Genomic DNA, 43,372 nt, shown 5'->3' on the forward strand with positions numbered 1-43,372 from the left:
GAGCCCAGCCGTCCTGAGCCCAGCCGTCCTGAGCCCGGCAGGCCGTCCCCGCGCCAGAGCCCGTACGGCGAGCCGTTCGCCCCGAACGGCCCCTACCGCCCGCTCGACCCGGCGCGCCGGCCCGGCGGCTACTCGCCCTACGACCCGGCCCTGTACGGCGGCCCGCCGCCGCAGCGGAAGAAGGAACCCCGCCCCCGGTCGTACATCGGCCCCATCACCATCTTGCTGGCAATCATCATTGGAGGGATCGTCGTGGCGGTCCAAGCCAGATCGGCCGCCGGAGTGAGCCCGACCCTGGTGGGCGGCGCCGTGCTGGTCACCATCGGAGCCGGCCTGCTGCTCGCCGCCTGGTGGGGCAGGGGCGCCGGGCTGGTCGCCGCGGGCACCACGGTCGCGCTGCTGATCGGTGTCGGGCTGATGTTCGGCGGCCTGCCACGCAACTACGGCGAGTTCGACTGGCAGCCGACCAGCGTGGCCGAGGCGAGCAGGCTCTACGACGCGGGCGTGGGCGAGGGCCGGCTGGACCTGTCGGAGCTGAAGCTGAGCCCGGGCACGCGGGTCACGTTCAACGCGGCGATCTCGATCGGCGAGCTGACGGTGATCGTCCCCGCGGACGTCAAGGTCGAGGTGCACGCCACCAACAAGATCGGCGACATCAAGATCGGCCAGTCGATCCAGAGCGGCGTCGGCATCGAGCACGACAAGATCCTGGAACCGGAGACCAGGCCGAAGACGGCCGTCTCCACGATCGTGCTGAACCTGAAGGGCGGCCTGGGCGACATGGAGGTGCGGCGTGCCGCGTGAGGTGGAGCGGCCGCGCCGCCTGCACAGGACGGACTGGATGGCCCTGCTCAGCGGGGTCCTGTTCGTGGTGCTCGGCATCCTGATCCTGACTCGGTCGATCACCGATGCGCTGGTGTTGATCCCGGTCACGGTGGTGGGGCTGGGGTTCGCGGGACTGGTTTCGATCTTTGCTCGGATGATCCGGCGTAAGTGACCCTTGACCGGGAAAAACCCCGGCGTAGGTTGGCGTGTGTCCGCCTTTCCCCTGCTCCTGAGGGAGGACGTATGCCCCGAATCACCGTCACTGTCGACGGGGTCAAGTACGAGGAGGACGTCGAGCCGCGGCTCCTGCTCGTTCACCTGCTACGAGAACGGCTGGGCAAGACCGGCACCCCGGTCGGCTGCGACACCAGCAACTGCGGCGCCTGCACGATCATGATGGACGGCAAGAGCGTCAAGAGCTGCTCGGTGCTCGCCGTCCAGGCCGACGGCTGCGACGTCGTCACCATCGAGGGTCTGGGCGTGAACGGGTCGATGCACCCGATGCAGCAGGCCTTCCACGAGGAACACGCGCTGCAGTGCGGCTACTGCACGCCCGGCATGGTCATGGCCGCGATCGACCTGCTGAGAGACAACCCGGAGCCGTCGGAAGAGGCGATCAGGGAGGGCCTGGAAGGCAATCTGTGCCGGTGCACCGGCTACTGCAACATCGTGCGCGCGGTACGGCGCGGCGCGCAGGAGATGGGCCAGGCGGTGAAGACGCCATGACCGAGACCGAGGTGGGCAAGGCCAGGAAACGCAAAGAGGACGCGAGACTGCTGACGGGGCGCACGCAGTGGACGGACAACCTCTCGCGTCCCGGCGTGCTGCACGTGATGTTCAAGCGCAGCCCGATGGCGCACGCCAGGATCACCCGGGTGGACGTCTCGGCGGCCCGCGGCCTGCCCGGCGTGGTGGCGGCGTTCAGCGGCCACGACTTCGAGGCGGCCGAGACCACGTTGCCGTGCGCGTGGCCGGTGGTGGAGGACATCGTCATCCCCGATCACCCGGCGATGGCCAAGGACGAGGTGCGCTACGTCGGCGAGGCGGTGGCCTGCGTGGTCGCCACGGACCGCTACCTGGCCGCCGACGCGCTCGACGCCATCGACGTCGACTACGAGCCGCTGCCGGCGGTCATGGACATGAACGAGGCGCTCACGCCGGGCAGCCCGAAGGTGCACGAGTCGGGCAATCAGGCGTACACGATGAAGAACGCGTTCGGCGACATCGAGGCGGCCTTCAGAGACGCCCCGGTCGTCATCGACCGGACCTTCATCCAGCAGCGGCTCATCCCGAGCGCGATGGAGCCGCGGGCGATCCTGTGCGACACCGACGGCGACGCGTTCACGCTCTGGTCGTCCACGCAGATCCCGCACGTGCTGCGGGTCATGCTGGCGGTCACGACCGGCATCCCGGAGCACAAGCTGCGCGTGGTCGCGCCCGACGTGGGCGGCGGCTTCGGCTCGAAGCTGCAGGTGACCGCGGAGGAGGTGCTCTGCCTGCTGCTCACGCGGCGGCTGGGCCGTCCGGTGAAGTGGACCGAGTCGCGCTCGGAGGGCAACCACACCGTGCACCACGGGCGCGACCAGATCCAGCATGTGCGCATCGCCGCCAACGCCGACGGCCGGCTGCGCGGCCTGCAGGTGGAGCTGCTCGCCGACATGGGCGCCTACTTCCTGCTGCTCACGCCGGGCATCCCGCTGCTCGCCGGCAGCATGTGCAACGCGATCTACAAGATGGACGCCTACGAGTTCGCCTGCACCGGCGTGTTCACCACGAAGATGCCGACCGACGCCTACCGGGGCGCCGGCCGTCCCGAGGCGACGTACCTGATCGAGCGGATCATGGACGAGCTCGCCGCCGAGCTGCGTCTCGACCCGCTGGAGGTGCGCAGGCGCAACTGGATCAAGCACGAGGAGTTCCCGTTCACCACGATCTCCGGTCTCACCTACGACTCGGGCAACTACGAGGCGGCCACCGACCGGGCGATGGCGTTGTTCGGCTACGACAAGCTGCGGGCCGAACAGGCCGACCGGCGTGACCGGGGCGACCCGGTGCAGCTCGGCATCGGCGTCAGCACGTACACGGAGATGTGCGGGCTGGCCCCGTCCAGGCTGCTGGGCGGCGCCAGGTTCGGGGCGGGCGGCTGGGAGCACGGCTCGGTGCGGGTGCTGCCGACGGGCAAGATCGAGGTCATCACCGGCTCGACGCCGCACGGGCAGGGGCACGTGACCGCGTGGAGCCAGATCGTGGCCGACGCGCTCGGCGTGCCGTTCGAGGACATCACCGTGCTGTACGGCGACACCGCGATCTCGTACAAGGGCATGGACACCTACGGCTCGCGCTCGCTGGTCATCGGCGGCGTGGCGGTGCTCAAGGCGTGCGAGAAGGTCCGGGAGAAGGCCCGCAAGCTGGCCGCGCACCTGCTCGAATGCTCGCCCGACGACCTGGAGTTCGCGGGCGGCGCGTTCAAGGTGCGGGGCACCGACTCCCAGAAGACCATCCAGGAGCTGGCGTTCGCCGCGTTCACCGCGCACGACCTGCCCGACGGCGTGGAGCCGAGGCTCGACTCCGAGGCCACCTTCGACCCGGAGAACTACTCCTTCCCGCACGGCACCCACCTGTGCGCGGTGGAGGTGGACACCGAGACGGGCCAGGTGAAGATCCGCTCGTACGTGGCCGTGGACGACATCGGCAAGGTGGTGAACCCGCTGATCGCCGAGGGTCAGGTGCACGGCGGCATCGCCCAGGGCGTCGCGCAGGCCCTGTTCGAGGAGGCCGTCTACGACGCCGAGGGCAACCTGCTGACCTCCACGATGGCCGACTACCTGCTGCCGTCGGCCGCCGATCTGCCCACGTTCGTCACCGACCGCACGGAGACGCCGGCCACGGGCAACCCGCTGGGCGCCAAGGGCGTGGGCGAGGCGGGCACGATCGCCTCGACGCCGGCCGTGGTCAACGCGGTCGTCGACGCGCTGCGCCCGCACGGGGTGCACGACGTCCAGATGCCGTGCACGCCGGAACGGGTCTGGCGGGCGCTGGCCGGAGCCCAGGCGGGAGCACAGGGAGTGATGCCGCGATGATCCCCGCGCAGTTCGACTACGTGCGGCCCGGCTCGATCGAGGAGGCCTGCCGGGCCCTGGCCGCGGACGAGGACGCCAAGGTCCTGGCCGGCGGCCAGTCGTTGCTGCCGCTGCTGCGGATGCGGCTGGCCTACCCGTCCACACTGGTGGACGTGGGCCGGCTGCCCGGGCTGATGGGCGTGCACGACCGGGGCGACCATGTGTTCATCGGCGCGCTGGCCACGCACGACGAGGTCATGCGTTCCGGCGTGATCAACGCCGACTGCCCGCTGATCGCCAAGGCCGCCGCCGCCGTGGCCGACCCGGCGGTGCGGCACCGGGGCACGTTCGGCGGCTCGCTGGCCCACGCCGATCCTGCGAGCGACCTGCCGGCCGTGGTGCTGGCGCTGGACGGCGTGCTCGTGACCGCGTCGGAGCGGGGCGAACGGGAGATCCCGGCCGCCGAGTTCTTCGTCGACTACCTGGAGACCGCGTTGCGTCCCGGAGAGATCCTGGTCGGGGTGCGTGTCCCCAAGCTGGGCGCGGGCTGGGGCTACCACTATGAGAAGTTCCACCGCACGGCGCAGGCCTGGGCGATCGTCGGCGTGGCCGCGGCGGTCAGGCGTTCCAACGGCTCGATCCAGGAGGCCAGGATCGCCCTGACCAACATGGGTCCGGTGCCGTTGCGCGCCCGGGCGACGGAGTCCGCGCTGCAGGGCTTGGAGCTGGGCGACCAGGTGCGCCAGGCGTGCGCGGAGGCGGACGCCGACACCTCGCCGCCCGGCGATCTGCACGCTCAGCCCGACTACCGGCGGCATCTGGCCAAGGTGCTGACCCACCGCGCGGTACGCGCCGCCGCGGGCACGCCCTGACCGTCCTTTCCCGGGGCGCCTCCGCCGGGGGCGCCCCGCACGGGAGGAACGGGTTGCCGCTGAGCGGAACGGGCCTCTTCCAGGCGGCCCGGCCCCGACGTAGGGTCGCAACCACTGGGAGAAGGAGCGGATCGATGGCGATGCGGTTCGAGCACGAATTCACTGTTCCGGTTCCGATCGAGCAGGCCTGGGCGGTGCTGCTCGACGTCGAGCGGGTCGCGCCCTGCCTGCCCGGGGCGACGCTCGACATCTTCGAAGGCGACGAGTTCACCGGCAGGATGAAGGTCAAGGTCGGCCCGATCACCGTGACCTATCGCGGCTCCGCCCGGTTCGAGGACGTGGACAAGGACCAGCACACCCTGACGATCCAGGCCTCGGGCAAGGAGGCGCGGGGCTCGGGCACGGCGGCGGCCACCGTCAAGGCCAGGCTGACCGGGGGCGACGGCTCGACCGGGGTGAGCGTCGAGACGTCGTTCAACGTGACGGGGCGTCCGGCGCAGTTCGGCCGGGGCGTGATGGCCGAGGTGGGCGCCAAGCTGATCGACAGGTTCGCGGCGAACCTGGCCGAGCTGCTGTCCGAGCCGAGCCCGCCGGAGGTGACCGCGCCCGAGCCCGAGGTCGCGGAGTCCACGGCTGAGCCGGAGTCCACGGTCGAGGAGGCGCCGGACGGCGAGCCCGTGCGGGAGAGGGCCGTGCGGGAGGAGGAGCGGCACCTGAGCGCGGTGCCCGAGCCGGTGACCCGGCCTGGCGGCACCTCGCGCACCTCGCGCACGCCCGACGAGGAGGCGCTCGACCTGCTGGAGATCGCCGGCACGCCGCTGCTCAAGCGGCTGGTCCCGATCGCCGGGGCGGCGGTGGCGCTGGTGTTCGTGGTGTGGCTGATCCGGCGTCTCATGCGCTGACCGGATACATAGGTAAAAAGACTTCAAGTACCGACATATCCCCGTTACTGCGGGCAGCCCCATACCCAGGCGCTGACTGGGGGATGGAATGCCTGACTGCACCGTGGTGGTCATCTCGTACAATGACGCGGCTCGGCTGCCGAGAGCCGTGCGCTCCGTGCTCGGCCAGTCGTTGCGCGACCTCGAAGTGATCATCGTCGACGACGCGAGCACGGACGACACGCCGCGCGTCGCCGCCGCGCTGACACGCCGTGATCCCCGGGTCCGCTACCTGCGCAGAGACGTCAACAGCGGCGGCTGCGGCGCGCCACGCAACGACGGCATCGACGCGGCCGCCGCCCCGTACCTGATGTTCCTCGACAGCGACGACGAACTGCCCAGGCACGCCTGCAAGAGCCTGCTCACCGAGATCGAGCGGACCGGCGCGGACTTCGTCTCCGGCCAGATCTCGCGGCTGTTCGAGTGGAACGGCCGGCTCAACCCGTACTACCCGTCGCTGTTCGCCAGGCGGCGGGTGGTGCACGGCATCCGCGAGGAGCCCGAGCTGTTCCTCGACTCCTTCAGCACGAACAAGCTGTACAACGTGGCCTGGCTGCGCGACAAGGTGCTGCGCTTCCCCGAGGACATCCTCTACGAGGACCACGTCTTCGCCACCGAGCTGTACGCGCTGTCACGCCGGTTCGCGATCGTGCCCTGGACGGTCTACCACTGGCACCGGGCCCGCGGCAGCGACTCGATCTCGCTCAGCATCGACGAGATGGACAACGTCCGGCAGCGGGTGATCGCCGCCAGGCTCAGCGACGACATCCTGCGCGCCTACGGCGAGGAGGACCTGGTGCCCGCGCGGCAGCACCGGTTCCTGCGCCAGGACCTGCGGGTCTACCTCAACCCGCTGCCGGCCCGCGACCTGACGTGGATCAAGGAGTTCGCCGGGGTCGTGCGGTCGTACCTGGAGGAGATGCCGGCCGGGGTGCTCGACCGGCTGGACCCGCTGACCCGGGTGTGCTGCCATCTCATCCTCGCCGGCCGGGCCGAGGACCTGCGGGTGGCGGCCGGCTCGCTGACCGGGCCGCGCGCCGCGCCCCGGGCCGCCGTGCAGTTCGACGGGCGGACGTACTGGGGCCCCACGGTCAGCCCCGGCCTGGACATCACCGCGCTGCGCCTGGCCGAGCTGCCCTTCACCGCCTCCAGGCTCAGGCACGAGGTGAGCGACCTGGCCGTCGACGGCGAACGGGTCAGGATGACCGTGCGCACCTACGACCCGTTCGGCGCGCTGCCCACGGACTGGTCGGCGTTCCTGCGGCTCGGCGCGCGGAAGATCCCGATCAGCCCGAAGCCGACCGGCACGGGCGGATACGTCAGCGAGATCACCTTCACCCCGTCGGGCCGCTGCGACCCGAGCATCGGCTTCACCCGCGCCCACGACGGGCACACCACCACCGACCGGCTCATCGTCGATCCCGCCATGGACGAGGTCGAGCTGAACGGCTGCCGCCTCAAGCCCGAGGGCTACGCCGCCTACCTGGCCGTACGCCCGCGCTCGCTGGCCCGCTCGGGCCTTCGGCTGCTCAGGCGCAAGGCGCTGAAGCGGCTCAGCACCCCGAAGAACAAGCTGCGCGTGTACAAGGCGCTGATCAAGGTGGTGCCGCGGCGTCCCGACCTGGCGCTGTTCGAGTCGGACGTGGGCAAGAGCTACGGCGGCAGCCCGCGCGCCATCTACGAGGAGCTGCGCCGCCGGGATCTGCCCATCGAGGTGGTCTGGTCGGTGGCCAGGAACCGGGCCAATTTCCCCGCCGACGCGCGCCTGGTCCGCCGGGGGAGCTGGAAGTACGTCTGGACGATGGCCCGCGCCGGCATCTGGGTCGACAGCCACGGCTTCCCGCTCGACTACCCCAAGCCGCCGGGCACCCGCTACCTGCAGACCTGGCACGGCCAGGGCATCAAGTCGATCGGCTTCGACGCGCCCGACCTGCGCTCGGACTTCGACAAGCCGCGGGCCCAGTGGCGGGCGGCGGTGGCCCGCTGGGACGCGCTGGTCTCGCCGAGCGCCGAGTTCTCCCGCGTCTTCCTGCCGTCCAACGGCTACACCGGCACCGTCTACCGGTACGGGACACCGCGCTGCGACGCCCTGGTCAACGCCGAGCCGGTGGGCGACGTGCGGGAACGGCTGGAGATCCCGCCCGGGCGGAAGATCCTGCTGTACGCGCCCACCTACCGGGACCGGCACAAGCGCAGCGGCCGGTCGGTCCGGGCGGACCTGGAGCGGATGGCCGAGGAGCTGGCCGACGAGTGGGTGGTGATCCTGCGCACGCACCCGGTCGAGCGTTACAGCCCGCCCGAGCACCTGCGGCACTTCGTCCGGCAGGCGTCGTCGTACCCGGAGATCAACGACCTGATGCTGGCCTCCGACGCGCTGCTCACCGACTACTCCTCGGTGATGTGCGACTACGCGCTCACCGGCAAGCCGATGGTGTTCTACATCGACGACTGGGACGAGTACCGGCTGTCGGAGCGCGGCGTCTACCACGACCTGCCGGCCATCGCGCCCGGCGCGTGCGTGTCCACCACGGACGAGCTGATCGCGACGCTGCGCGAGCTGCCCGAGACGCACGCCGCCTTCCAGGAGCGCTACGCGGCCTTCCGCGAGCTGTGGTGCGCCGACGAGCGCGGCGACGCCGCCGCCCGCGTCGTGGACGACTTCTTCTGCGGCCGCCGCCCCGCCGCCGCCGATCGGGAGCAGCCGCAGGTCGCCGAGGAGAGTGCCCGGTGAGCGTGGTCTTCGCCTGCCTGGACGCCGACACGCTCGGCGGCGTCCAGCAGGTGACCCACACGCTCGCCCAGGGCCTGGCGGCACGCGGGCACGAGGTGCACGTGATCGGGCTGCACCGGGCGGAACGTCCCTTCCGCTACGTCGACCGCCCGCGCTACCACCACCACGTGGTCAGCCCCGACCCGGTCGGCCGGGAGGGCCCGCTGGGCCGCCGCCGTTCGGAGCGCCGGCTGAAGCGGCTGCTCGACGGGATCCCGCCGGGCTACGCGGTGATGACCTCGCCCAGCGTGGTGACCGCGCTGAAGGACCGGCTGCCGGCCGGCTTCCGCCCGATCGGCCAGTACCACGGCTCCTTCGAGCACGCCGCCGGCTGCTGGCACCTCGGCTCGATCAGGAAGCACTATCTCGACCTCGACCAGGCGGTCTTCCTCAGCGAGGACGACGCGTGGAGCTTCTCCGAAGGCGCGTTGCTGCCCAACGCCTGGGCGCTGCCGAACCCGCTGGCGAACTGGCCTGAGGAGGTGTCCACGCTCGACGCGCCCCGCGTGCTCGGCGTCGGCAGGCTGGAGGGCGTCAAGCGGTTCGACCGGCTGATCAGCGCCTTCGCCGCGGCCCAGCCGCCACCGGGCTGGGAGCTGCACCTGATCGGCGACGGCGCGGAACGCGAGAGGCTGCGCGCGCACGCCGAGCGCGAGGAGATCGCCGACCGGGTGGTCTTCCGCGGCCTGGTGCCGGTCGCGGACATGCCGCGCGAATACCTCGACGCCTCGCTCGTCGCGCTGACCAGCGAACACGAGGGGCTGCCCGTGGTGCTGCTGGAGTCGGCCGCGCACGGCGTGCCCGCGGTGGCGTTCGACGTGTCGGGCGGCGTGCGCTCGGCCGGGCCGGTGCTGGTGCCGCCGGGCGACGTGCCGGCCTTCGCCGCCGAGCTGGCCGGGCTCATGGGCTCACGGCCGCGGCGGCGGCTGCTCGGCGCCGCCGCCCGGGCCAGGGCCGAGGCGTTCCGCCTCGACCCCGTCCTGGATCGGTGGGAGCGGCTGTTCGCCCACATCGACCGGTGAGCGAGTCCCGGGTCCGGGACTACACGGCCTGCTCGGCCACCTCGGCGTCGGAGTCAGGGCGCTGCTGCGGCACCCCGGCCAGCGACCGCTGCCCCGAGGTGAGCAGCGCGGCCACCGGGCTGGGCTCGCGCAGCCGGTTGAGCCTGTCACGGATGTGCTTGCGTGTCCTGCTGGCCTTGCGCTTCTGCATGGTCTTCTGGCAGGCCGTGATGTGCTCCTTGGCCGGCTTGGGCGCGCCGGTCAGCTCGTAGCCCATGGCCTGCAGCCGGTCGCCGAGCGTGTGCTCGCACAGCGCGATCTCCCAGTCGTCCAGCCGGTTGGCCCAGCTGCCCACGCGGCTGCGGGTGACCTCGCCGTGCGTGTTCTGGTGCCACACCTTGTGCAGCGGGACGGCCACGCTGGCCGCCTCGCGCGGGGAGATCATCGCCGGGGAGAAGTCCTCCTCCAGGAAGTGGCACAGCCGCTTCAGCTCGGTGGCCGGGTCGTCGGTCAGGTCCTCGTACTTCAGCTCGAAGTAGGTGTCCTGGGACATCGTGCGGCGCAGCTTGGCGCCGGCGTCCATGGCCTCGGCCCAGGTGGAGATCGCGTGGAAGGAGTCCAGGGTGTACCAGGGCATCTCCTTCAGCGAGGCCACGCAGTCGCGGCCGTCCCTGATGAGGTGGATGAACTGCGCGTCGGGGAACAGCCTGAGCAGCATGTCCACCTGCTTGACGTAGCTGGGCCGCTTGTCGCCCCAGCGCTTCTTGTCGAAGCGGTCGGCGTACATGCGGAACGCGGTGCCGATCACCGAGCCGAGCGAGCCCGGCCCCTCGACGGACTGGCGGACGAACTCGTTCTTGTCGATCTTGAGCTCGCGGAACTTGGTGCTGCGGTCGGTCGCGATCCATTCGGCCAGCGCCTTGCGGCGCTGCTCGGTACGCAGGTCGCCCCAGGTCCGCCGCCGGTAATAAGCGGGAACGAGGAAGCGCGTCTCTGGAGCCACGGCGATGCGGGGATGCGAGTGCAGCATGAGCTGGAGCATCGTCGTGCCGGAGCGCGGGCATCCGATGACGAAGACCGGTCGGTCGGACATTTCGTTCTAACCCCCGAAAACTTAGACGAGAACGTGCTCTCGGCTCTCCTGGGAGGCCACGCTGTGCCTGCGCGTGAAGAGCCACATCCGGTAGACAAGGAAGATCTCGTTGGCGAGGAGCAACACGCCGGCGGCCGCCGAGAGCGGGATCAGCGCCACCACGCCGATCAGGGGCGCGACGACGAACACCGCGGCGTGGAACTCGATGCCGCTGACCAGGTGCGAGCGCACCCGGTGCCGGGCCAGGAACCTGTTGAGCCGCCGCGGGAAGCTCGGCGTGCGGGGAATCCGCTCCAGCGGCTCCGGCCTCGGGTCCAGGCCCTCCTCCAGCTCCAGGCCGGCGTCCAGGTCCGATTCCGGCCGGCCCTCCCTGACGGCCTCGCGGACCCGCTTCATCTGCGGCGCGTTGACGTACCTGAACAGGTCGAGCACCGCCACCGCCGCACCCAGCACGACGTAGCTCACGTCCCCCGTGACCGCGTACTGCCCGTAGGCCAGGCCGGTGGCGCAGAGCATCACCCTGACCCGGTCCCCCACGTAGTCGAGCCAGAGGCCGAAGGGCGTGCCCGTGCCCTTGAGCCTGGCGATCTTGCCGTCCACGCAGTCGATCGTGAAGCTCAGATAGAACAGGACGGCGCCTGCCACGAGCTGGTTCATCGCGAAGCAGGCGGCCGAAACCATGCCGAGGACCAGCGAGAACACCGTGAGCCCGTTGGGCGTGATCCCCGTGCGGTTGGCCACGGAAAGGGCGACCCGGCAGGCGACCGGGTCCACGAAATACACGGTCCACCAGGAATCTCTCCGCTTGCGTGTCTCGTGGACGTCTTCCAGCGAATAGGTCCTCATGCATTCCAGCATGGCGACGCCGCGCGGTGGAACGATTACTTACTGGAACTACTGGGAGATGTCCATGCCGCTTCTTGACCAACCCGGCACGGTGAAGCGCCACGTGCCGGGCGCCTCGCCGTGCCGGAAGTGCGTCTTGAGCACCAGACCCTTGGTCTCGGCGCGCACGTGCAGCTTCCAGGTCGGGCCGCCGCGCGCCAGCAGGCTCGGGTCGATGTCGGCGACGAACCGGTGGTCGCGCAGGCGGCGCGCCTCCAGCGGCACCTTGCGCTTGCCGTCGCTCAGCCACAGGTACACCTTGCCCGGCTTGCGCTCGACCCGGTGGATCGACACCTGGCCGTGCAGCCGGAACGCGTCTCCCGTCCAGGCGCATTCGTCCACCTTGGCCACCAGCTTGAGCTCCTCGCGGGCGTCGAACACCTCGTCGGGGATGCGCAGCCGCCGGTCGCGGAAGTACGGGTAGTCGCCGTACCAGCCGACGTTGCGCAGGCCGCGGGCCACCACGCGGGTGCCGTCGACCCGGGAGCGGCGGAACTCGCGCACGTGGCACAGCTCGCGCACCAGGCCGCGGCGCAGCAGGTGCAGTTCGAGCCGGCGCAGCGACGGCGCGGCGGCCAGCGCCTGCGGGCTCAGCTCGGCCAGCCAGGCATTGCCCAGGTCCACCAGCGGCTCGTGCGCACCGCCCTCCTCCAGCGCCTGGAACAGGAACGCGATGTCCTTCTCCAGCACCAGCGCGTCGAAGGGACGCAGCAGCTCGGGCGCGCGCTCGTCCAGGAAGGCGCGTACCGACCTGATGGCGGCCAGCCGCTCGTGCAGGTTGGCCAGCTCGGCCCGACGCTGGGTGATCGAGGTCTCGCCCGACTCGCGCTTGCGCCAGTGGTAGACGACGTCGTCGAGCACGTCCACGGTGGTGGCCAGGACGTGGGCACGCATGGCGACGGGCACGTCCTCGTAGATCCCGGCGGGGAAGGACAGCTCCTGGGCCCGCCAGAAGTCCATCCGGTACACCTTGTTCCACACCGTCCTGTCCCTGACCAGCGACGTCCGGTCGGTGATGTGGGTGCACAGCTGGCGGCGCCTGAACACCTTCTCGTGCAGCGTGGACTCGGCCGTCTGACCGTCGACGATGCGCCGCACCCCGCCGCAGGCCAGGTCCGAGCCGGTCTCGCGGAGCGAGGCGACGAGCTGCCGGTAGGCGTCCGGCGGCACCACGTCGTCGCTGTCGGCGAAGGCCAGGTAGGTGCCCCTGGCCCGGCGCACCCCCTCGTCGCGGGCCGGGCCTGGACCCCGGTTCGACTGCTCGACCAGGACGAACCTCTCGTCGCGGCCGGCGAAGTCCTCGGCCACCTGCCTGCTGCCGTCCTGCGAGCCGTCGTCGACCAGGATGACCTCCAGGTCCTCGATCGTCTGGGCGGCCAGCGACTTCAGGCATTCCGTGATGTACGGCTCGACGTTGTAGAACGGGACGACGACGCTCAGCAGGGGGACCATGCCGATGTGCTCCTTGGGTCGCTGACGGGTTCGCTGATCAGCTCTTTACCGGACACGAGATCCGCTACGTTGTGCATTGTTCTGAGCACGAATAGTAAGGGGAGCAGATGCTGAGACGCGTCCAGAACCGTGATCTGCCCGAAATGCTCCGCTGGCGGAACCACCCCCGGGTACGCGCCGCCAGCTTCTCCACCCACGAGATCCCCGCCGCCGAGCACGCCCAGTGGTGGGCGGACACCAGCGCCGACCCCGGCAAGCAGGTGCTGATCTACGACCACGGCGAGCGGCCGGCCGGCGTGGTCTCCTACACCGGGCTGCATCCGGAGTCGCGCAGCGGCTATTGGGGCTACTACCTGGACCTCGACGGGCTGGAGCAGGCCGGTGCGCTGCTGGAGGCGTGGGTGGAGCTCGAACGCGAGGCCATCGACCACGCCTTCGGCCCGCTCGGCCTGACGGCGCTGCGCGGCGAGGTGCTGGCCGACAACGAGCCGGTCAGACGGCTGCACCAGCGCTTCGGCTTCAGCGAGGTCGGCGCCTACCAGCGGTGCGTCGACGGAATGGAGCGCGAGGTCATCGCGATCCAGCTGACCAAGGAGGGCCAGGAATGATCTCGATCGCGGGCCGGCCGATCGGCGTCGGGCAGCCGCCTTTCGTGGTGGCGGAGATGTCCGGCAACCACAACGGCAGCCTGGAGCGGGCGCTGGCCATCGTGGACGCGGTGGCCGACAGCGGCGCCCACGCCCTGAAGCTGCAGACCTACCGGCCGGACACGATCACCATCGACGCCGACGGCCCGGCCTTCCGCATCGGCGGCGAGCACGAGTTGTGGGGCGGCGAGCGGCTCTACCGGCTCTTCGAGCGGGCGCACACGCCCTGGGAGTGGCACGCGCCGATCTTCGACCGGGCCAGGCAGCGCGGGCTGATCGCCTTCTCCTCGCCGTTCGACCCGACGGCCGTGGAGCTGCTGGAGAAGCTGGGCGCGCCGGCGTACAAGATCGCGTCGTCGGAGATCGTGGACCTGCCGCTGATCAGGCTGGTCGCCGCGACCGGCAAGCCGCTGATCATCTCCACCGGGATGGCGTCCATCGCGGAGATCCACGCCGCCGTCGAGGCCGCCCGCGAAGCGGGCTGCGCCCAGCTCGCGGTGCTGGCCTGCACCGCCGCCTACCCCGCCGCGCCCGAGGAGAGCAACCTGCGCTCGCTGCCGCTGCTGGCCGGGCTCACCGGGGCCGTGGTGGGCGTCTCCGACCACACGCCCGGGCTCGGCGCCGCGCTGGCCGCCGTCGCCCTGGGCGCCTGCCTGATCGAGAAGCACGTCACCCGCTCCCGGGCGGAAGGCGGGGTCGACGCGGCCTTCTCGCTGGAGCCCGCCGAGCTGGCCACGCTGGTGACCGAGAGCGAGCGGGCCTGGCAGTCGCTGGGCAGCCCGGCCATCGGGCCGCGTGCCTCGGAGCGCGAGTCGCTGCGCTTCCGCCGTTCGCTGTACGTGATACGCGACGTGCGGGCCGGCGAGGCGGTGACCGAGCAGAACGTACGCTCCATCCGGCCGGCGGGCGGGCTGCCCCCGGCGGCGGCGGCCGACGTGATGGGCCGCCGCTTCACCAGGGACGCGCCCAAGGGCACCCCGCTGACCTGGGACCTCGTCTAGGGTCTGACTGTCACAGCGCGAGCAGGGCGTCGGCGACGCGTTCCCTGCCCTTGCCGTCGACCAGCCCGCCGCCCCGCCTGCCGTACTCCTCACGGCAGGCGGGGTCGGCGAGCAGGCGTGACAGCGTCTCGACCGCCGCCGGGCCCGGCGCGTCGCCGAGCCCGGCCGCCGCGCTCCTGCCCACCAGGGCCTCGTAGCCGATGAGCTGATTGTCGGCCACCCAGGTCAGCGCGGTGGGCACGCCCAGATAGAGCAGCTCCCAGCTGGCCGAGCCCGCCGCCGTGACCACCAGGTCGGCCTGGGCCATCAGCTCGGGCAGCGCGTCGGTGGGCGGGATGACCACGATGGGGCCGCGGGTCTCGAACGGTTCCTCGCTGATCACGATGGCCTCGAACGGGCGGCCCGTCGCGCACAGCGCCTCCACCCAGGCGGGCGCCACGCCGGCCGCGTCGGTGCCGCCGAAGAAGCACAACACCCTGGGCGTGCGCCCGTCGCCGCCGCCCGCGCCTCCGCCGCCCGTGTCCCGTGCGCCCGTGTCTCGGGCGACCCTGTCGCACTGGCGCACGCTGTCGCGCAGCAGGACGTAGTCGGCGCCCGCCAGCCGCTCGCCGGTGAACGGCCGCCGCTCGGCGTCGAGGTTCTGGTCGAGGTAGAGGTCGGCCTCCTGGCCGCGCGGGTCGCCGTCGACGATGGCCAGCACGGCCGCGCCGGCCTGCCTGAGCGCCGCGCCGGTGCCCGGGGCCAGCTCGTACGAGTCGAGCACCACCCTCGTCACGCCCAGCTCGCGCACCCGGGCGGCCAGCTCGGCCGGCGGCCGGGGCGCGGCGACGAGCGGCAGGTCGCGCTCGTCGAGCTGGGCCCGTGCCCACTCCGAGCCCGACACGTCGCCCAGGAAGATCACCTCGACGTCGCGCGACCGCAGCTCTTCGGCCAGCGCCACGCATCGCACCAGGTGGCCGGCCCCGCTGCGGGCGCCCGCGTCGCACCTGATGGCGACCGGTCCTGGCGCGCGCCTGGGCTCCTCGGTTCTGCTCCGCCCCGGGCGGCCGGTCAGTTCGATGGCCGGGACCTCGATCCTGCGGCGCGTGCCGCCGACCGCCGGGACTCCTACTCTGCGCCGTGTCACGCTTCCTGCAAGGCTTTCTGCTCGACGTGGGCATTGAGTCCGCGCACCTCGGGACGCGCGCGCAACCAGTCGATCAGCACCCTGGTCGGCACGGTCGCGTCGCCGAACTCGGCCACGAGGCGCGAGATCAGCCGCCAGTCGTCCTCGGTGTCGAGCGTGACCCGCAGGTCGGGCGCCGCGGGCTGGTAGGCCAGGCCGAGCAGCCGCCCGTCGCCGGGCTCGGAGTAGACGTAGGAGGTGACGTGGGTGCGGTGGTAGCCGGTGGCCTCCCGGTCCGCGCGGCGCAGCGCGGGCAGGCTCGCGATCTCGACGTCGAGGCCGCGCGGCAGCGTGCGCGCCAGGCTCGTGCTGAGGTAGTCGAGCCCGGGAACGGCCCGGTAGACCAGCGCCGCCTCCCTGATCACGGCCGGGTCGAGCAGCGGGCAGTCGGCGGTGAACCGCATCACCGCGTCGCCCGGGCGCTCGTCGAGCACCCGCATGAACCTGGTGAGCACGTCGTCGACCGGACCCCGGTGCCACGGCACTCCGAGTCTCAGGCACTCGGCGACAACCGCGTCGTCGGCCGACTCGGTGGTGGTGGCCACCACCAGGTCGTCGAGTGCGGCCGATTCGCGTACGGCGCTGACCACCCAGCTGAGCACGGAACGTCCGCCGAGATCGCGCAGCACCTTGCCCGGAAGTCTCGTCGAGCCCATCCGGGCCTGAACAATTCCCACAATGCGCACCGAAGCCCCATTCCCCCGTTGTGACCGTGCGTCATCAATTGCTCGCGCTATGCTACCGCCCAGCTTGGACGACTACACCGCGTAAACGCGATTTCAGGGGGCCGCGTGAGCATTCTCAGTGGATCGTCGATTCTGATCACCGGAGGCACGGGGTCCTTCGGCAAGGCGTTCATCCGTCACGCGCTCGACTCGCTCGGCGTGCGGCGGCTGGTCGTCTTCTCCCGCGACGAGCTCAAACAGTACGAGGCCCGCCAGCTCTTCGGCGACGACGAGCGCACGCGCTGGTTCATCGGCGACGTCAGAGACAGAGAGCGGCTGACCAGGGCCATGCACGGGGTCGACCACGTGGTGCACGCCGCCGCGCTGAAGCAGGTCGACACCGCCGAGTACAACCCGTTCGAGTACGTCCGCACCAACGTCGCCGGGTCACAGAACGTGGTCGAGGCGGCGATCGACTGCGGCGTGCGCAAGGTGGTGGCGCTGTCCACCGACAAGGCGTCCAGCCCGATCAACCTGTACGGCGCCACGAAGCTGGTGGCCGACAAGCTGTTCGTGTCCGCCAACCACTACGCGGCCGGGCACGCCACCCGCTTCGCCGTGGTCCGCTACGGCAACGTGGTGGGCAGCAGGGGCTCGGTGGTGCCGTTCTTCCAGCGGCTGGCCGCGCAGGGCGACAGCCTGCCGATCACCGACAAGCGCATGACCAGGTTCTGGATCACGCTCGACCAGGCCGTCAGGTTCGTGGTCGACTCCTTCGACCTGATGCAGGGCGGCGAGCTGTACGTGCCGCGCATCCCGAGCATGCGCATCACCGACCTGGCCGAGGCGCTGGCGCCCGACAGCCCGGTCTACGAGGTCGGCATCAGGCCGGGCGAGAAGCTGCACGAGGAGATGATCGGCCCGGACGACGGCCGCAGGACCCTGCGGCTGACCGACCGCTACGTGGTGCAGCCCACCATCGCCACCTGGGGCTACGTGCCGCCGCAGATCGGCGAGGAGCTGCCGGAGGGCTTCGCCTACCGCTCCGACACCAACGACCGGTGGCTGTCGGTGGACGACCTGCGCGCCATGGTGAGTGCCTGATGTTGCCCTACGGCCGCCAGTCGATCGACGAGTCCGACATCGAGGCGGTGGTCGAGGTGCTGCGCGGCGACTGGCTGACCACGGGTCCCGCGGTGGCCGCGTTCGAGTCGGAGCTGGAGCGCTGGACCGGCGGCGTGCCCTGCGTGGCGGTCACCTCGGGCACCGCCGCCCTGCACGTCGCCTACGCGGCCGCCGGGGTCGGGAACGGCGACGCCGCGTCGGACGAGGTGATCACCTCGCCGCTGACGTTCGTGGCCACGGCGGCCACGGCCGCGCTGCGCGGCGCCCGGGTGCTGTTCGCCGACGTGCAGCCGGACACCGGCAACCTCGACCCCGAGGCGGTGGCCGCGCTGGCGTCGTGGCGGACCAGGGCGATCACCGCGGTCGACTACGCCGGCCACCCCGCCGACTACGACGAGCTGCGCGCCGTCGCCAAGCGGGCGGGTGCCGTGCTGATCGCCGACGCGGCCCACTCCATCGGCGCGGCCTACAAGGACCGGCCGGTCGGCTCGGTCGCCGACCTGACGACGTTCTCGTTCTTCCCGACCAAGACGGTGACCACCGCCGAGGGCGGGGCCGTGGCCGTCAAGGACCCGCTCAGGCACGCCGCGGCGGCCAGGTTCAGGAACCACGGCCTGGTCAGAGATCCGGCCGAGCAGCGCGACCCGGAGCACGGCGGCTGGCACCAGGAGGTGCACGAGTTCGGGCTGAACTACCGGCTGCCCGACGTGCTGTGCGCGCTGGGCCTGAGCCAGCTGCGCAGGCTCGAACGCTTCCGCGCCCGCCGCGCCGAGCTGGTCGCCCGCTACCACCTGCTGCTGCGCGACGTGCCCGGGCTGACCCTGCCGGCCGAACGCGCCTACGTCACCCCGAGCTGGCACCTGTACCCGGTCAGGGTCGGGGGCGGGCGCCGCCGCGAGGTGTACGAGCGCATGCGGGCGGCGGGCATCGGCGTCCAGGTCAACTACATCCCGGCCTACTGGCACCCGGTGTTCGAGGACCTCGGCTACCGGCGCGGCATGTGCCCGCGGGCCGAGGCGTACTACGCGGAGGAGTTGTCGCTGCCGCTGTTCCCCGACCTGTCGGACGGGCAGCAGGAGCGGGTCGCGGAAACGCTCTCAGCCATCCTCGGCTGAGGGTTCGGCCAGGGGCTCCGGCCGGGTTTCCCGCTCGGCCAGCAGCAGGCCGCCGTCGTCGGAGCGGTCGATGAGGAACCGCCGCTCGGCGACGGTCACCACCGGCCGCTCCTGGGTCTTCAGCAGCGGCCGGATCGGCTTGCCCTGGTCGATGACGACCTCCCACCACGATTCGTCCCCGACGGCCTCGTCGATGCCGGCCAGCGGCACCCGGGCGCGGAAGTCGCGTCCGTCGAGGGTGACCGGGAAGTACATCTCCTCGCCGTCGTCCTTGCGGACGAGTCTGAGCACCGGCTCGCCGTCGCCCACGTCGCTGATCCGGCCGGCGAAGACCAGGTCGCCGTCGTCCACGCGGCATTCCCCGATGAGCGCCTCCGCGCGCCGCAGCCGGATCCCCCAGGAGCCCTTGGCGGTGCGTACCGGCACCAGCCACACGCCCGACCTGCGGCGCGGCGCCGGGACCAGGGGCGGCTGCCAGCGCGGCCCGCCCACCTTGCCGTCGAGCCTGAGCCCGGGACCGCGCAGGTGCACGCGCAGCTCCCAGTGCCCGCGCCGGGCGAGCTGGGCGGGCGTGAGCACGTCGGGGTCGAACGCGAAGCGGAACGGGAAGGCGTGCTCCGGCGCCTGGTCGCCGCTGTCCAGCTCGACGTTCTCCCAGGTGGCCGTGACGCTCTCGTCCGACAGCGGGACGATCTCGCCGGTCTTGCGCTCCTCCAGCCGGAGTCGGACCCTGACCCGGCGCAGCTCGGTGGCGTCGAACCGGCCGAGCGCCACCCGTCCGGCGCCGGTGAGCACGCCGTCCCGCCACTCCAGCGCCGTCAGCCTGGCTTTGACGCCCAGCTCGCCCGACACCTCCGACAGGTGTCCAGGCAGGTCCGGGTGGTGCCCGTACCAGCGTTTGCGCAGCAGGCCGGCGGAGCTGACGCGCGGCTGCAGATGCCCGGCGCGGGCCTGCTCGAACACCTCGGCCAGGTCGCCGAGCCGGCGCCGGTGCAGCAGGTGCACCTGCAGCCGGTGCTCGAACGGGATGCTCAGCCAGGACTCCGGCGCCACGCCGTCGAGATAGCCGACGATCAGGTCGAGCAGCGCGGGATCCGTCCGCTCGCCGAGCCTGGCGACGGCCTCGACGGCCACGCCCAGGTCGATGTCCAGGGTGTCGCCGTCGAAGTCCGGTTTGAGCTGCGGCGCCGCCGCCTCCAGCAGCGCGGACGTCTCCAGCACCGACAGCATCCTGTCACGCAGGTTGGCCGGCTCCAGGCGGCGCTGGGTGATCGAGGAGCCCGGCTCGTCGCGCTGCCGCCAGTGGTAGACGACCTTGGGCAGCACGTCCACGGCCGACGCCCCCACGTGGGCGCGGATGGCGACCGGCTGGTCCTCGTACATGCGCTCCGGGAAGCTGAGACCCAGTCCGTCCCAGAACGAGCGGCGATACACCTTGTTCCACAACATGCGGTCGCGCACCAGCAGCGGATGCCGGGTGATGTGCGTGCCCTTCATCGGCTCGGCGAACGCCTCGCGGTGCGCCCACGACGGCATGAGCAGGTTCCGGTAGAGCCGCATGACGTTTCCGCAGGCCAGGTCCGAGCCGGAGGCTTCGAGCGAGGAGACCAGCCGCCTGAACGCGCTCGGCGGCACCGTGTCGTCGCCGTCCACGAAGGCCAGGTAGCGGCCGGTCGCCTCGCGCACGCCGACGTTGCGCGCCCGGCCGACGCCCCGGTGCTCCTGCCTGATGAGGCGGATCCGCGGGTCCTGCCCGCGCCTGGACTGGACGAGGGCCGGGCCGCCGTCGTCGCTGCCGTCGTCCACGCAGATCACCTCCAGGTCGGTGAACGTCTGCGCGGCGATGGAGTCCAGGCAGGGGCCGAGGTACTTCTCGACGTTGCGGAACGGGACGATCACCGAGAGAACCGGCACGTGAGCTCCTCTTCTTGGGCCTGACGGCGCTGCTGAGCGGGGGCCTGCGGTCCGGGGGACGTTCAGCCGGACAGCAGGCGGATGACGCGGCGGGCGACCTTGCGCGGGCGGGCCAGGCGGCGCGAGAGCCGGTAGCCGAGCGTCCGGCGGTAGGCGGTGGCCCTGCGCTGCGTCCTGCGCAGCTTGGCCTTGGCCCTGACCAGCTCGCGCTCGCGGTAGGACAGCTTGGTCTCCAGCCTGGACACCCTGGCCAGGGCCGCGGTGAGCTGGTCGGCCAGCCGGTCGCGGGCGCCCAGCAGGTCGCGGTAGGTCGGCGCGGACTCCGCCAGCTCGGCCGGCCGGCCCAGCTCGGCGTCGAGCTTGCGTGCCAGGTCCAGGTCGCCCTGGTCGCACGGCTGCCCGGCCATGCCGCACAACGTCAGCGTGAGCTGGTCCGCCTCCAGCGGCCACGGCCAGGGGTGGTGGTGACCGGCGGCGAGCAGGCGTACCGCGAAACGCCACAGGATCCCGCACAGCACCACGCGCGGCTCGGGCCGCGCGCCGATGCGACCGGCCAGGCGGCTGCCCGCCGGGCCGCCGGATGCGGGGCTGATCGCGGAGAAGCGCTCGCCGTCCCAGACCAGGCTGTCGATGGCGCCCTCGCCGCCGTCTCCCACCCACGCGGCCAGGTGGCCGAGCAGGTCGCGCACGGCCTTGACGTCTTCACGGGCGCACGCCTCGACCAGGATCTCCGCCACGACACGACCGGCAGGGATCGGGCGTTCCTCGCCGTCGGGCAGGCGGCGGGTGCCCGACGTGGTCAGCTCGTGCACCACCGAGCCGTCCTCCCACGCCTCTTCGAGCAGCCCGAACGGGAGATCCAGCCCGCTCGCCTCGCAGTCGGGACGAACCGGCGAGACGTCGTCGTCTTCCTGCGCCGGGCGGGTGGCCACGGTCAGCCAGAGCGGGGCCAGTTCCTCGCCCAGCCGGTGCCTGAACACCAGCCGGGTCAGCCGCAGCGGGTCGGCCACCAGCATCCGGTCGCCGCCCCTGGCGCTGAGCGGGAACGTCAGCGCGTCGGGCAGGCCGCCGGCCAGCGCCTCCCTGGACAGCAGCGCCCGCGGCGCCCGGCGTTCCGGGTAGGCGGCGTAGCAGCGATGCACGCGCAGGCCCGCCGCCTCCAGGCCCCGGTCCAGCGCCCGCGGGCCGCCGGGGTAGCTCGGGTCGAAACCGTGCGGCGCCCACTGGTCGTCCGCGCCTTCCCGATCGGCGGGCCTGGCCTCGACGAACCTGTCGACGCCCAGGTCGTTGCGCACGCCGAGCACCAGCCGGCCAGCCGGCGCGACCAGCCCGGCCAGCGCGGCCAGCGACTCGCGCCAGGCCGCCGCCGGCGCCTCGGCCGAGTGCGTGCGCCGCAGCCCGTCGAGCGCGAGCACCAGCTCGTACGACTCGCCGGCGGTGAACTTCTCCAGCCGGCCGCAGTGCACGGCCAGCTCGGGGTGCCGCTCGCCCAGGTCACAGGCGTCCGGGTAGGACCGCAGCAGCAGGGACACCGAGCCGGCCCGCGCCACCACGTCGTCCACCAGGGTCCGCGGGTGCGGCCCGACCATCAGGACCCGGCCGCCGGGCGGGATCATCCGGCTGATCAGCTCCAGCGCCACGCCCCGCCAGTCGATGCCGCCGGCCGCGTCGGACATGTCCGACCAGAGCAGCATCTCTCCGCCGATGAGCCGGACGTTCCCGGGTGCCTCGTTCACCTGCATCGCCCCCGCCTCCACCGGACATGCTCCGGTGCCCCGTTCATGCGCATCGCACCCGCTTCCATCCGAACATTCGCCGTAGTTCCTCCGGTGTCGCCTGATACTCGAATCCCAGCTCGCGCCTGGCCGCCTCCATGGCCGCCCCGGGATCGACCCGGGCGCCGTGCAGCTCGGGCCAGAGCCGCAGCCGCCGCGCCGTGCCCCCGTACTCGGGGCGTTCGTCCTCGAGCTGCATCGGGTCTCCGTAGACGGCGATCTCACAGCCCACCGAGGCGCCGTAGAACAGCGCGCTGCCCAGCCGGTTGGAGGCCACCCTGCGGTGCCGCCGCAACTGCTTGAGCTGCCTGGTCAGGAAGTCGCGCCCGGTGGCCTCCCAGCGGGAACCGCGCTCACCGTGGCAGATGACGCGAAAACCCCGTTCCTGGTAAGCCCGCCTGATGTCGGGATTCGCATATTCCAGCCAATAAAGACAGACCGTCACCGGTTCCGTCTCAACTTCTCCGATTTCTGCGGCGAGCCGGGCGTGGTCGCCGCTGACGGAATGCTTTTCCCAGCCGTGAAAGGGATACCAGATCGTGCCCCTGCGTTCAGCGGTCCGGCCGAGATCGGGTTCCAGGTCGAGAAGGTAGATCCAGGGCGCGCCGATGAGGTAGTGCCCTCTCCTGCCCATCGACCAGCCGCGCCTGCGCAGCACGTCCGACCAGATGAAACGGGGGTAGCCGGGGCTGCACCAGTGATCGTTCGGCGGGAAACCGTGCAGGTAGTTCCACCCGTGCTGGAGGAATCCCTGAATGCGCCTCGGCGTGTCGTCGGACAGCCCGCAATATCGTCCGAGAATGCGGGAGTGTCCGTACCAGTGGTTGGATTCGTCCATTGTTTTCCCTGTAGTGGTTGGCGTGCCCTATCCCACGTTCGCAGCCCCGCGGGCTCGCTCCGCGCGGTTATACGCTTCCATTACCGGGGCCGGGTTCTTGGTTTCTGTTGGCTCTCTTTCACCGCTACACTACGTCGTGGCTTGAAGACAGAGAGTGAGTGATCATGAGTCATCTCGAGCGCCTGCGGGTCGTCTTCCGCTCGTCGTTGAGCCTCGCGCCCGACGCCGACGTCGACGGCCTCGAATACCGGGCCATCCCGCAGTGGGACTCCCTGGCCCACATGTCGCTGATCGCCGCGATGGAGGACGAGTACTCCATCATGATCGACACCGACGAAATGATCGACATGAGCTCGTTCGCCAAGGCGGCCGGGCTGCTGGAGAAGCATGGCATCGGCGCCGCTGCCGTCTGACGGCCGCGTCGCGCTGGTCACCGGGTCCACGAAGGGCATCGGCCGGGCCATCGCCGCCCGGCTGGCCGGCACCGGCCACACCGTCGTCCTGCACGGCCGCGACGCCGAGCGAGCGGCCAAGGCCGCCGCCGAGGTGGCCGCGGAGACCGGCGGCGACACCGACTCCGTGCACGGCGACGTGTCCGCGCCCGGCGAGGTCTCGGCCGCCATGCGTCGCATCTACCAGCGGCACGGGCGGCTCGACGCGCTCGTCGTCAACGCGGGCGTCCACGCGGCCGGCGTGCTCGGGCTGGTGCACACCGACACGATCGACCGGCTGTTCTCGGTCAACGCCGTCGGCGCCACCCACACCCTGCAGTCCTCGCTGCGGCTGCTGCGCCGGGGCGAGGCGCCCGCCGTGGTGCTGATCTCGTCCGTGATGGGCCTGCGCGGGGGCTTCGGCCAGGCCGTCTACTCGGCCGCCAAGGCCGCGCTGGTCGGTCTCACGCTCGCCGCCGCCAAGGAACTCGGCCCGGCCGGCGTCCGGGTCAACGCGCTGGCGCCCGGCTACATCCAGACCGACATGCTGGCCACGCTCGACGAACACGCGCGCGAATCCGTCGTCGCCGCGACCCCGCTGGGCCGGCTGGGCCGGCCGGGCGACGTGGCGCACGCCGCGGCGTTCCTGCTCTCGCCGGCGGCCGGCTTCATCACCGGCCAGGTGCTCGGCGTCGACGGCGGGCTCGTGCTGTGAGCCGGAGCGTCACCCCGGCCGTGCCCACGAGCCGCCTGCCCGCCCCGCTGGCCAGCCCGCGCCGCGCACCGCTCGCCGCCTCGCGCAGGGTCCTGCTCGCCGGTCCGCGCCGCGTCCTGCTCGTCACCTCAGGAAAGCCGTGATGTTCCCACACCCACAAGCCCGGCTCGTCGTCGCTGGAGATCAGGAGGGCCTCCGCGGCGACGAGCTGGTCAGCGCCGTTTCGCGCACCGCCGATTCGCTGGTGCGCCTGCGCCCCGGCCCGCTGTTCTGCGGCATGCGCAACGACCTGGCCTCCGTGCTGCGTTACCTGGCCGCCTTCCAGCTCGGCCGGCCCGTGGCACTGCTCGACCCCGACCTGTCGGCAGGCGCGCTCACCGAGCTGGCCGCCCGGTTCAGGCCGGCCGCCATGTTCGGCTTCGCGCACTCGGCCGACGGCTCGCCCGCCGCGCGCGGCGACGCGCCGCCGCCCCATCCCGACCTCGCCGTCCTGCTGGCCACGTCGGGCTCGACCGGCAACCCGAAGCTCGTCCGCCTGTCGCGCACGGCCGTGCTGTCCAACGCCGTCGCGATCGCCACCGCGCTGGCCATCGGCCCCGGCGAGGTCGCGCCGACCAGCCTGCCGCTCTACTACAGCTACGGCCTGTCGGTGCTGAACAGCCACCTGGTGGCCGGCGCGACCGTGATGCTGACCGACGCCGGGCTGCTCGAACGCTCGTTCTGGACCCATCTCGACGCGCACCGCTGCACCTCGCTGGCCGCGGTGCCCTACCAGTACGAGATGTTGCGCAGGCTGCGCTTCGACCCGGCGCAACACCCCGCGCTCGCCACGCTCACCCAGGCCGGTGGCCGGCTCAGGCCCGAGCTGGTCACCGAGTTCGCCGCCGGGGCCGAGCGGTTCTACGTCATGTACGGCCAGACGGAGGCCACCGCCCGCATCACCGTCCTGCCGCCGGACCGGCTGGCCGACAAGCCGGGCTCGGTCGGGCGGGCCATCCCCGGCGGCCGGCTCACCGTCCACGACGGCGAGATCGTCTACCACGGGCCGAACGTCATGATGGGCTACGCGGAGACCGCCGCCGACCTGGCGCTGGGCGACACGCTGGGCGGCACGCTGCGCACCGGCGACCTCGGCCACCTCGACGACGAGAGCTTCCTGCACGTAACCGGCCGGGTCAAGCGCATCGCCAAGGTGTTCGGGGTGCGGGTGAACCTCGACGACGTCGAACGCGCCCTGCGCGACCACGGCCCGGTGGCCGCCACCAGCGGCGACGACCGCGTCACTGTCTGGGCCGAGGGCCTCGACGCGGCCGGCCGCACCATGCTGGCCCGGCGGCTGGGGGCGGAGCTGCGGCTGCACTGGAGCGGGTTCGACGTGCGGGCGGTCGACCGGCTGCCGCTGCTGGCCACCGGCAAGATCGACTACTCCGCCCTGGAGGCCAGCACATGACCCCGCCCCCGACCCCATCCCCGACGTGCGCCCGTCGGCCGCACGCCGCCCGCCTTCTCCAGGGAGCCGGTGCCGTCGGTCCGGGCCGGTGCCGGTGGTGAGTGTGTTCCGGTTGACCGAGGCCGAGCGGGAGGCGCGGCTGGTGCCGGAGCTGGCTGCGTTGACCGAGCGGCATCGCGAAGCCTGCCTGCCGTACCGCCGCATCCTCGACGCCATCGGCGCCGCGCCGCCCTACGACCGGCTGGCCGACCTGCCCTGGCTGCCGGTGCGGCTGTTCAAGACGCACGAGCTGCGCAGCGTCCCCGACGACCAGGTCTTCCGGGTGCTGACCTCCAGCGGCACCACCGGGCAGCAGCCCAGCCGCATCCACCTCGACCGAGAGGCCGCCGCCGCGCAGCCGCGGATGCTGGCGGCCACGGTGCGGGCGGTGCTGGGCGAGCGGCGGTTGCCGATGCTGGTCGTCGACAGCAGGTCCGTGACCCGCGATCCCACGCTCAGCGCCCGGGGCGCGGGCGTGCTCGGCATGATGAACTTCGGCAGAGACCACACGTTCGTGCTCGACGACCAGGGGCGTCCCGACGCCGAGGCGGTCAAGGGGTTCCTGGCGCGGCACGGCGGTGAGAAATTCCTGGTGTTCGGGTTCACGTTCATGGTCTGGCTGTACCTGCGCGAGCTGGGCCTGGACCTGTCGAACGGCGTCCTGATCCACTCCGGGGGCTGGAAGCGGCTGGCCGAGCAGGCCGTGGACAACGCGGAGTTCCGCCGCCGCCTCCACCAGGAGTGCGGAATCACGAAAATTCATAACTTCTACGGCATGGTCGAGCAGATCGGGACCATCTTCCTCGAAGGCCCCGGCGGCGACGGCCTCTACTGCCCCGACTTCGCCAACGTGGTCGTCCGCGACCCGGTCACCTGGCAGGAGGCCCCGACCGGCGTCCCGGGGGTGATCGAGGTGGTGAGCACGCTGCCGACGTCGTATCCCGGCCACGTCCTGCTGACCGAGGACCTCGGCGTGGTGCACGGCGTCGACGACGGCGCCTGGCCGGGCAAGCGGTTCTCGGTGCTCGGCCGGCTGCCCAGGGCCGAGGCCAGGGGCTGCAGCGACACCTTCGGGCAGGCGTGATGCTGGAGATCCTGTTCCCCGCGTCCCGGCCCGTCCCGGTGGATCTCCTGGTCGACCGGCTGGCCGCCGAGCCAGGACCGGCCACGGGCGACGAGCGGGTGCGCGACTTCCTGGCCGCGTTCGGCCGCAGGCTGCTGCGTCCCGCGCTGGCCCGCCGCCATCCCGAGCTGGGCTCGCTGGGCTTCTTCCTGCGGGCGAGCGAGCTGACCCGCGCCGTCGAAGGGCTGCGCGGCGAGCACGTACGCGTGCCGCGCGGCCTGGTCTTCCACGTGCCGCCGGCGAACGTCGACACGGTGTTCGTCTACTCCTGGGCGCTGTCGGCGCTGATGGGCAACCGCAACGTGGTCCGCCTGTCGCCCCGGGCCGGCGCGGTGTCCAGGGCCATCGTCGACACGCTGAACGAGACCCTGGCCGGCGCCGATCCGGTGGTGGCCGCGACCCAGCGCATCGTCTCCTACGACCGCGACGACACCGTCACCGCCACCCTGTCGGCGGCCTGCGACCTGCGGGTCATCTGGGGCGGCGACCGTACGGTGGACGAGATACGCAAGCATCCGCTCGCCCCGCACGCCCGCGACCTGACCTTTCCCGACCGCTCGTCCTTCGCCGCGGTGCGGGCGACGGCCTGGCTGTGCGCGCCGCGCTCGATCCGGGTGGCCACGGCCGAGGGGTTCGTCAACGACACGTACTGGTTCGACCAGGCGGCCTGCTCGTCCCCGCGCACGGTGTACTGGGTGGGCGCGCCGGGCGACTGCGAGGCGGCGCGCGGCGACTTCGCCGCGCTGCTGGCCGAGGCGGTGCGCCGGGCGGGCTGGACGATCGAGCCGGCCATGGCGGTGGAGAAGCAGGTCGGCACGTACGGGCTGGCCGCCGAGGGGCACGCGGAGTTCATCGACGACCCCACCGGCCCGGCCACCCACGTCGGGCTGGCCACCAGGCAGGCGCCGCGCCGCTGGCTGGGCACGGGCACGTTCACCCACGCCAGGCTCGACAGCCTGACCGACCTGGTCCCGCTGGTCGCCAGGCGCGACCAGACGATGACCCACTTCGGCTTCCCGCGCGCCGACCTGGAGGCCCTGGCCAGGGCGCTGGGCGGGCGCGGCGTCGACCGGATGGTGCCGATCGGCGGCGCGCTCAGCTTCCACCGCGTCTGGGACGGCGTCGACCTGCCCACCGAGTTCACCCGCCTGGTGACCGTGACCCGATGACGCTCGCCGGGGAGCAGGCGCCCGCCAGGCCCGCCGCCGCGCGACCGGCGCGCCGGTGGCCCGGGTGGGTTCCCGTCCTGCTGCTGGCCGCGGGCACCGCGGGGGTGCTGCTGCACAGCGGGGTTCCCGGCCGCGATCTCGCCGCGTTCGCCCTGTACGTCGGCGCCGGCGTGCTGCTGCCCGGCACGCTGCTGTGGCGCCGGCTGACCGGGGGCGGGCGCACGCTGCCGGAAGACCTGGCCGCCGGGCTGGCCCTGGGATACGCGGTCGAGGTGCCCGTCTACCTGGCGGCCCGGGCGGCGGGTCTCCCGATGCTGGTCGCGGCCTGGCCGGTGGCGGTGGTGGCGGCGTTCGCCGCGGCGCCCGGGCTGCGCGGGCACTGGCGGGGCCGGGCGAGCAGGGAACGGGTGCCGCCGTGGTGCTCGTGGGCGTTGTGCGGCGTCGTCGGCTTTCTCGTGGTGTGGAGTGCGTTGTCGCTGTACCGGGTGCCGGTGACCGGCGCGTACGTCGACATGCCCTACCACCTGGCCCTGACCGGCGAGATCAGGCACCACCTGCCGCCCGAGGTGCCGTCCGTGCTCGGCGAGCGGCTGTTCTACCACTGGTTCGTCTACGCCGACATGGCCGCGACGAGCTGGGTCACCGGGGTCGAGCCGGTCCGCCTGGTCTACGGGCTGTCGGTGTTGCCGATGATGGCGGCGATGGTCGTGCTGGTGGCGGTGATCGGCCGGCGGGTGTCCGGGCGGTGGTGGGCCGGGGTGGCCGCGGTCGGGGTCACGTACTTCCTGTTCAGCCCGGTGCTCAGGGAGGGCGTGGCGTTCACCGCGCGTTCGCTGTTCACCGCGTGGGCGAGCCCGACGCAGACGTTCGGCGCGCTGCTGTTCGCCCCCGTCGTGCTGTTGCTGATCAGCGATGGGCGGCGGGGCCGGTGGGTGGCGCTGGGCGTGCTGCTGGTGACGCTGACCGGGGCGAAGGCCACGTTCCTTCCCATCCTGCTCGCGGCGGCGCTGTTCACGTTCGTGCTGCGCCGCGAGCGGGTGTGGCTGATCCCGGCCGCGATGGCGCTGGTCTGCCTGCTGGGCGCGCAACTCGTGCTGTTCGGCCGGGGCGCGCAGGGCATGGCGGTCACCCCGTTCGCCGCGATGCGGGTGTCGTGGGGCGAGATGGCCGGGCTGAGCGGGCCCGAGGTGGTCGCCGCGCCGCTCACGCCGCTGATCGTGCTGGCCTGCGTGCACCTGTTCTGCCTGGCCTGCGTGTGGAGCGGGGTGCTCGGGCTGTTCGGGCGGCGGCCTGATCCCGGGGTGGTGTTCCTGCTCGGGATCGGGCTGGCCGGGATCGGCGCGATGCTGCTGCTCGGGCATCCGGCCGAGGCGCAGCTCTACTTCCTCGAAGCGGCCCGGCCGTACCTGTCGATCGCGGCGGTGTGCGGGGTGGTGGCGGCGCTGCGGCACCGGCGGGTGCCGTGGGCGGTGGCCGGCGGGCTGACCGTGCTGGGGGCGGCGGTGTCGGTGGCGGCCGCGCGGCTCCCGGTGCCCGGCGGGGCGCTGCAGCAGGTCGCGCTGCCGTACCTGCTGCCCGCCGGGCTGGCCGGGCTGGTGCTGACGTTCTGGCGCAAGGGGCTGGTGCTGGGGCTGATCGGGCTGCTCACCGGCTACGCGCTGCCGACGTCCGCGCGAGACGTGGTCGCGCAGGCCACGCCGCGGCCGCCGGCCGGGCAGCTCATCCCGGCCGGGGCGCTGGAGGCCGGGCGCTGGCTGCGCGACCACTCCTCGCCGGACGACGTGGTGGCCACCGACCTGCACTGCCGTCCGACCGGCAGCAGGAACTGCGACAGCAGGCACTTCTGGATATCCGGGTTCACCGAGCGGCGGGTGCTGGTGGAGGGCTGGGCGTACGCCGAGAGCACGCTGTCGCGGGTCAGGCTGTTCGAGCGGTCCTACTTGGCCGTGCCGTTCGCCGACCAGGCCAGGCTGGCCGCCAACGACGAGGTCTTCCTGCGCCCGTCCGCGGCGGCCGTCACGCGCCTGGCCACGAGGTACGGCGTCCGATGGCTGTTCACCGGCGTCAACCCGGCCCTGGACGGGTACGCCCGCCTGCGGTTCAGGAACGGCGACTCCTCGGTCTACGAGATCGCCCCCACCCGGGCCGAGTCCGTGAACAGGTAAAGCTCTGTCCCGTTCACGGCATGGCGAAGCGCAATCGCCCGCGCCGCACTCGACGTCCCGAGCACCATTTCGATGGACCCGAGGCCACAACCGATCAGGAACCCTATGGACACGCGTGCCGCCATGGACCCGAGCCCTGACACCCACCCACTCGTAGGGGCGGCCAGGCTGGCGACCGTCGACATCGTCATCCCGGTGCTCAACGAGGAACGCGCACTGCCCGGCTGCGTACGCACGCTGGCCGCGTTCCTCGACGACTCCTTCCCGCTGCCGTGGCGCATCACGATCGTCGACAACGGCAGCACCGACGGCACCTGGCCGATCGCCACCGCGCTGGCCGGTGAGCTGGAGCGGGTGCACGCCCGCAGGCTCGACATCCGCGGCCGGGGCGCGGCGCTGAAGGCGGCCTGGCGGGAGAGCCCGGCCGACATCGTCGCCTACATGGACGTCGACCTGTCCACCGATCTCGGCGCGCTGTTCCCGCTGGTGGCCTCGATCGCCAGCGGGCACTCCGAGATCGCCATCGGCACCCGGCTGTCGCGCAGCGCCCGCACGCTGCGCTCGGTCAAGCGCGAGGTGGTCTCGCGCACCTACAACGCCCTGCTCAGGTACGGCTTCGGCGCCGGTTTCAGCGACGCCCAGTGCGGCTTCAAGGCCGTCAGGTCGGACGTGGTCAGGCCGCTGCTGGACCTGATCGAGGACGACGCCTGGTTCTTCGACACCGAACTCCTGCTGCTGGCCGAGCACAACGGGCTGCGCGTGCACGAGGTGCCGGTGGACTGGATCGAGGACACCGACTCCAGGGTCCGGGTCGCCAAGACCGCGTGCGACGACCTGAAGGGCCTGGTCAGGGTGGCCTGGACGATGTCCACCCGGGGCGCGGCGGTGGACGTGCGCCGGGCCGAGCTCACCCCGACGCACCCGGACGCGGTGCTGGCCAGGCCGCGCGCGGTGACGCTGGCCAAGTTCGCCTCGTTCGCGCTGATCGGGGTGTTCTCCGCGCTGCTCTACGCGGCCATCTACCTGCCGCTGCGCGAGGTCTGGTCGCCCGCGCTGACGAATCTCGGCGCGCTCGTGCTCACCGGCCTGGTCAACACCGAGGCCAACCGCCGCTGGACGTTCAACCGGCTGGGCGGGCGCAGGACCACGATGCACTTCCGGGCCATGGTGACGTTCCTGGCCAACTACGCCCTGACCACGCTGGCCGTGCTCGGCCTGCACGCGACCGTGCCGAGCACCGGCCACGTGCTGGAGGTGGCCGCGGTCGTGGCCACGTACTGCCTGCTCACGCTCATCCGCTTCACCGCACTGGACCGCTGGGTCTTCTCCCCTACGAGGAATTGACGTTCACACCATGGAAACCACAGAGATCCGCCGTCTCGTCGCGCTCGAGGACACCCACTGGTGGTACCGGGAGCGACGGGCCATCCTGCGCAGGGAGTTGCGCGGCATGGGACGTCCCGGTCAGGCGCTCGACATCGGCGCCGCGGGCGGCGGCAACACCCGGGTGCTGGTCGAGGCCGGCTGGGACGCCACCGCGACCGACTTCAGCCACACGGCCGTGGACGTCGCCAGGGAACGCGGGCTCAAGGCCGTCCAGGCGGACGCGCGGGCGCTGCCGTTCGAGTCGTCCGGGTTCGACCTGGTCACCGCGTTCGACGTGCTGGAGCACGTCCAGGAGGACCATCTGGTCGCCGAGGAGATCGCCAGGGTGCTGCGGCCGGGCGGTCGGGTGCTGATCGCCGTCCCGTGCGACATGTCGCTGTGGTCGGCGCACGACGACGCGGTCGGGCACGTGCGCAGGTACGACCGCGAGACGCTGACCGCCGCGGTCGAGAAGGCGGGGCTGAGCGTGGAGCGGGTCTGGAGCTGGAACGTGCTGCTGCGCCCGGTGGTGGCCTGGCACCGGCGCCGGTCCACCGGCAGCGATCTGCAGGAGACGCCGGCCCTGGTCAACGCGGGACTGTCGGCGGTGGTGGCGGTCGAGCGCTACCTGCCCGTCAGGTCGTTCCGCGGCGTGTCGCTGTTCCTGCGGGCCCGGCTCGATCGACGGGAGGCGTGAAATGTCCCTCATCCATGACCACCAGGTGTTCGACCGGCGGCAGCTGCTGCGTGACGCGTGGCGGCTCTACGCGGGCGCGCCGGCCGCGCTGCGGGTCAAGCAGCGGCTGCGGGTGCTGGTCTGCCCGTTCGAGGAGACCATCGGGTTCGTGCCGGAAGGCTCCACCGTGCTGGACGTCGGCTGCGGCTCAGGCCTGACGCTCGGCCTGATGGCGGCACGCGGACGGCGGATCGACGGCCACGGCTTCGACCCGTGCCCGGTCGCGATCGGGCTGGCCAACGACATGGCGGCCGGGATCGGCGACACCGGGTCCACGCTGAGCTTCGAGTACCGCGACGCCCGTTCGCGCTGGCGTGACCGCACCTACGACGTGGTCCACATGCAGGACGTCATCCACCACGTCCCGGCACCTTCGCAGCGCACCGTGTTCGACCGGGCGTGCGCGTCGGTGCGGCGCGGCGGCGTGTTCATCTACAAGGACATGAGCGCCCGCCCGCTCTGGCGCAACGCGGCCTGCCGGCTGCACGACGTCGTCATCGCCCGTGAGTGGATCAAGCCGGTGCCGATCGCCAGGGTCGAGCGCTGGGCGGAGGAGAACGGGCTCAGCCTGGAGGTGTCCAAGACCGCGCACCGCGCGGTGTACGGCAACGACCTCAGGGTGTTCCGCAAGCGGCTGTGACGCGAGACCGGCGGGCGGGCCGGGGGTCTCGTAATCGGAGCGCGACGCGGAAGCCCTAGGCTTTGCCGTGTGCTGATTCACGGCTTGCTCGCGACGTCGCTGGCACTGACCGCAATGCCCGCCGCCGAGGCCCAGGCTCAGGCGAGGGTCGACTGCGCCAAGGCCAAGTGCCTGGCGCTGACCTTCGACGACGGCCCGGGCGAGACCACGCCGAAGCTCCTCTCCGTGCTGCGCAAGGCCGGCGCGAAGGCCACGTTCTTCCTGGTGGGCAAGCAGGTGGAGCGGCGGCCGCAGGTGGTGAAGAAGACACTCGCCGACGGGCACGCGATCGGCAACCACACCTACTCGCACCCCTCGCTGCCCACGCTCTTCGACCACGAGATCACCACCGAGCTCAAGGTCACCCAGGCGCTGATCGAGGAGGCCACCGGTCACACGCCGACGATGTTCCGGCCGCCGTACGGGCACACCGACACCAAGGTGCTCGAAGCGGCCGACGACGCGAACCTGGCGCAGGTGTTGTGGACCGGCACCACGCTCGACTGGAAGCTGCGCGACGCCAGGAAGATCAAGGCGGCCGTGCTCAGGCTGGCCAAGCGCGACGGCGTGATCCTCATGCACGACACCGTCCCGCAGACCGTGCAGGCCATGCCGGAGATCGTCAAGGAGCTCAAGAAGCGGGGCTACACGCTCGTCACGGTTCCGACGCTGCTGCGGGGTAAAGGCCCTCGTCCGGGAGTGAGCTACTTCTAGAGCGCGACGGCCTCCTGGCGGGTGTCGTAGCGCTGTCGCGAGGCCGCCACGCAGGCGCTGTGCTTGATCGACCAGTTGGTGAGCGTCAGCATCGCCTCGTACAGCTCCAGGGCCATCGGCGTGGCCTGGTATTCGACCTTGGGCGGCACCGTCGGGTAGACCGTGCGCTCCAGCAGCCCGTCGCGTTCCAGGTTGCGCAGCGTCAGCGTGAGCATGCGCCGGCTGATGCCCTCGATGAGCCTTTCGAGGTGGGTGAACCTGACCGGCCCCTCGGACGCCGCGACCACGATCTGGATCGCCCACTTGCCCGCGATCTTGTCCAGGATCTCGCGCGGCGGGATCGGGCACAGGCCCTGCTCGATCATCGCTCTGGCGTCGTCCAGCGTCCTGAGCTGCTCTGGTACAGCGGTGTTCCTCTGGGACATCAAAGTGCCTTCTTCCGGTAGACCTCGATGGTCACACATCATGGCCACTGTTACAAATCGTGCACTAAGGAGCATGGCCATGAAGAACAAGTGGGCCGCGTTCGCCTTGCTGGCGGCCACCCAGTTCGTCCTGATCCTCGATCTGACCATCGTGAGCATCGCGATGCCGCCCATGGGCCGGGAGCTGGGGATGTCCGCGCAGGACCTGTCGTGGACGACCACCGCGTACTCGCTGGTGTTCGGCGGGCTGCTGCTGCTCGGCGGGCGGTTGTCCGACTACGTGGGCCGCCGCCGGATCTTCGTCGCCGGCATGGCGTTGTTCGCCGTCTCGTCGCTGGTCGGCGGGCTGGCCGAGTCGGGTGCGCTGCTGATCGCGGTGCGCGCGGTGCAGGGCCTGGCCGGCGCGCTGGTCGCCCCGGCCGCGTTGTCGCTGGTCATGACCATCTTCAAGGACGACCCCGCGCTCAACAAGGCGATGGGCCTGTGGGGCGCGGTCGGCGGCGTCGGCGGCTCGGCCGGGGTGGTGCTGGGCGGGCTGCTGACCGACTGGTTCGGCTGGCGGTCGGTGTTCCTGGTGAACGTGCCGATCGGGATCGTGGTCTCGCTGCTGGCCTTCCGGCTGCTGCCCGCGGCCAGGTCCGAGTCCCGGGTCGCCGGGTTCGACCTGGCGGGGGCGATCACGTCCACCGGTGGGCTGGCGCTGCTGACGTACGCGCTGGTGGACGCCGCCGAGGCGGGCTGGACCTCGGCCAGGACGCTGGGCATCGGCGCGGTGTCGATCGCGCTGCTGGCCGCCTTCCTGATCGTGGAGAAGCGCTCGGCCGGCCCGCTCGTCCCGCTGAACGTCTTCCGCAGGAAACAGCTGCGGGCGGGGAACGTGCTGATGTTCCTGGTGGCCGCGGCCATGCAGCCGGTGTTCTTCCTGCTCACGCTCTACACCCAGCTCGTGCTCGGCTACAGCGCCACCCAGTCCGGCCTGTCCATCGTGGCCATCTCCGTGACGATCGCGCTGACCGCCTCCACCCTGGGCGGGCGGGTGCTCACCCGGTACGGCCTGCGCACCACGGCAGCCACCGGCATGGCGTTCATCACCGCCGGCGCGGCGCTCTACCTCCGGGTCGACGTCGGCGGCGATTTCCTGGTCGATCTGCTGCCGTCCGAGCTGCTCACCGGATTCGGCTTCGGCCTGCTGATCGTCGCCGCCACCGTCGCGGCCACCGCCGAGGCGTCGCCGGCGGAGTCGGGCATGGTGTCGGGCCTGTTCAACGTGACCACGCAGGTGGGCATCTCGGTCGGCATCGCGGTGCTGGTCTCGATCGCGGCCGGGGTCAGCGGCGGCTCGACCGTGGCGGCCGACCTCGTGGCCGGCTACCGGATGGCCTTCCTGGCCGCCACCGTGCTCTCGGCCGTCGGCCTGGTCGCGGCGCTCACGCTGCTGCCCAGGCACACGCCGGTGAGCCGGGAGCCGGTCGGCGTGTGAGCCCCACCGGGGAAAGCGGGTGAGCCTCACCGGGGAAAGACGGAGGGCCGGGAACCGTGCGGTTCCCGGCCCTGCCGTGTCATTCCCACTCGATGGTGCCCGGGGGCTTGCTGGTCACGTCGACCACGACCCGGTTGACGTCGCTCACCTCGTTCGTGATGCGCGTGGAGATGCGCGACAGGACGTCGTAGGGCACCCGCGCCCAGTCGGCGGTCATCGCGTCTTCCGAGGTCACCGGACGCAGCACGACCGGGTGCCCGTACGTGCGGCCGTCGCCCTGGACGCCCACCGAGCGCACGTCGGCCAGCAGCACGACCGGGCACTGCCAGATCTCGCGGTCGAGCCCGGCCCGCGACAGCTCTTCGCGGGCGATGGCGTCGGCCTCGCGCAGCAGGTCGAGACGGTCCTTGGTGACCTCGCCGACGATGCGGATGCCCAGGCCGGGGCCGGGGAACGGCTGGCGCCAGACCATGGCGGAAGGCAGGCCGAGCTCTTCGCCGGCCCGGCGCACCTCGTCCTTGAACAGCGCGCGCAGCGGCTCGACCAGCTTGAACTGCAGGTCTTCCGGCAGGCCGCCGACGTTGTGATGCGACTTGATGTTGGCGGTGCCGGTGCCGCCGCCGGACTCGACCACGTCGGGGTAGAGGGTGCCCTGCACCAGGAACTCGACGGGGCCGTCGGCCATGATGGCGCGCTGCTCGTCCTCGAAGACGCGGATGAACTCGCGCCCGATGATCTTGCGCTTCTCCTCCGGGTCGGAGACGCCGGACAGGGCCTTGAGGAAGCGGTCTTCGGCGTCGACCACGCGCAGCTTGACGCCGGTGGCGGCGACGAAGTCGCGCTCGACCTGCTCGGCCTCGCCCTTGCGCAGCAGGCCGTGGTCGACGAACACGCAGGTGAGCCGGTCGCCGATGGCCCGCTGGACGATCGCGGCGGCCACCGCGGAGTCGACGCCGCCGGACAGCGCGCAGATGGCGCGGCCGTCGCCGACCTGCTCGCGCACGGCCTCGATGGAGTCTTCGACGATGTTGAGCATGGTCCAGGTGGGGCGGCAGCCCGCGGCGTCGAGGAAGTGCTTGAGCACCGCCTGGCCGTGCTCGGAGTGCAGCACCTCGGGGTGGAACTGCACGCCGTACAGGCCGCGGCCGGGGTGCTCGAACGCGGCGACCGGCGTCTCGCGCGTGGAGGCGGTCACCGCGAAGCCCTCGGGGGCGGCCGAGACGCTGTCGCCGTGGGACATCCAGACCCGCTGGGTGGCCGGCAGCCCGGCGAAGATGACGCCTTCGCTCAGCACGTCGAGCGAGGTGCCGCCGTATTCGGCGACGCCGGTGCGCGCGACGGTGCCGCCGAGCGCCTGGGCCATGGCCTGGAAGCCGTAGCAGATGCCGAACGTGGGCACGCCGGTGGCGAACAGCCCGTGCGGGACGGCGGGCGCGCCTTCGGCGTAGACCGAGGACGGGCCGCCGGACAGGATGATCGCCTTCGGGTTCTTCGCCATCATCTCCTCGACCGGCATCGTCGAGGGGACGATCTCGGAGTAGACGTGGCACTCACGCACCCGCCTGGCGATGAGCTGCGCATACTGCGCGCCGAAGTCGACCACGAGCACTGTGTCGAATTCAGACACCGAGAGAACCCCCAAAAAGGCGAATGCGGTACTCCCAGTGTATCGGGCCGGGCATTACTCCCGGCCGGAGCCCGCCGGATCGGCGGCGTCGATCGTGGGCAGCGGCGGAAGCCGGCCGGAGAGCAGGGTCTCGGTCTGCCGGCGCAGGCGATCGGCGTACTCGGGGTGGGTCAGGAGCAGGAACCGTTCCTCGTGGATGGCCTCGACCACCAGGTCGGCCACCTGGGAGGGTTCGATGCCGCCTTCGAGCACGTGATCGATGATCTCCTGCGACTCGGTCTCGTCGCTGCTGCGGAGATTGGACAGGTCGGGCGGCCGGACCCGGGCGGAGTCGTTGATCCGGGTCTTGACCCCGCCCGGGCACAGCGCCGTGACGCGCAGTTTGGACCCGGTGACGGCGAGGTCCTGGGCGAGCGACTGCGAGGCGGCCAGCGCCGCGTACTTGCTCACCGAGTACGTGCCGAACCACGGCGCGGCGAACAGCCCGGCCACCGAGACGGTGTTCACGATGTGCCCCTCGGTGTCCTGTTCGATCATGCGTGGCACGAACGCCCTGATGCCGTGCAGCACGCCCCACAGGTTCACGCCGAGCAGCCAGGAGAAGTCCTCCTCGGACCTGGTCCACAGGTGCCCGCCCTGGAAGACGCCGGCGTTGTTGCACAACACGTGGACGGCGCCGAGCTCGCCGAAGGTCCGGTTGGCCAGGTGCCTGACGGCCGCCGCGTCGGAGACGTCGGTGACCTGGGTGAGCACCTTGGCGTCCCCGGCCAGCGCGGCCGTCTCCGCCAGACCGCCCGGATCGACGTCGGCCAGCATCAGCGACATGCCCTCTGCGGCGAACCGCGTGGCCAGGGCCCGTCCGATCCCGCTGGCCGCGCCCGTCACGACGGCGACCTTCCCGGAGAGTTCCCGCACCGCAGACCTCCCTAGCGCTCGCTCGGCGCCTCCGACGCTACAGGATGGCGTCGATCAGTCCCAGAGGCGGCGAACCCAGGTCGAGCAGGGCCTTGTGGAAGCGCTGCAGGGTGAACCCGGCGCCCCACTCCTTGCGCGCCCGCTCACGCAGGTCCATGATCATCAGCTTGCCCCAGGTGTAGCGCCCGTACGTCGGGTCGAACGAGGCGCGCCTGGCCTCCGACAGCGCGGCGGGGCCCGCCAGGTGGGTGTCGGACGCGAAGCGCCTGGCGCCGTCCTCGACCGTCATCTGGCCGGTGTGCACGCCGATCGCGCAGGCCAGCCGGGTGACGCGGATCAGCGCCTCCACCCAGACGCCGATCTCGAAGCGCGGGTCGTCGGACTCGAAGCCCTCCTCCACGCACAGTTCCTCGGCGTAGTGCGCCCAGCCCTCGATGAACGACATCGACTGCAGCAGCCGCCGCACGTCCGAGGGGGCCCGGCGCAGCGCGCGGGCGTGCGAGAAGTGCCCGGGGGCGACCTCGTGCACGTTGATCGCGGGCAGCGTGGTGGCGCTGAACACCTCCAGCCACTCCTCCTGCTCCTGCGGCGACCAGGACGCGTCAGGCGGGGTGATGTAGTACCAGGACGGGCCCTCCGGCTCGCCCGGCGAGTTCCACGCCATCATCGCCATCGCCCAGCGGCGCGACTCCGGCGCCAGGCCGACCTGGCATTCGCCGTCGTGGTAGGGCACCAGGTCCTTCTCGCGGGTGAACGCGATGGCCTTCTCGGTGCCGATCCTGGCCGCCTCGATCACGCCGTCGGCGTCGGGGTGGTCCTTGACCAGCTCGCGGACGACGTCCAGCGGGGCGCGGCCGGTGTGGCCGAGCTTGGCGCACGATTCGGCGAGCAGGGTCATGAGCCTGTCGCGCTCGGCGTCGGCGCGCTCGGCCAGCTTGCCGAGGTCGACGTCGAGCCCCTCGCCCGAGCCCATCAGATCGGCCAGCGCCCGGCCGCCGAGCGCGGCGTCCCGGTCGCCTTCGGCGGCGGCCCGTTCCACGTGCGCGACCAGGCGGGCGTGGGCGCGCAGCGCGGACTCGTCCGTGACCCCGGCCGCCAGGCCCTTGACCGCGCCGAGCAGCGACGTCGCCACCGGCGCGGTGAGCTGGTCGAGCGAGTCGACCGCGCCCGCGACGGCCTCCGGCCACAGCGCCAGGTGCGCGGCCTTGGCTGCGGCCCGCTCCGGCTCGGGCGCGTAGTCGCGGTCGTAGCAGGCCAGGTCGAGGTTGGACAGGTGGACGAGCGGGTTCTTGCGGTGCAGCTCCAGCTCGCCGAACTGGGTGCGCAGGCTCTCTTCGAAGACCTGCTGGTGCCTGGCGTCGTGCGCGTCGGCGGGCGCGGCGCCCGCACCGAGCCGCGCCAGCCCGTCGCGCACGCCCTGGGGGGACAGGTCCTGGATCTTGCCGTCGTATTCGTGCCTGCCACCGCCCTCGCGTGCCTCCGCGACCATCAGGTCGGTGATGGCGCGGAGTCTGGCGTCGAGTTCAGTCATGCCGCCGACGCTAACGCACGCCCTTGATCTTGAGGACCCCGACGGCGCCGATCAGGCTGACCACGATGCCCACGACGAACAGCGACGCGTACCCGCCCTGGGTCACCACGAAGGCGGCGACGGCCGGGGCCAGGATCTGCGGCCCGGCGTTGGCGATGTTGATCACGCCCATGTCCTTGCCGGCGTCGGCCGCGTCCGGCAGGACCTTGGTCACCAGCGCCATGTCCACGGCCAGGTAGATGCCGAACGCGATGCCGTGCGTGACGTTGTAGACGATCATGCCCTCGAACGTCGGCAGGAACAGCGGGACGGCCAGCGTCACCGCCGAGCTGAGCCCGGCGATCAGCGCGAACAGCCGGAACCTGCCGATCCTGTCGGAGATCGGGCCGATCACCAGAACCGCGGCCAGCGTGGCCACCTGCCCGATGAGCATCAGGACGGCCATCTTCGGCACGACCTCGGCCTTGGGGATCTTGATGAACTCCTCGAGCAGGAACAGGTTGAAGGTGAAGATGATGAAATATCCCAGCATGACGCCGAAACGGGACACGAAGGCCCAGGTGAAGTTCGCGTTCCTGAGCGGCTTCACGAACGCCGCCATGAACTCGCCCAGCCGGAACGGCTCGCGCGCCAGACCCGCCGAGGACGTGTCCGGGCTGGCGAACACGATCAGCACGGCCGCCACCGCCAGCACCACCATCACCACGTAGTACGCGCCACCGGCGGCGAGCTGCGGGAAGCTCATGAACATCAGCGCGCCGGCGATCGTCGCCACCGGCGTGCCCAGCCCCACCAGCGCCGAGAACGTGCCGTAGCGGCGCGGCGGCACCCGGTCGGGCAGGATCGCCGTCACGGCGGCCTGGTAGCCGTTCATGATGGTCTGGACGCCGGCCCAGCTGATGCCGAGCATGAGCACGCTGGCCGCGTTCGCCTGGGCCAGCAGCGCCAGCACGCCGATCGCCACGCAGCCGAGGATCCACGGCGAACGGCGGCCGAAGCGGGAACGGGTGCGGTCGGAGATCTGGCCGAAGACCGGGTTGGCGATGGTGGCCATGAGCGGGCCGATGGAGTTGGCCAGGCCCAGCGCGGCGACGTCGTTCACGCCGGTGATGCGCTGCACGTGCACGGGCAGGACGAACGCCCCCACGCTCATCCACAGGAACATGACGGCTACGTTGGCCAGCGGAAGTGTCAGGTAGAGCGGGCCCAGGCGGCGGGTTTCCGTTTTGACCATGGGGGGACCTTTCCAGAGCGTGGTGATACGTATCACCGACGATTGCTCTGGACTGTAGGTCGCCGGTTCCGCGCTGACAAGGGACGCGTCCAACTTGTTACGACCGCCCCGGCGGCCGGCACGCAGGCACTGCCGCAGGCCGGCTCAGGCGCTGCCGCGGGACCGGTTCGGGCGCTGTCGCAGGCCGGTTCGGGCGCTGTCGCGGGACCGGTTCAGGCGCTGCCGCAGGCCGGTTCAGGTGCTGTCGCGGATCACCAGCCGGGGCCGGAACAGGTTCATCACCGCGCCGGGCACGGCCTCCCTGACCCCGCGGACCAGCTCGTCCATCAACGCCACCAGCTCACCAGGGGTGGCGGTCGCGTCGAAGTGCACGGTCGTCAGCCTGGGACGCATCAGCCGCGCCAGCGGCAGGTCGTCCGCGCCCACCACGGCCACGTCTTCAGGAACCCGGATCCCCGCGTCCTGCAACGCGCTGATCAGCAGCATCGCGTACTCGTCGTTGTAGGCGAAGATCCCGTCGGGCAGGTCGGCGCCGGCCGCCACCCGACCGGCCTCCTCCTCGGAGAACGCCAGGTCGATGCGCTCGGCCTCGGGCACGACCTCTCGCACCCCGGCCCACCGCGCCAGCCCCATGCGGTCGATGCCCTCTTCCCTGGGCACGATCGCGGCCAGCCGCCTCCTGCCGCGCTCCACCAGGTGACGGGCCGCGGTGGCGCCGACGGCCCGGTGGTCCATCACCACGGCCGGGACGAGCTGCGAAGGCTCGTCGGCGAACCCGACGATCGCCCGCGTGCCCGAGGTTCTGAGCAGGTCGACCGCGGACTTGGTCAGCCGGTCGGCGTCGACGAGCACCGCGGCCGGGCGCAGCCCCACCCAGCTCTTGGCCGCCGCCACGCCCTTCAGCCGCCGCTCGCCGTACTGGACGAGGGTGTAGCCGCGGGCTCTGAACTCGTCCTCCATGGCGTCGAACAGCTCCTGGGCCAGGCGGCCGACCCTGGCGCGGGAGAGCGGGATCAGCACGATGCCGCTGCGGCCGGTGCGCAGCGTGCGGGCGCTGGCGTCGGGCACGTAGCCCAGCCGCGCGGCGGCGTCGCGCACCCGCTGGCGGGTCTCCTCGCTCACGCGGGCGTGCGGGTTGTCGTTGAGCACGTAGGAGACCGTGGCCTGCGAGACGCCCGCGGCCCTGGCCACGTCGACGCTGGTCGGCGGGCGGCCTGCTCTTGTCCCTTCCATCGCTCGGATGGTATCAAGCGCTTATACGTATAAGCACCGGAAGGATTTTCCCTCATGAAGCTGCACACTTGCGAATGGGGCGACGGCGACCGCGTGGCCGTGCTCATCCACGGCATCATGGCCGACCATCAGTGCTGGTGGCGGGTGGGTCCCGAGCTGACCGCGCGCGGATACCGCGTCATCGCCGTGGACCTGCCCGGACACGGGCTGAGCCCGCGCGCCGACGACTACCCGCCGGACCTGTTCGCAGAATCCGTGCTGGAATCGGTGCCCGCCGCTCCCGAGCTAGCCATCGGGCACTCGCTGGGCGGCCTCACGCTCGCCCTGGCCGTGGACGCGCTCAGGCCGGCCCGCGCCGTCTACTCCGACCCGGCCTTCCGGCTGCCGGTCACGGAGGGCGGGGTCCCGATGGCCGAGACGTTCGCCGGGCTGAAGGACCAGACGGCCGAGCAGATCGCCGCCGTCCACCCCGGGTTCTCGGCCGACGAGGTCGCCGTCGAGGTGCAGATGCTCAAGAACTGGGACCCGCGTACCGCGCTGTCGGTCGGCCGGGCCACCGGCACGGACTTCACGCCCGCCGCCGCCGTCCCTTCCCTGGTGCAGGTGGCCGACCCGAGCTTCCTGGTCTCGCCCGGCTTCCAGGACGAACTACGCGGCAAGGGCTTCGAGGTACGCGTGGTGAAGGGCGCCGAGCACACCATTCACCGGCACCTGTACGAGGACTTCCTCACCGGCCTGGACGGCTGGATCTAGCGCTCGCGCAGCTCACGCTCGTACGGGGCCGGGTCGAGACCCTTCTGGACGGCCCAGCCGTCGTCGTGGCAGGTGGCCAGGTGCCGCTCGTGCGCGTCGCCGATCAGCGACACCACCGTGCCGCCCTCGCCCCGGGCGCGCAGGCGCTCGACCAGTTCCAGCGCCGCCCAGAGCGCGGTGCCCGACGACGCGCCCACCGGCAGGCCCGTCACCTCCCTGATGCGCCGGGCCGCCGCGACGGAGGCGGCGTCGGGCACCGGGATCACCCGGTCGACGAGGTCGCCATGGAAGCCCGGCTCGACGCGCGGCCGGCCGATGCCCTCGATCCTGGACGGCATGCCGGTCGCGTAGTCGGAGGCGTCGAGGGTCCAGCCGGGGAAGTACGCCGAGTTCTCCGGATCGGCCACCGCCACCCGGGTGCGCAGGCCGTGCTTCCGCGCCCACC

General features: G+C 71.8%; 40 protein-coding genes. 25 read left to right on the forward strand and 15 right to left on the reverse strand.

Translation table 11 applies throughout. The features are described 5' to 3' along the window. The 8 genes from HII36_RS24195 to HII36_RS24230 form a co-directional block, all read left to right on the forward strand. Positions 1–804, forward strand: an 804-nt coding sequence (locus tag HII36_RS24195; RefSeq protein WP_236003821.1) for a LiaF domain-containing protein, incomplete at its 5' end; no start/stop codon positions are given. Then, positions 794–997 carry a hypothetical protein gene (locus HII36_RS24200; protein ID WP_173525527.1) on the forward strand — a complete coding sequence of 68 codons (204 nt, stop codon included), beginning with the start codon at positions 794–796 and terminating at the stop codon, positions 995–997. The genes HII36_RS24195 and HII36_RS24200, both read left to right, overlap by 11 nt. 71 nt (positions 998–1,068) lie before the next feature. Beyond that, on the forward strand, positions 1,069–1,551 hold the full coding sequence (locus HII36_RS24205; protein WP_173525528.1) for a (2Fe-2S)-binding protein: 483 nt from the start codon (positions 1,069–1,071) through the stop codon (positions 1,549–1,551). After that, a complete protein-coding gene (locus tag HII36_RS24210; RefSeq protein ID WP_173525529.1) occupies positions 1,548–3,905 on the forward strand; it encodes a xanthine dehydrogenase family protein molybdopterin-binding subunit in 2,358 nt (785 codons plus the stop codon). The genes HII36_RS24205 and HII36_RS24210 overlap by 4 nt, the downstream gene beginning before the upstream one ends. Then, a complete protein-coding gene (locus HII36_RS24215; RefSeq protein ID WP_173525530.1) occupies positions 3,902–4,756 on the forward strand; it encodes an FAD binding domain-containing protein in 855 nt (284 codons plus the stop codon). The genes HII36_RS24210 and HII36_RS24215 overlap by 4 nt, the downstream gene beginning before the upstream one ends. 134 nt (positions 4,757–4,890) lie before the next feature. Further along, positions 4,891–5,658, forward strand: a complete 768-nt coding sequence (locus tag HII36_RS24220; RefSeq protein WP_173525531.1) for an SRPBCC family protein — start codon at positions 4,891–4,893, stop codon at positions 5,656–5,658. Positions 5,659–5,746: 88 nt separating this feature from the next. Next, a complete protein-coding gene (locus HII36_RS24225) occupies positions 5,747–8,428 on the forward strand; it encodes a bifunctional glycosyltransferase/CDP-glycerol:glycerophosphate glycerophosphotransferase (protein WP_173525532.1) in 2,682 nt (893 codons plus the stop codon). Continuing rightward, positions 8,425–9,489 carry a glycosyltransferase gene (locus HII36_RS24230; RefSeq protein WP_173525533.1) on the forward strand — a complete coding sequence of 355 codons (1,065 nt, stop codon included), beginning with the start codon at positions 8,425–8,427 and terminating at the stop codon, positions 9,487–9,489. Before HII36_RS24225 ends, HII36_RS24230 begins: the two co-directional genes overlap by 4 nt. A gap of 19 nt (positions 9,490–9,508) precedes the next feature. Here the strand turns inward: HII36_RS24230 and HII36_RS24235 are convergent, their stop codons facing one another. From HII36_RS24235 to HII36_RS24245, 3 genes are read right to left on the reverse strand one after another with little or no spacing between them, the layout of a single operon-like run. Further along, the gene (locus HII36_RS24235; RefSeq protein WP_173525534.1) at positions 9,509–10,561 is read right to left on the reverse strand and encodes a sulfotransferase family protein; all 1,053 of its coding nucleotides are present in this window, start codon (positions 10,559–10,561) and stop codon (positions 9,509–9,511) included. A 21-nt stretch (positions 10,562–10,582) separates the two neighbouring features. Continuing rightward, positions 10,583–11,407 (reverse strand): CDP-alcohol phosphatidyltransferase family protein, encoded by an 825-nt coding sequence (locus tag HII36_RS24240; RefSeq protein ID WP_236003822.1) that lies wholly within the window; start codon positions 11,405–11,407, stop codon positions 10,583–10,585. Between the two features lie 48 nt (positions 11,408–11,455). After that, the gene (locus HII36_RS24245) at positions 11,456–12,898 is read right to left on the reverse strand and encodes a glycosyltransferase family 2 protein (protein ID WP_173525536.1); all 1,443 of its coding nucleotides are present in this window, start codon (positions 12,896–12,898) and stop codon (positions 11,456–11,458) included. 107 nt (positions 12,899–13,005) lie between these two features. Between HII36_RS24245 and HII36_RS24250 the strand changes: the two genes are divergently transcribed. Together HII36_RS24250 and pseI are read left to right on the forward strand one after the other, a co-directional pair. Then, positions 13,006–13,506, forward strand: coding sequence for a GNAT family N-acetyltransferase (locus tag HII36_RS24250; protein WP_173525537.1), 501 nt, complete (start codon positions 13,006–13,008; stop codon positions 13,504–13,506). Next, positions 13,503–14,546, forward strand: coding sequence for a pseudaminic acid synthase (pseI, locus tag HII36_RS24255; RefSeq protein WP_173525538.1), 1,044 nt, complete (start codon positions 13,503–13,505; stop codon positions 14,544–14,546). Before HII36_RS24250 ends, pseI begins: the two co-directional genes overlap by 4 nt. Positions 14,547–14,556: 10 nt before the next feature. Here the strand turns inward: pseI and HII36_RS24260 are convergent, their stop codons facing one another. Further along, entirely contained in the window at positions 14,557–15,672 is a 1,116-nt protein-coding gene (locus HII36_RS24260) for a PseG/SpsG family protein (RefSeq protein WP_217369893.1), read from the reverse strand. Then, positions 15,669–16,388 carry a glycosyltransferase family protein gene (locus tag HII36_RS24265; RefSeq protein WP_328807856.1) on the reverse strand — a complete coding sequence of 240 codons (720 nt, stop codon included), beginning with the start codon at positions 16,386–16,388 and terminating at the stop codon, positions 15,669–15,671. The genes HII36_RS24260 and HII36_RS24265 overlap by 4 nt, the downstream gene beginning before the upstream one ends. A gap of 114 nt (positions 16,389–16,502) precedes the next feature. On the opposite strand from HII36_RS24265, the gene pseB reads away from it, so the two are divergent. Both pseB and HII36_RS24275 read left to right on the forward strand, forming a co-directional pair. After that, positions 16,503–17,480, forward strand: a complete 978-nt coding sequence (pseB, locus tag HII36_RS24270; RefSeq protein WP_173525540.1) for a UDP-N-acetylglucosamine 4,6-dehydratase (inverting) — start codon at positions 16,503–16,505, stop codon at positions 17,478–17,480. Further along, entirely contained in the window at positions 17,480–18,616 is a 1,137-nt protein-coding gene (locus HII36_RS24275; RefSeq protein WP_173525541.1) for a DegT/DnrJ/EryC1/StrS family aminotransferase, read from the forward strand. Before pseB ends, HII36_RS24275 begins: the two co-directional genes overlap by 1 nt. Here HII36_RS24275 and HII36_RS24280 read toward each other — a convergent pair. The 3 genes from HII36_RS24280 to HII36_RS24290 all read right to left on the reverse strand — a co-directional run bounded on the left by HII36_RS24280 (position 18,599) and on the right by HII36_RS24290 (position 23,143). Continuing rightward, positions 18,599–20,530, reverse strand: coding sequence for a glycosyltransferase (locus tag HII36_RS24280; protein WP_173525542.1), 1,932 nt, complete (start codon positions 20,528–20,530; stop codon positions 18,599–18,601). The two genes, HII36_RS24275 and HII36_RS24280, sit on opposite strands and share 18 nt — an antisense overlap. Positions 20,531–20,592: 62 nt before the next feature. Next, positions 20,593–22,272, reverse strand: a complete 1,680-nt coding sequence (locus tag HII36_RS24285; RefSeq protein ID WP_173525543.1) for a methyltransferase domain-containing protein — start codon at positions 22,270–22,272, stop codon at positions 20,593–20,595. A 37-nt stretch (positions 22,273–22,309) separates the two neighbouring features. Next, positions 22,310–23,143, reverse strand: a complete 834-nt coding sequence (locus tag HII36_RS24290) for a hypothetical protein (RefSeq protein WP_173525544.1) — start codon at positions 23,141–23,143, stop codon at positions 22,310–22,312. A gap of 164 nt (positions 23,144–23,307) precedes the next feature. On the opposite strand from HII36_RS24290, the gene HII36_RS24295 reads away from it, so the two are divergent. The 11 genes from HII36_RS24295 (at position 23,308) to HII36_RS24345 (ending at position 33,729) form a co-directional block, all read left to right on the forward strand. Continuing rightward, positions 23,308–23,556: an acyl carrier protein gene (locus HII36_RS24295; protein ID WP_173525545.1), complete on the forward strand. Its 249-nt coding sequence runs from the start codon at positions 23,308–23,310 to the stop codon at positions 23,554–23,556. Beyond that, a complete protein-coding gene (locus HII36_RS24300; protein WP_173525546.1) occupies positions 23,531–24,289 on the forward strand; it encodes an SDR family NAD(P)-dependent oxidoreductase in 759 nt (252 codons plus the stop codon). The genes HII36_RS24295 and HII36_RS24300 overlap by 26 nt, the downstream gene beginning before the upstream one ends. Further along, positions 24,286–24,432 carry a hypothetical protein gene (locus tag HII36_RS24305; protein ID WP_173525547.1) on the forward strand — a complete coding sequence of 49 codons (147 nt, stop codon included), beginning with the start codon at positions 24,286–24,288 and terminating at the stop codon, positions 24,430–24,432. Before HII36_RS24300 ends, HII36_RS24305 begins: the two co-directional genes overlap by 4 nt. Beyond that, positions 24,432–25,739, forward strand: coding sequence for an AMP-binding protein (locus HII36_RS24310; RefSeq protein WP_173525548.1), 1,308 nt, complete (start codon positions 24,432–24,434; stop codon positions 25,737–25,739). The genes HII36_RS24305 and HII36_RS24310 overlap by 1 nt, the downstream gene beginning before the upstream one ends. A gap of 97 nt (positions 25,740–25,836) precedes the next feature. Continuing rightward, on the forward strand, positions 25,837–26,862 hold the full coding sequence (locus HII36_RS24315) for a LuxE/PaaK family acyltransferase (RefSeq protein ID WP_173525549.1): 1,026 nt from the start codon (positions 25,837–25,839) through the stop codon (positions 26,860–26,862). Continuing rightward, a complete protein-coding gene (locus HII36_RS24320; protein ID WP_173525550.1) occupies positions 26,862–28,070 on the forward strand; it encodes an acyl-CoA reductase in 1,209 nt (402 codons plus the stop codon). The genes HII36_RS24315 and HII36_RS24320 overlap by 1 nt, the downstream gene beginning before the upstream one ends. Then, positions 28,067–30,235 carry a hypothetical protein gene (locus HII36_RS24325; protein WP_173525551.1) on the forward strand — a complete coding sequence of 723 codons (2,169 nt, stop codon included), beginning with the start codon at positions 28,067–28,069 and terminating at the stop codon, positions 30,233–30,235. The genes HII36_RS24320 and HII36_RS24325 overlap by 4 nt, the downstream gene beginning before the upstream one ends. 105 nt (positions 30,236–30,340) lie before the next feature. Next, positions 30,341–31,579, forward strand: coding sequence for a glycosyltransferase (locus HII36_RS24330; protein WP_173525552.1), 1,239 nt, complete (start codon positions 30,341–30,343; stop codon positions 31,577–31,579). A gap of 10 nt (positions 31,580–31,589) precedes the next feature. Continuing rightward, positions 31,590–32,297, forward strand: coding sequence for a class I SAM-dependent methyltransferase (locus HII36_RS24335; RefSeq protein ID WP_173525553.1), 708 nt, complete (start codon positions 31,590–31,592; stop codon positions 32,295–32,297). Position 32,298: 1 nt separating this feature from the next. Next, the gene (locus tag HII36_RS24340; RefSeq protein WP_173525554.1) at positions 32,299–32,976 is read left to right on the forward strand and encodes a class I SAM-dependent methyltransferase; all 678 of its coding nucleotides are present in this window, start codon (positions 32,299–32,301) and stop codon (positions 32,974–32,976) included. A gap of 69 nt (positions 32,977–33,045) precedes the next feature. After that, positions 33,046–33,729 carry a polysaccharide deacetylase family protein gene (locus HII36_RS24345; RefSeq protein WP_217369894.1) on the forward strand — a complete coding sequence of 228 codons (684 nt, stop codon included), beginning with the start codon at positions 33,046–33,048 and terminating at the stop codon, positions 33,727–33,729. On the opposite strand, the gene HII36_RS24350 is transcribed toward HII36_RS24345, so the two are convergent. Next, on the reverse strand, positions 33,726–34,154 hold the full coding sequence (locus tag HII36_RS24350; protein WP_173525555.1) for a winged helix-turn-helix transcriptional regulator: 429 nt from the start codon (positions 34,152–34,154) through the stop codon (positions 33,726–33,728). The two genes, HII36_RS24345 and HII36_RS24350, sit on opposite strands and share 4 nt — an antisense overlap. 79 nt (positions 34,155–34,233) lie before the next feature. Between HII36_RS24350 and HII36_RS24355 the strand changes: the two genes are divergently transcribed. Then, positions 34,234–35,634 (forward strand): MFS transporter, encoded by a 1,401-nt coding sequence (locus tag HII36_RS24355; protein ID WP_173525556.1) that lies wholly within the window; start codon positions 34,234–34,236, stop codon positions 35,632–35,634. A 79-nt stretch (positions 35,635–35,713) separates the two neighbouring features. Here HII36_RS24355 and guaA read toward each other — a convergent pair whose 3' ends face one another. From guaA to HII36_RS24380, 5 genes are all read right to left on the reverse strand, one after another. Next, on the reverse strand, positions 35,714–37,261 hold the full coding sequence (guaA, locus tag HII36_RS24360; protein WP_407940828.1) for a glutamine-hydrolyzing GMP synthase: 1,548 nt from the start codon (positions 37,259–37,261) through the stop codon (positions 35,714–35,716). A 54-nt stretch (positions 37,262–37,315) separates the two neighbouring features. Then, complete coding sequence (locus tag HII36_RS24365) at positions 37,316–38,176, reverse strand: SDR family NAD(P)-dependent oxidoreductase (protein WP_173525558.1); 861 nt, start codon at positions 38,174–38,176, stop codon at positions 37,316–37,318. A gap of 37 nt (positions 38,177–38,213) precedes the next feature. Beyond that, the gene (locus HII36_RS24370; protein WP_173525559.1) at positions 38,214–39,707 is read right to left on the reverse strand and encodes a DUF885 family protein; all 1,494 of its coding nucleotides are present in this window, start codon (positions 39,705–39,707) and stop codon (positions 38,214–38,216) included. 10 nt (positions 39,708–39,717) lie between these two features. Then, positions 39,718–40,941 carry an MFS transporter gene (locus HII36_RS24375; RefSeq protein WP_173525560.1) on the reverse strand — a complete coding sequence of 408 codons (1,224 nt, stop codon included), beginning with the start codon at positions 40,939–40,941 and terminating at the stop codon, positions 39,718–39,720. A 234-nt stretch (positions 40,942–41,175) separates the two neighbouring features. Further along, positions 41,176–42,174 (reverse strand): LacI family DNA-binding transcriptional regulator, encoded by a 999-nt coding sequence (locus HII36_RS24380; protein ID WP_173525561.1) that lies wholly within the window; start codon positions 42,172–42,174, stop codon positions 41,176–41,178. 54 nt (positions 42,175–42,228) lie between these two features. Here HII36_RS24380 and HII36_RS24385 point away from each other — a divergent pair, with 54 nt between their 5' ends. After that, positions 42,229–42,927, forward strand: coding sequence for an alpha/beta fold hydrolase (locus tag HII36_RS24385; protein WP_173525562.1), 699 nt, complete (start codon positions 42,229–42,231; stop codon positions 42,925–42,927). Here HII36_RS24385 and HII36_RS24390 read toward each other — a convergent pair. Continuing rightward, positions 42,924–43,372 (reverse strand): pyridoxal-phosphate dependent enzyme (locus HII36_RS24390; protein ID WP_328807857.1); only part of this gene is annotated, 449 nt, incomplete at its 5' end. The genes HII36_RS24385 and HII36_RS24390 overlap by 4 nt on opposite strands.

The organism is Nonomuraea antri, assembly GCF_013283785.1.
GTDB lineage: Bacteria > Actinomycetota > Actinomycetes > Streptosporangiales > Streptosporangiaceae > Nonomuraea > Nonomuraea antri.

Coding starts and splice junctions, on each gene's coding strand:
- pseI (WP_173525538.1), top strand. CDS start 13,503: ATGATCTCGATCGCGGGCCGGCCGATCGGCGTCGGGCAGCCGCCTTTC.
- HII36_RS24225 (WP_173525532.1), top strand. CDS start 5,747: ATGCCTGACTGCACCGTGGTGGTCATCTCGTACAATGACGCGGCTCGG.
- HII36_RS24290 (WP_173525544.1), bottom strand. CDS start 23,143: ATGGACGAATCCAACCACTGGTACGGACACTCCCGCATTCTCGGACGA.
- HII36_RS24215 (WP_173525530.1), top strand. CDS start 3,902: ATGATCCCCGCGCAGTTCGACTACGTGCGGCCCGGCTCGATCGAGGAG.
- HII36_RS24285 (WP_173525543.1), bottom strand. CDS start 22,272: ATGCAGGTGAACGAGGCACCCGGGAACGTCCGGCTCATCGGCGGAGAG.
- HII36_RS24375 (WP_173525560.1), bottom strand. CDS start 40,941: ATGGTCAAAACGGAAACCCGCCGCCTGGGCCCGCTCTACCTGACACTT.
- HII36_RS24340 (WP_173525554.1), top strand. CDS start 32,299: ATGTCCCTCATCCATGACCACCAGGTGTTCGACCGGCGGCAGCTGCTG.
- HII36_RS24310 (WP_173525548.1), top strand. CDS start 24,432: ATGTTCCCACACCCACAAGCCCGGCTCGTCGTCGCTGGAGATCAGGAG.
- HII36_RS24295 (WP_173525545.1), top strand. CDS start 23,308: ATGAGTCATCTCGAGCGCCTGCGGGTCGTCTTCCGCTCGTCGTTGAGC.
- HII36_RS24320 (WP_173525550.1), top strand. CDS start 26,862: ATGCTGGAGATCCTGTTCCCCGCGTCCCGGCCCGTCCCGGTGGATCTC.
- HII36_RS24385 (WP_173525562.1), top strand. CDS start 42,229: ATGAAGCTGCACACTTGCGAATGGGGCGACGGCGACCGCGTGGCCGTG.
- HII36_RS24240 (WP_236003822.1), bottom strand. CDS start 11,407: ATGAGGACCTATTCGCTGGAAGACGTCCACGAGACACGCAAGCGGAGA.
- HII36_RS24300 (WP_173525546.1), top strand. CDS start 23,531: ATGGCATCGGCGCCGCTGCCGTCTGACGGCCGCGTCGCGCTGGTCACC.
- HII36_RS24350 (WP_173525555.1), bottom strand. CDS start 34,154: ATGTCCCAGAGGAACACCGCTGTACCAGAGCAGCTCAGGACGCTGGAC.
- HII36_RS24250 (WP_173525537.1), top strand. CDS start 13,006: ATGCTGAGACGCGTCCAGAACCGTGATCTGCCCGAAATGCTCCGCTGG.
- HII36_RS24325 (WP_173525551.1), top strand. CDS start 28,067: ATGACGCTCGCCGGGGAGCAGGCGCCCGCCAGGCCCGCCGCCGCGCGA.
- HII36_RS24275 (WP_173525541.1), top strand. CDS start 17,480: ATGTTGCCCTACGGCCGCCAGTCGATCGACGAGTCCGACATCGAGGCG.
- HII36_RS24330 (WP_173525552.1), top strand. CDS start 30,341: ATGGACACGCGTGCCGCCATGGACCCGAGCCCTGACACCCACCCACTC.
- HII36_RS24210 (WP_173525529.1), top strand. CDS start 1,548: ATGACCGAGACCGAGGTGGGCAAGGCCAGGAAACGCAAAGAGGACGCG.
- HII36_RS24235 (WP_173525534.1), bottom strand. CDS start 10,561: ATGTCCGACCGACCGGTCTTCGTCATCGGATGCCCGCGCTCCGGCACG.
- HII36_RS24355 (WP_173525556.1), top strand. CDS start 34,234: ATGAAGAACAAGTGGGCCGCGTTCGCCTTGCTGGCGGCCACCCAGTTC.
- HII36_RS24205 (WP_173525528.1), top strand. CDS start 1,069: ATGCCCCGAATCACCGTCACTGTCGACGGGGTCAAGTACGAGGAGGAC.
- HII36_RS24245 (WP_173525536.1), bottom strand. CDS start 12,898: ATGGTCCCCCTGCTGAGCGTCGTCGTCCCGTTCTACAACGTCGAGCCG.
- HII36_RS24220 (WP_173525531.1), top strand. CDS start 4,891: ATGGCGATGCGGTTCGAGCACGAATTCACTGTTCCGGTTCCGATCGAG.
- HII36_RS24370 (WP_173525559.1), bottom strand. CDS start 39,707: ATGACTGAACTCGACGCCAGACTCCGCGCCATCACCGACCTGATGGTC.
- HII36_RS24380 (WP_173525561.1), bottom strand. CDS start 42,174: ATGGAAGGGACAAGAGCAGGCCGCCCGCCGACCAGCGTCGACGTGGCC.
- HII36_RS24335 (WP_173525553.1), top strand. CDS start 31,590: ATGGAAACCACAGAGATCCGCCGTCTCGTCGCGCTCGAGGACACCCAC.